Annotated in this window: 49 protein-coding genes, 1 tRNA gene and 3 pseudogenes (1 of these 53 running past the window's edge); 40 read left to right on the top strand and 13 right to left on the bottom strand. The window is 67.4% G+C overall.

Features of this window, described 5'->3' with window-relative positions; translation table 11 throughout:
* The 4 genes from AC1RRV_RS15615 to AC1RRV_RS15600 all read left to right on the top strand — a co-directional run.
* Window positions 1-157, top strand: the 3' portion of a protein-coding gene (locus tag AC1RRV_RS15615) for a response regulator (protein ID WP_492860577.1). It extends 200 nt beyond the left edge of the window; only the last 157 of its 357 coding nucleotides appear in the window; its start codon lies off the left edge, out of view; the stop codon is at window positions 155-157.
* An 85-nt stretch (window positions 158-242) separates the two neighbouring features.
* The gene (gene thiD, locus AC1RRV_RS15610; RefSeq protein WP_492860576.1) at window positions 243-1064 is read left to right on the top strand and encodes a bifunctional hydroxymethylpyrimidine kinase/phosphomethylpyrimidine kinase; all 822 of its coding nucleotides are present in this window, start codon (window positions 243-245) and stop codon (window positions 1062-1064) included.
* Complete coding sequence (locus AC1RRV_RS15605; protein WP_492860575.1) at window positions 1061-1645, top strand: nucleotidyltransferase family protein; 585 nt, start codon at window positions 1061-1063, stop codon at window positions 1643-1645. The genes thiD and AC1RRV_RS15605 overlap by 4 nt, the downstream gene beginning before the upstream one ends.
* Window positions 1646-1738: 93 nt before the next feature.
* The gene (locus AC1RRV_RS15600) at window positions 1739-2575 is read left to right on the top strand and encodes a PhzF family phenazine biosynthesis protein (protein ID WP_492860574.1); all 837 of its coding nucleotides are present in this window, start codon (window positions 1739-1741) and stop codon (window positions 2573-2575) included.
* An 8-nt stretch (window positions 2576-2583) separates the two neighbouring features.
* Here the strand turns inward: AC1RRV_RS15600 and AC1RRV_RS15595 are convergent, their stop codons facing one another.
* From AC1RRV_RS15595 to AC1RRV_RS15585, 3 genes and pseudogenes are all read right to left on the bottom strand, one after another.
* Window positions 2584-2955, bottom strand: coding sequence for a hypothetical protein (locus AC1RRV_RS15595; RefSeq protein WP_492860573.1), 372 nt, complete (start codon window positions 2953-2955; stop codon window positions 2584-2586).
* 293 nt (window positions 2956-3248) lie between these two features.
* Window positions 3249-3566 carry a hypothetical protein gene (locus tag AC1RRV_RS15590; protein ID WP_492860572.1) on the bottom strand — a complete coding sequence of 106 codons (318 nt, stop codon included), beginning with the start codon at window positions 3564-3566 and terminating at the stop codon, window positions 3249-3251.
* 72 nt (window positions 3567-3638) lie between these two features.
* Window positions 3639-5634 (bottom strand): annotated as a pseudogene (locus tag AC1RRV_RS15585) (ATP-binding protein).
* A 91-nt stretch (window positions 5635-5725) separates the two neighbouring features.
* Here AC1RRV_RS15585 and AC1RRV_RS15580 point away from each other — a divergent pair.
* The 5 genes from AC1RRV_RS15580 to AC1RRV_RS15560 all read left to right on the top strand — a co-directional run bounded on the left by AC1RRV_RS15580 (window position 5726) and on the right by AC1RRV_RS15560 (window position 10082).
* Window positions 5726-6058: a hypothetical protein gene (locus AC1RRV_RS15580; protein WP_492860571.1), complete on the top strand. Its 333-nt coding sequence runs from the start codon at window positions 5726-5728 to the stop codon at window positions 6056-6058.
* A gap of 70 nt (window positions 6059-6128) precedes the next feature.
* The gene (locus AC1RRV_RS15575; RefSeq protein WP_492860570.1) at window positions 6129-6560 is read left to right on the top strand and encodes a hypothetical protein; all 432 of its coding nucleotides are present in this window, start codon (window positions 6129-6131) and stop codon (window positions 6558-6560) included.
* Between the two features lie 135 nt (window positions 6561-6695).
* The gene (locus AC1RRV_RS15570) at window positions 6696-7868 is read left to right on the top strand and encodes a phosphoserine transaminase (protein ID WP_492860569.1); all 1173 of its coding nucleotides are present in this window, start codon (window positions 6696-6698) and stop codon (window positions 7866-7868) included.
* Window positions 7869-7986: 118 nt separating this feature from the next.
* Window positions 7987-9567 (top strand): phosphoglycerate dehydrogenase, encoded by a 1581-nt coding sequence (gene serA, locus AC1RRV_RS15565; protein WP_492860568.1) that lies wholly within the window; start codon window positions 7987-7989, stop codon window positions 9565-9567.
* Between the two features lie 143 nt (window positions 9568-9710).
* The gene (locus tag AC1RRV_RS15560) at window positions 9711-10082 is read left to right on the top strand and encodes a VanZ family protein (RefSeq protein ID WP_492860567.1); all 372 of its coding nucleotides are present in this window, start codon (window positions 9711-9713) and stop codon (window positions 10080-10082) included.
* 140 nt (window positions 10083-10222) lie between these two features.
* Here the strand turns inward: AC1RRV_RS15560 and AC1RRV_RS15555 are convergent, their stop codons facing one another.
* Both AC1RRV_RS15555 and AC1RRV_RS15550 read right to left on the bottom strand, forming a co-directional pair.
* The gene (locus AC1RRV_RS15555; RefSeq protein WP_492860565.1) at window positions 10223-10987 is read right to left on the bottom strand and encodes a crotonase/enoyl-CoA hydratase family protein; all 765 of its coding nucleotides are present in this window, start codon (window positions 10985-10987) and stop codon (window positions 10223-10225) included.
* A gap of 10 nt (window positions 10988-10997) precedes the next feature.
* Window positions 10998-14213 (bottom strand): acetyl-CoA carboxylase family protein, encoded by a 3216-nt coding sequence (locus tag AC1RRV_RS15550; protein ID WP_492860564.1) that lies wholly within the window; start codon window positions 14211-14213, stop codon window positions 10998-11000.
* A gap of 110 nt (window positions 14214-14323) precedes the next feature.
* Between AC1RRV_RS15550 and AC1RRV_RS15545 the strand changes: the two genes are divergently transcribed.
* The 8 genes from AC1RRV_RS15545 to AC1RRV_RS15510 all read left to right on the top strand — a co-directional run bounded on the left by AC1RRV_RS15545 (window position 14324) and on the right by AC1RRV_RS15510 (window position 24524).
* The gene (locus AC1RRV_RS15545; protein WP_492860563.1) at window positions 14324-15118 is read left to right on the top strand and encodes an ImuA family protein; all 795 of its coding nucleotides are present in this window, start codon (window positions 14324-14326) and stop codon (window positions 15116-15118) included.
* The gene (locus tag AC1RRV_RS15540; protein ID WP_492860562.1) at window positions 15033-16706 is read left to right on the top strand and encodes a Y-family DNA polymerase; all 1674 of its coding nucleotides are present in this window, start codon (window positions 15033-15035) and stop codon (window positions 16704-16706) included. Before AC1RRV_RS15545 ends, AC1RRV_RS15540 begins: the two co-directional genes overlap by 86 nt.
* A 129-nt stretch (window positions 16707-16835) precedes the next feature.
* Window positions 16836-20078 carry an error-prone DNA polymerase gene (locus AC1RRV_RS15535; RefSeq protein WP_492860561.1) on the top strand — a complete coding sequence of 1081 codons (3243 nt, stop codon included), beginning with the start codon at window positions 16836-16838 and terminating at the stop codon, window positions 20076-20078.
* 83 nt (window positions 20079-20161) lie between these two features.
* Window positions 20162-21568 (top strand): glycoside hydrolase family 28 protein, encoded by a 1407-nt coding sequence (locus AC1RRV_RS15530; RefSeq protein WP_492860560.1) that lies wholly within the window; start codon window positions 20162-20164, stop codon window positions 21566-21568.
* A 46-nt stretch (window positions 21569-21614) separates the two neighbouring features.
* Window positions 21615-22187 (top strand): hypothetical protein, encoded by a 573-nt coding sequence (locus AC1RRV_RS15525; protein ID WP_492860559.1) that lies wholly within the window; start codon window positions 21615-21617, stop codon window positions 22185-22187.
* Between the two features lie 198 nt (window positions 22188-22385).
* Window positions 22386-22700, top strand: a complete 315-nt coding sequence (locus AC1RRV_RS15520) for an EthD family reductase (protein WP_492860558.1) — start codon at window positions 22386-22388, stop codon at window positions 22698-22700.
* A gap of 64 nt (window positions 22701-22764) precedes the next feature.
* The gene (locus AC1RRV_RS15515) at window positions 22765-23664 is read left to right on the top strand and encodes an alpha/beta fold hydrolase (RefSeq protein WP_492860557.1); all 900 of its coding nucleotides are present in this window, start codon (window positions 22765-22767) and stop codon (window positions 23662-23664) included.
* A complete protein-coding gene (locus AC1RRV_RS15510) occupies window positions 23661-24524 on the top strand; it encodes a sigma-70 family RNA polymerase sigma factor (RefSeq protein WP_492860556.1) in 864 nt (287 codons plus the stop codon). The genes AC1RRV_RS15515 and AC1RRV_RS15510 overlap by 4 nt, the downstream gene beginning before the upstream one ends.
* Window positions 24525-24646: 122 nt before the next feature.
* Here AC1RRV_RS15510 and nusG read toward each other — a convergent pair whose 3' ends face one another.
* The 4 genes from nusG to AC1RRV_RS15490 all read right to left on the bottom strand — a co-directional run bounded on the left by nusG (window position 24647) and on the right by AC1RRV_RS15490 (window position 26573).
* The gene (nusG, locus tag AC1RRV_RS15505) at window positions 24647-25204 is read right to left on the bottom strand and encodes a transcription termination/antitermination protein NusG (protein WP_492860555.1); all 558 of its coding nucleotides are present in this window, start codon (window positions 25202-25204) and stop codon (window positions 24647-24649) included.
* Between the two features lie 10 nt (window positions 25205-25214).
* On the bottom strand, window positions 25215-25538 hold the full coding sequence (secE, locus tag AC1RRV_RS15500; RefSeq protein WP_492860554.1) for a preprotein translocase subunit SecE: 324 nt from the start codon (window positions 25536-25538) through the stop codon (window positions 25215-25217).
* 95 nt (window positions 25539-25633) lie between these two features.
* Window positions 25634-25709, bottom strand: a tRNA-Trp gene (locus AC1RRV_RS15495).
* 444 nt (window positions 25710-26153) lie between these two features.
* The gene (locus AC1RRV_RS15490) at window positions 26154-26573 is read right to left on the bottom strand and encodes a hypothetical protein (protein WP_492860845.1); all 420 of its coding nucleotides are present in this window, start codon (window positions 26571-26573) and stop codon (window positions 26154-26156) included.
* Window positions 26574-26958: 385 nt separating this feature from the next.
* Between AC1RRV_RS15490 and AC1RRV_RS15485 the strand changes: the two are divergent.
* From AC1RRV_RS15485 to AC1RRV_RS15445, 9 genes and pseudogenes are all read left to right on the top strand, one after another.
* Window positions 26959-27881, top strand: a pseudogene (locus AC1RRV_RS15485) (ferredoxin--NADP reductase).
* A 120-nt stretch (window positions 27882-28001) separates the two neighbouring features.
* Complete coding sequence (locus tag AC1RRV_RS15480; RefSeq protein ID WP_492860553.1) at window positions 28002-29228, top strand: molybdopterin molybdotransferase MoeA; 1227 nt, start codon at window positions 28002-28004, stop codon at window positions 29226-29228.
* Between the two features lie 87 nt (window positions 29229-29315).
* On the top strand, window positions 29316-31205 hold the full coding sequence (locus tag AC1RRV_RS15475) for a polysaccharide biosynthesis protein (RefSeq protein WP_492860552.1): 1890 nt from the start codon (window positions 29316-29318) through the stop codon (window positions 31203-31205).
* 171 nt (window positions 31206-31376) lie between these two features.
* A complete protein-coding gene (gene rplK / locus AC1RRV_RS15470; RefSeq protein ID WP_354071952.1) occupies window positions 31377-31808 on the top strand; it encodes a 50S ribosomal protein L11 in 432 nt (143 codons plus the stop codon).
* Window positions 31809-31812: 4 nt separating this feature from the next.
* Entirely contained in the window at window positions 31813-32499 is a 687-nt protein-coding gene (gene rplA, locus AC1RRV_RS15465; protein WP_492860551.1) for a 50S ribosomal protein L1, read from the top strand.
* Between the two features lie 119 nt (window positions 32500-32618).
* Window positions 32619-32858: a type II toxin-antitoxin system VapB family antitoxin gene (locus tag AC1RRV_RS15460; RefSeq protein ID WP_492860550.1), complete on the top strand. Its 240-nt coding sequence runs from the start codon at window positions 32619-32621 to the stop codon at window positions 32856-32858.
* The gene (locus tag AC1RRV_RS15455) at window positions 32858-33253 is read left to right on the top strand and encodes a type II toxin-antitoxin system VapC family toxin (protein ID WP_492860549.1); all 396 of its coding nucleotides are present in this window, start codon (window positions 32858-32860) and stop codon (window positions 33251-33253) included. Before AC1RRV_RS15460 ends, AC1RRV_RS15455 begins: the two co-directional genes overlap by 1 nt.
* Complete coding sequence (locus AC1RRV_RS15450) at window positions 33237-34454, top strand: BaiN/RdsA family NAD(P)/FAD-dependent oxidoreductase (protein ID WP_492860844.1); 1218 nt, start codon at window positions 33237-33239, stop codon at window positions 34452-34454. Before AC1RRV_RS15455 ends, AC1RRV_RS15450 begins: the two co-directional genes overlap by 17 nt.
* 85 nt (window positions 34455-34539) lie before the next feature.
* Window positions 34540-35361 (top strand): hypothetical protein, encoded by an 822-nt coding sequence (locus AC1RRV_RS15445; RefSeq protein ID WP_492860548.1) that lies wholly within the window; start codon window positions 34540-34542, stop codon window positions 35359-35361.
* A 9-nt stretch (window positions 35362-35370) separates the two neighbouring features.
* Here AC1RRV_RS15445 and AC1RRV_RS15440 read toward each other — a convergent pair whose 3' ends face one another.
* Window positions 35371-36741, bottom strand: coding sequence for an alpha/beta fold hydrolase (locus AC1RRV_RS15440; RefSeq protein ID WP_492860547.1), 1371 nt, complete (start codon window positions 36739-36741; stop codon window positions 35371-35373).
* A gap of 147 nt (window positions 36742-36888) precedes the next feature.
* On the opposite strand from AC1RRV_RS15440, the gene AC1RRV_RS15435 reads away from it, so the two are divergent.
* The 9 genes from AC1RRV_RS15435 to rpoC all read left to right on the top strand — a co-directional run bounded on the left by AC1RRV_RS15435 (window position 36889) and on the right by rpoC (window position 50268).
* On the top strand, window positions 36889-37293 hold the full coding sequence (locus AC1RRV_RS15435) for an SRPBCC family protein (RefSeq protein ID WP_492860545.1): 405 nt from the start codon (window positions 36889-36891) through the stop codon (window positions 37291-37293).
* A 333-nt stretch (window positions 37294-37626) separates the two neighbouring features.
* Complete coding sequence (gene rplJ / locus AC1RRV_RS15430; protein ID WP_047403719.1) at window positions 37627-38145, top strand: 50S ribosomal protein L10; 519 nt, start codon at window positions 37627-37629, stop codon at window positions 38143-38145.
* Between the two features lie 46 nt (window positions 38146-38191).
* Window positions 38192-38575, top strand: coding sequence for a 50S ribosomal protein L7/L12 (gene rplL / locus AC1RRV_RS15425; RefSeq protein ID WP_492860544.1), 384 nt, complete (start codon window positions 38192-38194; stop codon window positions 38573-38575).
* A 223-nt stretch (window positions 38576-38798) separates the two neighbouring features.
* Window positions 38799-39893 carry a sensor histidine kinase gene (locus AC1RRV_RS15420; protein ID WP_492860543.1) on the top strand — a complete coding sequence of 365 codons (1095 nt, stop codon included), beginning with the start codon at window positions 38799-38801 and terminating at the stop codon, window positions 39891-39893.
* Window positions 39890-40264 carry a response regulator gene (locus tag AC1RRV_RS15415; RefSeq protein ID WP_492860542.1) on the top strand — a complete coding sequence of 125 codons (375 nt, stop codon included), beginning with the start codon at window positions 39890-39892 and terminating at the stop codon, window positions 40262-40264. Before AC1RRV_RS15420 ends, AC1RRV_RS15415 begins: the two co-directional genes overlap by 4 nt.
* 10 nt (window positions 40265-40274) lie before the next feature.
* Window positions 40275-41297, top strand: coding sequence for a WD40/YVTN/BNR-like repeat-containing protein (locus AC1RRV_RS15410; RefSeq protein ID WP_492860541.1), 1023 nt, complete (start codon window positions 40275-40277; stop codon window positions 41295-41297).
* Window positions 41298-41442: 145 nt separating this feature from the next.
* Window positions 41443-41601, top strand: a complete 159-nt coding sequence (locus tag AC1RRV_RS15405; protein WP_492860540.1) for a hypothetical protein — start codon at window positions 41443-41445, stop codon at window positions 41599-41601.
* A 307-nt stretch (window positions 41602-41908) separates the two neighbouring features.
* Window positions 41909-45979, top strand: a complete 4071-nt coding sequence (gene rpoB, locus AC1RRV_RS15400; protein WP_492860538.1) for a DNA-directed RNA polymerase subunit beta — start codon at window positions 41909-41911, stop codon at window positions 45977-45979.
* A 98-nt stretch (window positions 45980-46077) separates the two neighbouring features.
* A complete protein-coding gene (gene rpoC, locus AC1RRV_RS15395; RefSeq protein WP_492860536.1) occupies window positions 46078-50268 on the top strand; it encodes a DNA-directed RNA polymerase subunit beta' in 4191 nt (1396 codons plus the stop codon).
* Window positions 50269-50364: 96 nt separating this feature from the next.
* Here rpoC and AC1RRV_RS15390 read toward each other — a convergent pair whose 3' ends face one another.
* Entirely contained in the window at window positions 50365-50718 is a 354-nt protein-coding gene (locus AC1RRV_RS15390) for an ElaB/YgaM/YqjD family protein (RefSeq protein ID WP_492860535.1), read from the bottom strand.
* 151 nt (window positions 50719-50869) lie between these two features.
* Here AC1RRV_RS15390 and AC1RRV_RS15385 point away from each other — a divergent pair, with 151 nt between their 5' ends.
* Complete coding sequence (locus tag AC1RRV_RS15385) at window positions 50870-52210, top strand: aminopeptidase P N-terminal domain-containing protein (RefSeq protein WP_492860534.1); 1341 nt, start codon at window positions 50870-50872, stop codon at window positions 52208-52210.
* Between the two features lie 193 nt (window positions 52211-52403).
* Here AC1RRV_RS15385 and AC1RRV_RS15380 read toward each other — a convergent pair whose 3' ends face one another.
* Window positions 52404-53198: a hypothetical protein gene (locus AC1RRV_RS15380; RefSeq protein ID WP_492860533.1), complete on the bottom strand. Its 795-nt coding sequence runs from the start codon at window positions 53196-53198 to the stop codon at window positions 52404-52406.
* Between the two features lie 134 nt (window positions 53199-53332).
* Window positions 53333-53580, bottom strand: a pseudogene (locus tag AC1RRV_RS15375) (hypothetical protein).
* Between the two features lie 23 nt (window positions 53581-53603).
* On the opposite strand from AC1RRV_RS15375, the gene rpsL reads away from it, so the two are divergent.
* From rpsL to AC1RRV_RS15355, 4 genes are all read left to right on the top strand, one after another.
* Window positions 53604-53975, top strand: a complete 372-nt coding sequence (gene rpsL / locus AC1RRV_RS15370) for a 30S ribosomal protein S12 (RefSeq protein ID WP_004624021.1) — start codon at window positions 53604-53606, stop codon at window positions 53973-53975.
* Window positions 53976-53986: 11 nt separating this feature from the next.
* Window positions 53987-54460 (top strand): 30S ribosomal protein S7, encoded by a 474-nt coding sequence (gene rpsG / locus AC1RRV_RS15365; protein WP_007661568.1) that lies wholly within the window; start codon window positions 53987-53989, stop codon window positions 54458-54460.
* A 116-nt stretch (window positions 54461-54576) separates the two neighbouring features.
* Window positions 54577-56655 carry an elongation factor G gene (gene fusA, locus AC1RRV_RS15360; protein WP_492860532.1) on the top strand — a complete coding sequence of 693 codons (2079 nt, stop codon included), beginning with the start codon at window positions 54577-54579 and terminating at the stop codon, window positions 56653-56655.
* Window positions 56656-56791: 136 nt separating this feature from the next.
* A partial coding sequence (locus tag AC1RRV_RS15355) for a hypothetical protein (RefSeq protein ID WP_418161963.1) occupies window positions 56792-56867 on the top strand: 76 nt, incomplete at its 3' end.

Here is a 56867-nt window from a genome sequence, read left to right as displayed (position 1 = left end):
GAAGCTGATCATGGCGCACCTGGGGCCCATCCCGGTGGTCTATGTCACCGGCAACGCCAAGGCTCTGTCCGATCAGAACAGCGACATGGTGGTCCAGAAGCCGATCCTGCCAGGCGTGCTGGCCGGCGCCTGGCAACACGCGATGCAGGCGGCCTAGGTCAATCCTCTCCCGAGGGTCGACACCTCTCCGCTAGGGGAGGATCTTTGTTTTCGGCGGTCTGATTCCCGCCTAAACACCTCGCATGCTCCATACCCCCCAAGGTCGCGTCCTCGTCATCGCCGGATCCGATTCCGGCGGCGGCGCGGGGATCCAGGCCGACATCAAGACCATCACCGCCCTGGGCGGCTACGCGGCCACCGCGATCACCGCCGTCACCGTGCAGAACACCCTGGGCGTCACCGGCGTCCATCCGATCCCGCTCGAGGTGATCGCCGCCCAGGCCCGAGCGGTTCTGGACGACATCGGCGCGGACGCCATCAAGACCGGCATGCTGGGCGACGCGTCCGTGGTCGAGGTCGTGGCCGCGGCGATCGACCATGCTCAAAAAGCGTCAAAGGGGAGCGTGGTCCCCGTCGTCGTCGACCCCGTCATGGTCGCCAAGGGCGGCGCGCCCCTGCTGGCCGAGGCGGCCATCGGCGCGGTGAAGCGCCTGATGATCCCGCGCGCGGCCCTGCTGACCCCCAATGCGCCCGAGGCGGCCGCCTTGACCGGCCTGACGGTCGAGACCACGGACGACCTGCGCCGCGCCGGCGAGGCCCTGCTGGCGATGGGCGCCCAGGCGGTGCTGATGAAGGGTGGTCATGTGCCCGGTGAGCGCGTCGTCGACGTGCTGATCACCGCCGAGGGCGAGACCACCTTCGAGGGCGAGCGGATCGACACGCGCCATACCCACGGCACTGGCTGCACCCTGGCCTCGGCCTGCGCCACCGGCTTGGCCCAGGACTTGCGGCTGGAAGAGGCCGTCGCCCGAGCCTGGAACTATGTCCACGAAGCCATGCTGCGCGCGCCCGGTTTTGGCGCGGGCCACGGCCCCCTCGACCACGGCTGGACCCTTCGCCCATGAGTGAGACTTTGGAAGCCCGCCTCGCCGAGATCATCCGGGGCGTTCCCACCACCTGGAAGGTGCTGGAGACGGTCCGCGACCTCGACCTGCCCGACTGGATGATCTTCTCGGGCGCCGTCTATCAGCCCGTCTGGAACCACCTGACCGGCCGCGACCCGGACTATGGGATCAAGGACTATGACGTCGCCTATCACGACGACAGCGACACCAGCTACGAGGCCGAGGACGTCGTCATCCAGCGCGTCGCCGCCGCCTTCGAGCCGCCGCTGCGCGAGCTGGTCGAGGTCCGCAACCAGGCCCGGGTGCATCTCTGGTTCGAGAAGAAGTTCGGCGCCGACGAGCCCTATCCGCCGCTGGAAGACAGCGCCTCGGCCCTGAAGCGCTTCGTGGCCACGGCGTTCTGCGTCGGGGTGCGGCTGGAGAAGGACGATAGTCTCAGCATCTGGGCGCCGTTCGGCCTGGAGGACCTGTTCGCCCTGCGGCTGCGACCCAACCCGTTGCGGGTCAAGGGCGCCGGCGGCTGGGAGCGCACCACGGGCTCGGCCAAGGCGCGGTGGCCTGAGATATCGATCGAGGGCTGACGGGATTTCATTGTCACCGGGACAATAAAGGCTTTGCCCCTCGTCCCGGCCGCGCATAACAGCGATGTCCATCCGGTTTCGGGAGATCGCCCCATGCGCCAGTGGACCATCGACGCTTTCGCCAGCGGCCCCTTCAAGGGCAATCCGGCCTGTGTGGTCGAGCCCTTCGGCAGCTGGCCGTCCGACGCCTGGATGCAGGCCCTGGCGGCGGAAAACAACCAGGCCGAGACTGCCTTTCTGCTGAAGACCGACGACCCCGCGCGGTTCGGCCTTCGCTGGTTCACGCCGGCCCTGGAGGCCCCGCTGTGCGGCCACGCCACCCTGGCGGCCGCGCACATGCTGTTCGAGGAGCTGGGGGTCGACGTCCCGTTGCTGACCTTCGACACCCTGTCAGGTCCGCTGACGGTGAAGCGCGCCGATCAGGCAGGCGAGGATGACGGGCTGGAGATGGACTTCCCGGCCGATCCGCCGCGCCGCACCGAGATCCCGGCGGGTCTCGCCGAGGCGTTGGGCGCGCAGCCGGCCGAGGTCTGGGCCGGGGCCTATCTGATCGCGGTGATGGAGGGTGAGGCCACGGTGCGCGGCTTGAAGCCGGACCTGGCGGCCCTGAACAAGATCGGCGGGGAAGCTGCCGGAGGGCCCGGCCAGACGGTCGTCGCGGCCCTGGCTGACGCGGGCAAGCCCTATTCGGTGGTCAGCCGCTTCTTCGCGCCGGGTTTCGGCATCCCCGAGGACCCGGCCACCGGCTCGGCCCACTGCATCCTGATGCCGCTGTATGGCGACAAGCTAGGGGCGCAGGCGCTGAAGTTCCACCAGGCCTATCCCGGCCGAGGCGGGGACCTGGAATGCGAAAGCCGCGGCCCGCGCGTTCTGTTGCGCGGCCGCGGCTTCACGGTGTTGGAGAGCCGGCTCCGGGTGGAGCCGGCTTAGATCAGTCGTTACCAGCGGCGGTCCGGGCCGCGGTGGTCGCGATAGTCGCGGTCGTTGCCATAGCCGTAGCCATAGTCACGGTCGCGGCGCTCGACGCGGATCTGGGCGCTGATGCGGTCGAAGCGACGATCCAGGTCGGCGCGTTCCCAGCCGCTCAGGCCACCGCGACGGTAGCTGGCTTCCAGGCGAGCCGTTTCACGCAGCTGGGCGCGCAGGCGGCTGGCTTCCGAGCGGGTCAGCGAGTGGTTGCGCACGCCCATGTCGATGCGGTGGTCCAGCTGCGCTTGGCGCTGGTTGATCGACTGCGCCGAGGCGACAGCGGGAACGGTGGCGGCCGCCAGGGCCGAGACCGCAACGATCGGGAGCAGGATCTTCTTCATCGGTTCGGTTCCTTTCGAATTCTCCGTCGCGGGTTGGGGAGGGGAAGCGACGTTGAGCCAAGAGAAACACGCGACGGCTGAAGCGGTTCTGAGCTGCGCGTTATGTTGTGTTCATGTGGGAGGCGTGGGGCGCCGGCTTTCGACCCTAGTCGGGCATTGGCTCACTGCGTCCTTCGAGGCGCGCTCAGGAGCGCGCACCTCAGGATGAGGTGGTCAGTGCAAGGAGATCCTCATCCTGAGGCGTGAGCCGCAGGCGAGCCTCGAAGGACGCACTGAACATCCGACTCCCACCCTTAGCGGACCTGCCGCGTAAGCCGTTTGGCTACCGATGCCGCTTCCATTGCGCACTGCTGGAGTTCGACTTCGTCCCGAGTGCATTTGGCCGCGTAGACGTCTTTACCCTCGCGACTGAAGGTCACCACTGTGAGCCATTTCCCGCCAGGAGCAGGCCTAATTTGGGCGACAGTCGCCGCGAGCGGCTTCCCGGTGATTTCCTGCGTCGCGGTGCGAAAGTTCTCGGCGAAGCGCTGAGTTAACCCGTCATCGCCAGCCGTCCAGACTTCGATGGCCGAAGTTGCAATGCTCGTTGCGGCGAGAAGCTTAAGGATCATTGCAAGACGTTAGCTGAGGCGGGTCAACTGTCCACCCAACCCTGACGCTTCCCGCGTCCGCCCGGACCGTCCCTAAGCCGCCTGCGCCAGTCGCGCCGCGGTCATGGCTGTCTCGATGGCGGCGTAGAGCTTGGTGACTTCGATCGGCTTGGCGACGTGGCCGTCCATGCCGGCGGCCAGGTAACCCTCGACTTGGTGGGCCAGGGCGTTGGCGGTGACAGCGACGATCGGGGTGCGGATCCGGCCTTCCTGGGCTTCCAGCGCGCGGATGGCGCCGGCGGCCTCGACGCCATCCATGACCGGCATGTGGATGTCCATCAGCACGATGTCGAAGTTTCCGGTCTTCCAGGCCTCGACGCAGGCCGCGCCATCGTCGACCAGCACCACCTCGGCGTTCAGCGGGGCCAGGACGGCCGCGACGACCTTCTGGTTGGTCGGATTGTCGTCGGCGGCCAGGACGCGCAGGCGACCCTGCTCGACCGGCGCCTGGGCGACGGCTTCGGCGGGCGCCTCGACGAAGAGATCGGAGTCGTCGTCGATATAGTGGACGTCCTTCAGGGTCTCCTCGCGGGGCAGGGCGACCAGGACGGTGAAGGTCGAGCCGCGGCCTTCGCGGCTCTGCACCTTGATCGAGCCGTCCATCAGGGCCGTCAGCTCGCGGCAGATGGCCAGGCCCAGGCCCGAGCCGCCGAAGCGGCGGGTGGTCGAGCTGTCGGCCTGGACGAACTTGTCGAACAGGCGCGGCAGGATCTCGGGCGAGATGCCGATGCCGGTGTCTGCCACGTCGATCCGCAGGCCCGAGCCGTCCTCGGCCGAGGCGAAGCGGACGGCGACCGCGCCGTCCAGCGTGAACTTCATGGCGTTGGAGATCAGGTTGCCCAGGATCTGGCGCAGGCGGTCGGCGTCGCCGCGCCACAGGCCCTGGGCTTCCGGCGCGACGGCGACCTCGAACGCCAGGCCCTTGTCGCGGGCCTGGGTGGCGAAGGTCTCGCGGATGGCCTGGGCCAGCTGGGCGATATCGAACGGACGGTCCTCGATCTCCAGGCGGCCGGCCTCGATCTTCGAGAGGTCCAGAACGTCGTTCAGCACGCCCAGCAGGACAGCGCCGGACTCGCGGATCACCGTCAGCCGCTCGCGTTGGGGGTCGCTGAGCCTGTCCATGGCCATGACCTCGGCCATGGCCAGCACGCCGTTCAGCGGGGTGCGGATCTCGTGGCTCATATTGGCCAGGAAATGCGACTTCAGCACGTTGGCGGCGTTCGCGTCGTCGCGCGCCTTGACCAACTCGGCCATCGCGCCGCGCAGGTCCTGGTCGTTGGTCTCCAGCCGGGCCACCAGGTGGTTGAAGCTGTCGGTCAGGCTGCGGAAGACGTCGTCGTCGGCGGTCTGCTCGACGGCCTTGAAGCGACCGCCCACGGCCGTCTCGTGCATGGCCTCGGACAGGCGCTCCATCGGGCGGGCCAGGCGCCGGGCCAGGCTGTTGGCCAGCAGGATGGCGAGGCCCGCGGCGCCGAAGAACAGGGCCCCGGTCAGGGCAAGGTCGCGGGCCAGGGTCTGGCCCAGGCCCGGATGCTCGGCGACCAGCACCAGGGTGCCGACGTTCTGCGACGACAGCTTGATCGGACGGGTCAGGGTGTCGGCGTTCTCGGGATTGGCCGTGCCCATCTGCGCGACGGTGCGGCCCCGGTTGTCGACGATGCGCACGGCGGCCACGCTGGGCGCCTTGGCCACGGCTTCGAGGGCGCGATAGACGCCGACCATGTTGTGATCGGCCAGGGGCGCGGCGGCGCCGGCGGCGGCCATCTGCGCGAGGATCTCGTGATTGGCCCGGGCTTCCTGCCGCGCGACGCTCCATTGCTGCAGCATGAAGCATAGGCAAGCAGCCACGAGCGCCAGGACAGTCGTGGCCAAGGCCACGCCAGCTATACGCGCCTGCAGAGGCGCGTGGGTCGACCCGTTATGGTTGTGATTGTCGCTCATCGCGCCTGGAGATTCAATCGATGCGGCAGTCTGCCGCAATCTTCCTAACGTTTCGCTTCCAGGACGGGAGAGTTGCGCGACAAAACAACGCTAACGGTCGTTTCCGCTCACTTTTGGATTGCAATCTCTTTAACAATCTATTTACCCTTTTCCTTAGTGTTTCGTTAACGGAGGCGGGCGTGGAAAAGGTTTTTGTAGCTAAGCGTGTGGCGAGCAAGCTGTTCGCGACGGAAGCGGCGGTGGACGCTGCGATGGTGGAAGTCGCGGAAATGATGGCCGAGCTGATGCAAGCTCGTAAGGACCTCAACCTGTCGGCCACGGTCGGCAACGGCGTCAGCGCCAAGTTCGTGGACGCCATGCAGGCGCTCTCGACCGCGCGCACGGCGATCGTCGAGGCGCACACCGAATTGGACGAAACGCGCCTGCGGATCGGCATCCGCACGCGCATGGCCGGCAGCATCAAGCCGGAGGAAGAAGCGCCGCGTCCGACTGGCCTGCGCGAGGCCGTCTGAAGTTTCGGCAAAAAGACATTGCAATAGTTTAATACCTTTGGGCCTCTAATTTAGGTTAGAGGCCCAAAGCATGTTTGCGTATCAGCAACTGATATTCTGGATCAATTGGCTGCTGCTTGTGGCGGCATGCCTCGGCGCGTGGCGATGGGGCGGACGGCCTGAGCGCAGTGGCGCGGCGCTGGTGCTGGCGATTTTCGTCGTTGTCGTCCTGGTGGGCCTCATTCGCGACAGGGAAGTGGTTCGCGGTGTCTACTTGGCGTTGGACGGTCTATTGGCCCTTGGTCTGCTGATGCTGGCGTTGCGCCACGCCACGCGCTGGCTAGGCGTCGCCGTGTTGCTGCAGGGCGTACAGTTCAGCCTTCACGCCTACTATCTCGTGGCGGCGAGGCGATATGACAACCTCTACATCCTGGTGAACAACCTGGTCACCTTGGGCGTGCTGATCTGCCTGCTGGCGGGCGTGACCCTGGCCTGGCGCGCGCGGCGGGCGGCCGCAAAATAATTGCCGTCACCGGACGATTCGTCGCCCCGGTCGCAAAATCTCTCCTTGCTTTTGCCGGCGGAACACGGTTTCTGCGCGGCGGGCCACGCCCCCCCAACGGGGCGCAGTCCATCTGTAAGGATGGGAGACATCGCAATGACTACCCTCGCCAAGCCGGCGATCCGCCCGGCTCGTCCCGAGTTCTCTTCCGGCCCCTGCGCCAAGCGCCCCGGCTGGACCCCCGAAAATCTCAGAAATGCTGTTTTGGGCCGTTCGCACCGCTCGAAGCTGGGCAAGGCGCGCCTGAAGGCCGCCATCGACCAGACGCGCGAAGTGCTGGAAGTCCCGGCCGACTACCTGATCGGCATCGTCGCCGGTTCGGACACCGGCGCCGTCGAAATGGCCATGTGGTCGATGCTCGGCGCTCGTCCCGTCCAACTGATGGCCTTCGAGTCCTTCGGCAAGGACTGGGTCACGGACGTCACCAAGCAATTGAAGCTGCCCGACGTCGAGGTGCTGAGCGCCCCGTACGGCCAGCTGCCCGACACCACCAAGGTCGATCCGGCCAAGGACCTAGTCTTCACCTGGAACGGCACGACCTCGGGCGTCCGCGTCCCGAACGCCGACTTCATCTCGGCCGACCGTGAAGGCATCACCATCTGCGACGCCACCAGCGCCGCCTTCGCCCAGGACCTGGACTGGGCGAAGCTGGATGTCGTGACCTTCTCCTGGCAGAAGGCCCTCGGGGGCGAAGGCGCGCACGGGATCCTGATCCTGTCGCCGCGCGCCGTGGCCCGCCTGGAAAGCTACACGCCGCCCTGGCCGATGCCGAAGCTGTTCCGCATGACCAAAGCGGGCAAGATCGCCGCCGACATCTTCGAGGGTGCGACGATCAACACGCCGTCGATGCTCTGCGTCGAGGATGCGCTGGACGCCCTGAAGTGGGCCGCGTCCATCGGCGGTCTGGAAGCCATGCAGGGCCGCGCCGACCAGAACCTGGCCGTGCTGGCCGACTGGGTCGCCAAGACCTCGTGGGTCGACTTCCTGGCCGCGACGCCGGACATCCGTTCCAATACTTCGGTGTGCCTGAAGGTCGTCGATCCCAAGATCGCCGCCCTGCCGGACGACGCTCAGGCCGACTTCGCCAAGAAGCTGGCCAGCCTGCTCGAGAAAGAGGGCGCGGCCCTCGATATCGGCGGCTATCGCGACGCCCCGGCCGGCCTGCGCATCTGGTGCGGCGCCACGGTGGAAGCCTCGGACCTCGAGGCCCTGACCCCGTGGCTCGACTGGGCCTACGCCACCGTCTCGGCCGAACTGGCCGCCGCTTAATCCAAGCGTCCTCCCTCCCCCGCGATGGGGGAGGGATCGGCGGCCTCGCCGCCTCAGCAAGCACCCCAATTCCGTCCTTCCCGGCAGAGCCGGAAGGGCCTGAAATCAGAGAGCTCCCATGACCGCTCCTCGCATTCTCATCGCCGACAAGCTCAGCCCCGCCGCCGTCGACATCTTCAAGAACCGCGGCGTCGCCTTCGACATCAAGGTCGGCCTGTCCAAGGACGAGCTGATCGCCGTGATCGGCGACTATGACGGCATCGCCATCCGCTCGGGCGCCAAGCTCGACAAGGACGTGATCGCCGCCGCCCACAAGCTGCAGGTCATCGCCCGCGCCGGCATCGGCGTCGACAATGTCGACATCCCGGCCGCCACCGCCAAGGGCGTGGTGGTCATGAACACCCCGTTCGGCAACTCGATCACCACGGCCGAGCACGCCATCGCCATGATGTTCGCCCTGGCTCGCCAGCTGCCCGCCGCCGACGCCTCGACCCAGGCCGGCAAGTGGGAGAAGAACCGCTTCATGGGCGTGGAGCTCTACGCCAAGACCCTGGGCCTGATCGGGGCCGGCAATATCGGCGGCATCGTCGCCGACCGCGCCCTGGGCCTGAAGATGAAGGTCGTGGCCTACGACCCGTTCCTGTCGCCCGAGCGCGCCGTGGAGATGGGCGTCGAGAAGGTCGAGCTGGAAGACCTGCTGGCCCGCGCCGACGTCATCACCCTGCACACTCCTCTGACCGACAAGACCCGCAACATCCTGTCGGCCGAGAACCTGGCCAAGACCAAGAAGGGCGTGCTGATCGTCAACTGCGCCCGCGGCGGCCTGGTCGACGAGGTGGCCCTGCGCAAGCTGCTGGACGACGGCCATGTCGGTGGCGCGGCCTTCGACGTGTTCGTCACCGAGCCGGCCAAGGAAAACCCGCTTTTCGGCTCGGACAAGGTCGTGGCCACCCCGCACCTGGGCGCCAGCACCAACGAAGCCCAGGAGAACGTGGCCCTGCAGGTCGCCGAGCAGATGAGCGACTATCTGCTGACCGGCGCCGTCACCAACGCCCTCAACAGCCCCTCGATCACGGCGGAAGAAGCGCCCAAGCTGAAGCCGTTCGTGGCCTTGGCCGAGAAGATCGGGGCCCTCGCCGGCCAGATGGTCGACTTCGGCATCTCCGCGATCGACATCGCCTTCGAGGGCGAAGTCTCCAAGCTGAACGTCAAGCCGATGACCTCGGCGGCCCTGGCCGGAATCCTCAAGCCGATGCTGGCCGAGATCAACATGGTCTCCGCCCCGGCCGTGGCCAAGGATCGCGGCATCACCGTCTCCGAGAGCCGCCAGGAAGTCAGCCCCACCTATGACAGCCTGATGCGCATCACCATCACCACCGAGAAGGGCAAGCGCGCCTTCGCCGGCACGGTGATCGCCGGCGCGCCGCGCATCGTCGAGGTCAAGGGCATGGAGCTGGACGCGGGCTTCTCGCCGGCCATGCTCTACATCAACAACCTCGACAAGCCGGGCTTTATCGGCGCCCTGGGCATGCTGCTGGGCGAGGCGGGCGTGAACATCGCCACCTTCAACCTCGGCCGCCTGTCGGCCGATGAGGACGCGATCGCCCTGGTCGGCGTCGACCAGGCCCCGACCGCCGAGCTGCTGGGCAAGATCCAGGCCCTGCCGCACGTGAAGGAAGCGCGCGCGCTGACGTTCTAGGAAGATGATGCTCCCCCGTGATGCGGGGGAGCTGTCACGGAGTGACTGAGGGGGCTAGTGCTGCTTCGGCCAAGCTGGCCCCCTCCGGCCCTCTGGGCCACCTCCCCCGCATCGCGGGGGAGGATCTGGATTTCACGGATCCCATGCCTCTTCTCCGTCCGCGCAAGATCAACCGGCTGGGCCTGACCGCCTTCGTCGCGGCGGTGCTGTTCACGCTCTACGCGGCCCTGGCGCCGGGTGACGATACCGCCGGCCTGATCCCGTGGGACAAGGCCAAGCACTTCATCGTCTTCTACGGCCTGACCTTCCTGGCGACCGTGGCCCTGCCCAAGAGCCGTTTCTGGCGGATCGGCGCGGTGCTGCTGGCCTTCGGCGTCGGCATCGAGATCCTGCAGGGGCTGCCGATCGTGGGGCGGGACGCGGATGCGTTCGACGTAGTCGCCGACGGGCTGGGGATCGGGTTCTTCTGCGGGCCTGTGCTGGTGAGCCGGTGGCTAGATAGACGAGGCGACTGAGCCGTCTAAAGCTCCCAAATGCTCGTCATCCCGGAAAGCGCGCAGCGCTTGTCCGGGACCCAGGGGCCAAGCGCAGTGCGGCGACCCCTGGGTCCCGGCTCTCCGCTTCGCTACGGCCGGGATGACACCGTGAGTGTGCTCTATGCGCCAGCTCCGCCCCGTCCCGCGCCATCCCGGAACCGCGCGGCCCCCGTCCGGGCCTCCTGGCGCAGCGGCTCCAGCCCGCCACGACCCTCGACCTTCAACGCTTCGGCCAGGTCCACATCCCATTGCGCGAACGCCGAGGCGCGGTCGGCGCGCAGGCAGACCTGCGGGAAGGCGGCGATCTGGCTGGCAAGCTCATAGGCCGCCGCCAGGGCCATGCCCTTCTGGACCACCCGGTCGGCCAGACCCCAGGCATGCGCCTCGGCCGCCGCGACCGCTCGGCCCGTCAGGATCATGTCCAGCGCCCGGCCCTGGCCGACGATGCGTGGCAGCCGCACCGTGCCGCCGTCGATCAGCGGCACGCCCCAACGCCGGCAGAACACCCCGAAGGTCGCGTCGTCGGCCGCCACGCGCAGGTCGCACCAGAGCGCCAGCTCCAGGCCGCCGGCCACGGCGTAGCCCTCGACGGCGGCGATCACCGGCTTGGACAGCAGCCGTCGCGTCGGCCCCATCGGTCCTTCGCCGACCGGATCGTAGCGTTCGCCCGCGCCGCTGGCGGCGACATTGAGGTCGAAGCCCGCGCAGAAGGTCCCGCCCAGGCCGGTCAGTATGGCCACGGCGGCGGTCTCGTCGGCCTCGAAGGCGTCGAACGCCTCGCGCAGGGCGATGGCCGTGGCCGGATCGACGGCGTTGCGGCGCTCAGGCCGGTTGATGGCCACGGTCCAGACCGGGCCGTCCTTGGTGAGTTCGACCGTGCTCATCGCTTCCTTCCTAGAAACTATCGACCCGGATTTCCCAAGGACGCGCCGTTCCCGCCGCCGCGTCCAGTCCTCCGACGATCCAGCGCCGGGTGTCGGCAGGGTCGATGACCGCGTCGATCTCCAGCGCCGCCGCCATGCTGGTGGCCTTGCCGGCCGCGTAGAGCCGCGCCACCAGCTGATCGTAGAGCGCCTTCTGTTTCACCGGATCGGTCTCGGCCTCCAGCTCCTTGCGATAGCCCAGCTGCACCGCGCCTTCGAGGCCCATGCCGCCGAACTCGCCGGTCGGCCAGGCGGCGATGAAGGCCGGGGCGTGGAAGCTGCCGCCCGCCATGGCCTGGGCGCCCAGGCCATAGCCCTTGCGGGTGACCACGGTGAACAGGGGCGAGCGCAGCTTGGCGCCGGCGATGAACTGGCGGCTGACCCGGCGCACGGCGGCGACGTCCTCGCTATCGGGTCCGACCATGAAGCCGGGCGTGTCACAGAGGCTCAGCACCGGCAGGGCGAAGGCGTCGCAAAGTTGCAGGAACCGCGCGGCCTTCTCGGCCCCCTCGCAGTCGATGGCGCCGCCCAGGTGTTTGGGATCGTTGGCGATCAGACCCATCGGCCGGCCCTCGATCCGGATCAGGCCCGTGACCATCCCCGCCGCGAAGCCGCCGCGCAGCTCCAGGAACGAACCCTCGTCGACCAGGCCGGCGATCAGGGCGCGGACGTCGTAGACCCGCAGGCGGTTCTCGGGGATCGCGCCCCGCAACCGCCGCTGGTCCGGCGCGGTCCAGGCGCTCAGCGCACCCTGGAAATAGGACAGCGCCTGCTTGGCCAGCCGGGTGGCGTGGGCCTCGTCCTCGGCCAGTATATCGATGACCCCGTTCTTCCACTGGTGGGCCGAGGGACCGATCTCCTCGGGCTTGAACACGCCGAGGCCGCCGCCGGCGATCATGGCCGGGCCGCCCATGCCGAGATTGCTGTCGCGGGTGGCGATGATGATCTCCGACAGACCCGCGATGGCCGCATTGCCTGCGAAGCAGCGGCCGGCGACGATGGCGATCTTGGGGACCAGTCCCGACAGCTGGGCGAAGCTCCGGAAGGTCGGCACGTCCAGCCCCGCCACCGCCGTGGTGTCGGTGTCGCCGGGCCGCCCGCCGCCGCCCTCGGCGAACCACACGACCGGCAGACGCTGGTCGGCGATCACGCTCATCAGCCGGTCGGACTTGCGGTGGTTCATGGCCCCCTGGGTACCCGCCAGGACGGTGAAGTCGTAGGCCAGGGCCGCCGTCCGCGCCCTGTCGGGCGGGAAGAGCGCGCCGTTGACGGCGCCGATGCCGGTGATCAGGCCGTCGGCGGGGGTGTTGGCGATCAGGTCGTCGGTCGAGCGCCGCCGCTTCTGGGCCGCGATGGCCAGGGCGCCGTATTCCAGGAAACTGCCGGGATCGACCAGATCGTCGATGTTCTCCCGCGCCGTGCGGTGGCCGGTCTTGCGGCGCTTGGCGACGGCGTCGGGCCGGGCCTCGTCCAGCGTGAGGCGGTGGCGAGCGACGACCTCGGCCAGGTCGGGGCGCATCGCGTCGAGATCCTCCTCGGCGGCCTGGGCGGTCTCGGCCGCGTCCATCTCGACCGGCTCCAGGAACACCAGCGGTTGGCCCTCGGCGACGGTGGCACCGGGCTCGGCGGCGACCTTCAGCACCCGCCCACCCGCCTGGGCGTGGACCAAGTGTTCCATCTTCATCGCCTCCAGCACCGCGAGAGCCTGGCCGGGGCGGACGAGGTCGCCCTCGGCCACGGCGATCGCGCCGACCGTAGCCGCTAGCGGCGCGGCGATGGCGACCGCGCCGTCGAGGGTCTCGAACAGGATCTTGAGGCCGGTCCCGACGGGCGACAGCAGCTCGGCCTGGGCGACTAGTTCGGCGGCGTTGTCCTCGATGAAGCGGGTGGTCGCCGATTGCAGGTCGGTGGCGTCCAGGATCGCCCGCACCAGCGGCGCGGTGGTCGAGACGCCGGTGATCGTGAACTCGGCCAGGGCTCGATCCAGGCGCGCGACCGCGTCGTCGGCGGTGCGACCCCGCGCGATCACCTTGACCAGCAGGCTGTCATAGGCGCCGCCCACGACCAGCCCGACCGCGCCCGCCGCGTCGACCCGTACGCCGGGACCGCCCGGCGGGCTCCAGGCGGTCAGCACGCCGGTGGACGGCTTGACCTGGCCGTCGGGGCTCAAGGTCTCGGCGTTGATCCGCGCCTGGACGGCGACACCGAAGGCCGGCGGGGCGGCGGTCAGGGAGAGGCTCTCGAGCGACGCCCCCGCCGCCAGCTCGAACTGCAGCCGCACCAGGTCCAGGCCCGTAACCTCCTCGGTTACCGTGTGCTCGACCTGCAGGCGCGGATTGACCTCCAGGAAGAAGGCCTGGCCTGTCTCCGCATCGATCAGGAACTCGACGGTGGCCAGGCCCCGATAGCCGGCGCAAAGCGTTTCGGCGTGGGTCCACAGCTGGGTTCGCAACGGATCGGGGAGGGCAGCCGGGGCCATCTCGACCAGCTTCTGGTTCCGCCGCTGCAGCGAGCAGTCGCGATCGCCGACGGCCAGGACGCGGGCCCCGTCGCCGACGATCTGCACCTCGACATGGCGCGCCAGCTCGATCCGCTTCTCGGCATAGAGCCCGTCGTCGCCGAACGCGGCCTGGGCCTCGCGCTGGCAGGCGGCGAAGGCGGCGTCCAGCTCGCCGGGGTCCAGCACCGCCCGCATGCCGCGCCCGCCGCCGCCGGCCCGGGCCTTCAGCATGATCGCGCCATGCTCGGCCTGGAAGGCGAGGGCTTCCGCCAGCGCGATCGCGCCGGTCCCGGGGATCAACGGCACGCCCCGCTCGGCCGCCAGGGCGCGGGCGGCGGCCTTGTCGCCGAAGGTCTCCAGATGCTCGGGCGAGGGGCCGATGAAGACGATGCCGGCCTCGGCGCAGGCGCGCGCCAGGGCGGGGTTCTCCGACAGGAAGCCGTAGCCGGGGTGCAGGGCCTGGCAGCCCTCGGCCGCGGCGGCGGCCACGACGGCCTCGATGTCGAGATAGGCGCGCGGCCCCGCGCCGGGCAGGGCGACCGCGCGGTCGGCGGCGGCGATGTGCGGCGCGCCCGCGTCGTCGGCGGCGTGGACGGCCACGCTCTCGATCCCGACCTCGGCCGCCGCGCGGGCGATGCGGACGGCGATTTCACCGCGATTGGCGATCAGGACACGAGGCAAGGACATGGCGCTTCCCGCGAAGGCTTCATACGGCCGTTTGAGGCACTTTGGCCGGTCCCGCCCAACTCTCCAAGCCTTGACTCCGGGGCTGGAGAAGATCAGAACAAAAGTGGAACATGGAGTGGAAGATGGCCGGATCGCGCGAAGCGCGTCTTGCGGCCCTGAGAGGCCGGATCGCCGCGATCGAAGCGGGGACTCGGACTCCGACTCCGGTCCTGCCGTTCGGCGATCCGGCCATCGACGCCTGCTTTCCGGGCGGCGGCCTGCCGTTGGGCGGTTGGCACGAGGTGACGGGCGCGGGGCTGGAGGACGAAACCGGCGCGGCCCCGGCGGCCTTTGTCGGGCTGCTGCTGCGACCGTTGGTCAGGACCGGTGTCGTGGTCTGGGTGGCGCGGCGCAGCGACCTGTTCGCGCCGGGTCTGGCGGGTCTCGGCTTCCCGGCCGGGCGGTTGATCCAGGTCCGGGCTCGCGACGAGGCCGAGGTGTTGTCGGTTCTGGAGGACGCCCTCTCGACCCAAGGCGTCGCCGCCGCCGTCGGCGAGGCCGAGGCCCCGGACCTGACCGCCGGCCGCCGCCTGCAGCTGGCCTGCGAGAAGCGCGGCGGTCTCGGGGTTCTGCTGCATCGACGGCCCTATGGAGGTCGGGCGGGGGAGGTGCGGACGGTGTCCGGCTCGGCCTCGTTTAGCCGCTGGCGGGTGGGGCCGGCCCCCAGCGCGCCGCCGCCGGACGACATCGGCCTGGGCCCGCCGCGCTGGCGGGTCGAACTCGAGCGCTGCCGGGGCGGACGTCCCGGCGGCTGGATCTTGGAACAATCGGAGGCCGGCCATGGCCCGCATCCTTTCCGTCTGGTGTCCCAACTGGCCGATCACGACGTGGCGGCGCCGGAACCCGACCTGCGCCTCGCCGGCTGAGGTCGGCGCGGACAAATCCTCCCCCCAGCGGGGGAGGTGGCCTGAAGGGCCGGAGGGGGAAGGGGCGAGGTCGACAGCACTTCCCCCTCCGTCGCCTTCGGCGACACCTCCCCCGCTAGGGGGAGGATTGAAGACGCCAGAACCTCCGTTCGCCCTTCTGATCTCCGAAGCCGGAACCCGCCGCCTCGCCGCCGTCGACGACCGGGCCCGCACGCTCGGCCTGTCCGCCGGCCAGAAGGCCGCGGACGCCCTGGCCCTGGTCCCGGATCTGGTCACCGCCGATCACGACCCCGCCGCCGACCGCGCCGCGCTGGAGGCGCTCTCCGACTGGTGCGTCCGCTTCTCGCCGGCCGTGGCCATCGACGGCGACGACGGCCTGCTGCTCGACATCACCGGGACCGACCACCTGTGGGGCGGGGAGGCGACCATGCTGGTCGACCTGGTGGCGCGGCTGGCCCGCTGGGGCGTGCCGGCGCGGGCGGCGATCGCCGACACGGCCGGGGCGGCCTGGGCCTTGGCCCGCTACGGGGACGATCTCGCCATCGCCCCACCGGGCGGCCAGCGCGAAGCGATCGAGCGCCTGCCGGTCGCGGCCCTGCGCCTGGAGGACGCCGCCGAGGCCCAGCTGCCGCGCCTGGGCCTGCACCGGGTCGGCCAGCTCTTCGCCCTGCCGCGCGCCCAGCTGGCCAAACGTTTCGGCCTGGCCCTGACCCTACGGCTCGACCAGGCCCTGGGCGCGGCGGCCGAGGCCCTGACCTTCCGTCGGCCGGCGTCGCCCTGGTTCGACCGCCTGGCCTTCTTCGAGCCGATCAGCGCGCCCGAGGACCTGGCCCGCGTGGCCGGCGACGCCCTGGACCTGATCTGCAGGCGGCTGGAGGCCGAGGGGCGCGGGGCCAAGCGGTTCGAGGTCGTGTTTCACCGCTTGGACGGCAAGGCCTATCCCGTGCGGGCGGGCCTGGCCCGGATCGGCCGCGACGCCCGGCGCCTGACCAGGCTGATCGTCCCCAAGCTGGACAAGGTCGACCCCGGTTTCGGCATCGAGGTGGTCACCGTCCACGCCGCCGCCGTCGAGGTTCTGGCCGCCGCCCAGGAGCGCCTCGACGCCGATACCGACGCCGGCCTCGACGAGACCCTGGCCCCGCTGATCGACCGCCTGGTCAACCGCCTGGGCGAGAACCGTGTCTGGCGGGCCGACCCGTACCAGAGCCATGTGCCCGAGCGCTCGGTGATCCGCGCCGCGCCGCTAGATCCGACGGCGGTGGCTCAGTGGGATCCCGATCGCCCGCGCCCGGTGCGCCTGTTCCGCAAGCCCGAAGCGATCACCGCCGTCGCCAAGCTGCCCGACGACCCGCCGATGCAGTTCCACTGGCGTGGCCGCGCCCACCGGGTCCGCCGCGCCGAGGGCCCCGAACGGATCGGCCAGGAATGGTGGCGCGCCGGGGTCGGCGAGACCGACACGGGGCCGGGCAAGGTCCGCGACTACTACCGCGTCGAGGACGAGGCGGGCGGCCGGTTCTGGATCTATCGGCAGGGACTGTTCGACGGCGAGGAAGCGCCGAAGTGGTGGATCCATGGCCTGTTTGGTTGAGGCCGGAAATCCTCCCCCCAGCGGGGGAGGTGGTCGCGAAGCGACCGGAGGGGGAAGTTATTCTGGCCCGGCCTCTCCCCCCTCCGTCGCCTGCGGCGACACCTCCCCCGCTAGGGGGAGGATCTAGTTATGCCCGCCTATGCCGAGCTCCAGGCCACCACCAACTTCTCGTTCCTGCGTGGGGCCTCGCACGCGGAGGAGCTGGCCATCGCCGCCGAGGCGCTGGGCCTGAAGGCCATCGGGATCACCGACCGCAACAGCCTGGCCGGGATCGTCCGGGGCTGGACGGCGGCGAAGACCCGCGACATCCGGGTGCTCAGCGGCTGTCGCCTGGACTTCATGGACGGGACGCCCAGCCTGCTCTGCTACCCGACCGACCGCGAAGCGTTCGGCCGACTGACCCGCCTGCTGACCGTCGGCCAGCGGCGGGCCGGGAAGGGCGAGTGCCACTTGAGCTGGCAGGATTTCCTCGACCATTCGGACGGCCAGCTGGGCCTGATCGCGCCACCCGCCAAGCTGGACGAGGCCTTCGAGCGCGATCTAGCCCAGATGGCGGGGGACCTGCGCGGCCGCGCGTGGCTGGCGGCCAGTCGCGCCTACGCCGCCCAGGACCTCAAGCGTCTGGCGCGCCTCGACCAGCTGGGCCGCGAGGCCGGGGCGCCGATGGTCGCCACCAACGACGTTCTCTATAACGGCCCCGAGCGGCGGCCGCTGCAGGACGTGATCACCTGCGTGCGCGAGCACTGCTCCATCCAGGAGGCGGGCTTTCGGCTGGAGGCCAATGCCGAGCGCCACATCAAGTCTCCGGCCGAGATGGCGCGCCTGTTCGAGCGCTGGCCGCGCGCGGTCGAGCGCACGGTCGAGATCGTCGAGCGGATCGGCTTCGACCTCGGTGATCTCAAGGAGGAATATCCCGACGAGCCGGTGCCGCCGGGCAAGACCTCGATGCAGCACCTGACCGACCTGACCTGGTCGGGCGCGGCCTGGCGCTATCCCAAGGGCGTGCCCGAGAAGGTGACCAAGCAGCTGAATGAAGAGCTGCGGCTGATCGCCAAGATGGACTACCCCAACTACTTCATCACCGTGCACGACATCGTCCGGAAGGCGCGGGAGATGGGCATACTGTGCCAGGGGCGCGGCTCGGCGGCCAATTCCTCGGTCTGCTTCTGCCTGGGGGTCACGGCGATCGACCCGACCGAGCACCGGCTGCTGTTCACCCGCTTCATCTCCGAGAACCGCGGCGAGCCGCCCGACATCGACGTCGACTTCGAGCACGAGCACCGCGAGAAGGTGATGCAGTACGTCTATGAGCGCTACGGCCGCGAATACGCCGCCATCTGCGGGACGGTGATCCACTACCGCCCGCGCAGCGCCATCCGCGACGTCGGCAAGGCCCTGGGCCTGACCGAGGACGTCACCTCGCTGCTGGCCGGCACGGTCTGGGGCAGCTGGGGCGACGGCCTGCCCGAGGAGCACCTGCGCAATGCGGGCCTCGACCCCCAGGCGCCGGAGATCGCCCGCGCCGTGGCCCTGGCCACCGAGCTGATGGGCTTCCCGCGCCACCTGTCGCAACACGTCGGCGGCTTCGTTCTGACCAAGCGGCGACTGGACGAGACCGTGCCGATCGGCAACGCGGCCATGCCCGACCGCACCTTCATCGAGTGGGACAAGGACGACATCGACAGCCTGAAGCTGATGAAGGTCGACATCCTGGCCCTGGGCATGCTGACCGCCATACAGCGGGCCTTCGGCATGCTGCGCGCCGACCACGGCGAGACGATCACCGATCTGGCCGACGTGCCCGTCGAGCTGCCCGGCGTCTATGACATGCTCTGCGTGGCCGACAGCGTCGGCGTGTTCCAGGTCGAGAGCCGGGCCCAGATGTCGATGCTGCCCAGGCTGAAACCGCGCCGGTTCTACGACCTGGTCATCGAGGTGGCGATCGTCCGCCCGGGCCCGATCCAAGGCGACATGGTGCACCCGTACCTGAAGCGGCGGAACGGGATCGAGCCGGTCGACTGGCCCAAACCCGACCCGGAACACGGGCCCGAGAACGAGCTGTTCGAGATCCTCGGCAACACGTACGGCGTGCCGCTGTTCCAGGAGCAGGCCATGAGCCTGGCCATCGAGGCGGCCAAGTTCACGCCCGACGAGGCCGACGGCCTGCGCAAGGCCATGGCCACCTTCCGCAACCTCGGCACGCCCGCCGAATATCGGGACAAGTTCGTCGAGGGCATGGTCCGGCGCGGCTACCAGCGCGACTTCGCCGAGCGCTGCTTCAAGCAGATCGAGGGCTTTGGCCACTACGGCTTTCCGGAGAGCCACGCGGCCAGTTTCGCCAAGCTGGTCTATGTCTCGGCCTGGATCAAATGGGCCTGGCCGGACGTGTTCTGCGCGGCCTTGATCAACTCCCAGCCGATGGGCTTCTACCAGCCGGCCCAGTTGGTCCGCGACGCGCGCGAGCACGGGGTCGAGGTGCTGGCCCCCGATGTGCTGGCCAGCGACTGGGACTGCACGCTGGAGGGCGCGTCGACGGGCTTCCGCTCGCCCCGGATTCGCGACGACAAGATCGCCTGCCAGGCCAACCGCCCGCACTGGAAGGCCGTCCGCCTGGGCTTTCGCCAGATCAAGGGGCTGAAGGAAAAGATCGACATCCCGCCGCTCTTGAAGGCCCGGGCCGAGGGCGCGCGCCTGCCCGCCGAGTTCGCCCAGGCCGGCGTGCCGCAGAAGGCGCTGGAACTGCTGGCCGAGGCCGACGCCTTCGCCTCGGTGGGTCTGTCGCGCCGCGAAGCCCTATGGGCGGTCAAGGGGTTGAAAGGCGAGCACAAGGCCCCCGTCCAGGCCCCGCTGCTGGCGGGCCTGCCGCTGTTCGAGGCCAAGGTCGCCCTGCCGGAGATGGCCGACACCCAGGAGGTGGCCGAGGACTACCGCACCACCAGCCTGTCGCTGAAGGCCCATCCGGTCGGCTTCTACCGGCCGATGCTGGCCCGGCGGGGGGTGATCACGGCCGAGCAGCTGCTGACCGTCAAGGATGGCCGCAAGGTCTCGGTGGCGGGCCTCGTGCTGATCCGCCAGCGGCCCGGCACGGCCAAGGGCGTGGTGTTCGTGACCTTGGAGGACGAGACGGGCGTGGCTAACGCCGTGGTCTGGAAGGACCGGTTCGAGGCCGACCGCAATGTGGTGATGACCGCCTCGTTCCTGGTCGTCCACGGCCGGGTGCAGCGCGCCGAGAACGTGATCCATGTCGTCGCCGAGACCTTCACCGACCTTTCGGCCCACCTGTCGACGCTTAGGGACGAACCGGACGCCCCGGCTCCGCGGGTGAGACAGAAGGTGTCCGGCCGGCTGCTGCGGAGCCGGGATTTCCACTAGGCGCGGGCGACGTTTGGCAGCGTGGACGTCTGGCGCGATATCCCGTATTTCAGTACGATAAATCACATATTGGGATGATGCGCATGGGTCCGGGTTCGATTTCACGGCGAGGCGCGCTGGGCGGCCTGGCCGTTGCGCCGCTCATCGGGTCGTGCGCCCTGGCCGCCGCGCGGCTGCCCCAGCGCACGGTCCGCGCCGCCGCGCCGTTCGACATGCCGAGCATCGCCGTCCCGGACTTTCGGGCCAGTCGCTTGTTCCCGATCACCGACTTCGGCGCGGACCAGGGCGATCAGGCCAGGACGAGCCAGGCCATCGCCCGGGCGATCGCGGCGGCGCATGAGGCCGGCTCGGGCGTGGTGGTCGTGCCCGCCGGCGTCTGGCCGACCGGCAAGATCCACCTCAAGAGCCATGTGAACCTGCACCTGGCCAGGGGCGCGACGCTGCTGTTCTCGTCCGACCCCAAGGACTATCTGCCGGCCGTCCCGACCAGCTGGGAAGGGCTGGAGTGCTACAACTATTCGCCGCTGATCTACGCCTACGCATGCGAGAACGTGGCGATCACCGGCCAGGGGACCCTGGAGGCCCGGCTCGACGTCTGGCGCGAGTGGTACAAGCGCCCCAAGCCGCACATGGACGCCCTGGTCGCCCTCTACGGCATGGCCGTTAAGGGCGTGCCGGTCGAGCAGCGCCAGATGGCGACGGGCGAGAACAACCTTCGCCCGCACTTCATCCAGTTCAATCGCTGCCGCAACGTGCTGATCGAGGATGTCCGCATCCGCCACAGCCCGTTCTGGACCATCCACCCCTATCTGTGCCGCGACGTGGTGATCCGCCGCGTCGATGTCATGGCCCACGGCCACAACAACGACGGCGTCGATCCGGAGATGAGCCAGAACGTGCTGATCGAGGACTGCGTCTTCGACCAGGGCGACGACGCGGTCTCGGTCAAGTCGGGGCGGGAGTTCGACGCCTGGAGGCTGGCCACGCCGACCCGCAACGTCGTGATGCGCGATTGCAAGGTGAAGAACGGCCACCAGCTGATGGCCATCGGCAGCGAGCTGTCGGGCGGGATCGAGAACGTCTTCGTCGACAACTGCCACTTCACAGGCGACGGCAAGGGCGCCGACGGCTGGGCCGTGCCGGTGGCCAACATCCTGTTCGTGAAGACCAACGAGCGACGCGGCGGTTTCGTGCGCAACATCCACCTGTCCAACGTCTCGGCCGCCAAGGTCGCCGGCGGGGTCCTGTCGGTCGATACCGACGTCCTCTACCAGTGGCGCACCCTGGTCCCGACCTACGAGCGGCGCTTGACGCCGATCCAGGGACTGCACGTGTCCGATGTCCGGGTCGGCGAGGCCAAGTTCGTCTGCCAGATCAAGGGCGCGGCCGAGCTGCCGGTGCGCGACGTATCGATCCGGCGCGTGAAGGTCGAGACGGTGACCGGCAAGGCGATCGACAATGCGTTTGTCGAAGGCTTCTCGCGGTCCTGAGGGGCGGCGGGCTATTGTGGAATGACCAACAAGGGATGTGAACTCAATGCTGAGCGCCTTGCTCGTCGTCGCCGTGCTGTCGGGACAGGCTCCATCACAACCCAATGCCGTAGGCTGTGCGATCACCGCCGAGCAGTTGGCGGCCAATGCCGGCCTGTCCTTCGACGAGTTCGACCAGAAGGGCAGTTCGCCGTGGACGGCGCGGCAGCTTGGCAATCGAAAATGCTACCGCGAGGCGGCGAAGGCTTCCGAGCACTATCTTCTGCACGGGCCGGCCCTCAACGCGCGGGAACATAACGTGGTGAGCTGGCACCTGGGCCAGTATCTCGCCAGCGCGGGTGACGAGGCCGCCGCGGCCCGCGTCGTGGCCACGACGATCCGCCCGCCATCCGAGGAGCCCGACGGCTTCGACTGGAACACCTATGTGCGGGGAACCTGGGCCTTTCTGATGCGCGATCGCGTGATGCTCGACGCGATGTCGACTGAACTCGCCGCCAAGAGCGGCCTTCGCAACAACATGAACAGCGCGGTGTTGCGTCGCTTCCAGAAGTGCTTCGACCAGCCCTATGTCGTGGCCTACGATTCCAGCGCCTGCAGGGTTGAGGTCGTCCGCAGGTAGGGGCGGAAGAGGACGACATTTCCGCAGCGGGAAGCGGACATTCCCCACTCTTAGGCGTCGGCTATAGTCCACTGACGGCCTTGGAATACCGCGGGAATGCGGTCCTTCGGATTCATTCCTGGAAACTTTTCCAAAGCCGCGATCCGTTTCCGGTCGCCGGTTCGTCCTTGGTGTGTCCCTAACCGAAGGAGAGCCGCAATGGCTGGGCTAATCGCCATCTACAAAAAGCCAGCTGACGTCGAAGCGTTCGAAAAGCACTATTTCGAGACGCACATACCGCTCGCCAAGAAGATGCCGGGATTCAAGAAGTACGAGGTCAGCCACGGACCTATTTCAGTCCTGGCCGGGCCGGCCGATGTGTATCTGATCGGGACGGTGTACTTCGATGATCTCGAGGCGATGAATAAGGCGTTCGCGAGCCCGGAGGGGCGGGCCTGCGCGGCGGATCGTCAGCTCTTCGCCCCCGATGATACGGGTGTGCGGATTTTCGTTCTCGACACCCGGGAAGTCTGACCCGATCCGCGGCGGCCGTCCGGCGGGCCGCAAATAGAGTAGGTCGAACGAAAAAGGATCGACGATGTCGACACCCAAAGCAGCTTATGTCCTCGTCCACGGCGGTTGGCACAACCAATCGACTTGGGACAAGGTCGCTCCGATACTCGAAGCCGAAGGCCATACGGTGCTGACGCTCGATCTTCCCGGCGCGGGGGCCAATACAGTCGCGCCGAAGTCGCTTGGCGCTCGCCCGTTCGACCTCGCCGCGTTCGCCGCCGAGCCGTCGCCTGTCGCCGGCGTCACGCAGGACGAGCGGACACAAGCGGTTGTCGCGTTGGTGAAGGCCGCTGCGTCGGTCGGTGACCGCAAGGTCATCCTGGTCGGGCACTCGGCCGGTGGAATGACGATCTCGGCGGTCGCCGAGCAAGTCCCCGAGCTGCTTGCGGCGGTCGTCTATATTGCCGGGTTCATGGTCCCGAACGGGTTGTCGCTGCTCGCGATGCTGCCGCATGAAGCCATGTCCTCGGCTCTGTCTCCTGGACTGTTCGTGGGGGACCCCGCCGCGATCGGGGCGACCAGGATCAACCCCGGACCCGCCGACGAGGCTTACAGGTCTTTGCTCAAAGCGTCGTTTTACGCCGACGTGTCCGATGTCGATTTCGCTCGGGCGGCCTCGCAGCTGCACTGCGACGAACCGAACGGCGGCGCCCTGGCCCCATCGCAAATCACGCCTGGCGGATTTGGCACGGTGCCCCGCCACTACATCCGCACCGCCCAGGATCGCGCGGTCCCGCTGGCCGGTCAGGACCACATGATCGCGGCGGTCGATGGCGCGATCGGCGGCGCGACGATCACGCACACGCTGGAAAGCAGCCACTCCCCCTTTCTCTCGCAGCCGGCCGCCTTGTCGAAAATTCTCCTCGACCTGGCCGCCCAATCCCTGACGGATCAGCGCGTGGGCACGGTAGGTCTCGTTCCATGAGCACGGAGGCATTCGAAGATCGCCTGACCGCGCTCAGGCCGCGCCTTCATCGCTATTGCGCGCGCATGACGGGATCGACGGTCGATGGCGAGGACGTCCTGCAGGACACCCTCGTCAAGGCGCTGAGCGCACGAGCCGAGGGCGCGCGCGTGGATAATCTTGAGGGCTGGCTGTTTCGGATCGCCCACAATACGAGCCTCGACCTCCTTCGCCGCAGGTCCCGGACCACCGTCGTTCCGCTCACCGAAGACGTCGAGGCCGAGCCGACGCCCGAAGCTGACCTCGTCGCGGTCAGCTTTCAGACGTTTCTACAGCTGCCGGAACTTCAGCGCTGCGCGGTGATCCTCAAGGATGTGCTCGGCCACTCGATCGACGAGGTCGCGAGCATCGCCGAGTGTACGCCGGCGGCCGCCAAATCGGCGCTTCAACGCGGCCGCGCGGAGCTGCGGCGCCTCGCGCAGATGCCCGCGGACACCCGGCTGCCGCTCATGCCCGATGCGGCCCGGCGAAAGATGGCCGCCTTCGTGGAGCTGTTCCGCAGGGGCGACTTCAATGCGATCCGCGCCATGCTCGCCGACGACGTGAAGCTTGAACTGGTGAACCGGCTCAGGTGGGAGGGGCGCGACAAAATCCTCCCCTACTTCACGCGCTATGCCGAAGAGATCAAATGGCGGTTCGAGTTCGGCGCGATCGAAGGCCGTCCCGCGATGCTGGTCTTCGAAAGCGGCGCGATGGCGAAGCCGGCTTATTTCGTGCTGGTCGATTGGCGCGACGAGGAGATCTCGGCCATCCGCGATTTCCTTTTCGCTCCCTATGCCGTCGAGTCGGCGGACTGGGTGAGGTTGGGTCCGCCGGACTAGCTGATCACGCCGTGAGATGTAGGGATGGCGCCTTCCCGGGCGGGAAGGGCCAGGCGCCGCCCCAAAGCAAAAAGCCCCGCGTCTTGCGACGCGGGGCTTTGCCATTCACGGATGAATGTAAATCAGGAGATCTTTTCGACCTGGCTGTATTCCAGCTCGACCGGGGTCGCGCGGCCGAAGATCGAGACGGTGACGCGCAGGCGGGACTTTTCCTCGTCGACCTGCTCGACCGCGCCGTTGAAGCTGGCGAACGGGCCGTCGATGACGCGGACGTTCTCGCCGACTTCGTACAGCACCACGGACTTCGGAGCGGCGACGCCCTCTTCGATGGCGCCGACGATGCGTTGGACTTCCTTTTCGGAGACCGGCATCGGCTTGGAGCCGCTGCCGAGGAAGCCCGTCACCTTCGGGGTGTTCTTGATCAGGTGGTAGGCCTCGTCCGAGAGGTTCATCTTCACCAGGACGTAGCCCGGGAAGAACTTACGCTCGGCGTTGACCTTCCGGCCGCGGCGGATCTCGACGACCTCTTCGGTCGGGACGAGGATCTCGGAGAAGTTCTCCTCCAGGCCCTGGTTCTTGGCCTGCTCGCGGATGCTCTCGGCCACCTTCTTCTCGAAATTCGAGTAGGCGTGGACGATGTACCACTTGTGGTTCGGGTTCGAGGCGGTTTCGGTGCTCATCGCTTCTGTCTTATCCCGAGGTGGCGAGCTTCAGGAGCTGATTGATGGCGAAGCCCACGCCGCCATCGACGGCCATGAAGAACAACGACGCCAGAACCACCATAATGAAGACCATCACCGAAGTGATCCAGGTCTCTTTGCGGGTGGTCCAGGTGATCTTGCGGGCTTCGGCGCGAACTTCGCGGAAGAACTGCACCGGGCTCGTGCGCTTCTTGGGGGCGGCGGGAGCCGCGCCGGCCGTCGCTGCGCCGCCACCGGCGGGCGCCATCGCCGCGGCCGTCTTGGCGGCGCGGTTCTTGATCGCGGACGGGCTGGATCCCGGTTTCCTGGCCATGCTCTAGAGGCTCACGACTTCCTAAAATGACCCGGACCGAAACGGCCCGGCGGCCAGAACGACGGATCGAAACACGACCCGTCGGAAACATATAGTGGCAGGAGTGGGGGGACTCGAACCCACGACTTTCGGTTTTGGAGACCGACGCTCTACCAGCTGAGCTACACTCCTGCGGACCGACTGGCCTTTTTGGGGCCGACGGACATCCGGAGACAGACAGCGCGCCGGGAGGCTTCGAAGCCTCGGCGCGCCACGTCTTGTCGCCAGAGCCGCGCCATTTAGCAGGGTCGCACCCGCCGGGCAAGCGGTGCGCGGAGGATTGCCGGGTTTGGCGTGTCACACGCCGATGAACCGGGGCTCGGGCGAGGATCGAAGCGGCCCGCACGACGTTATCAGGCCATGCCGAGAATATCCGCAAAGCCCCGATCGCCCTCAGCGCCCGAACGTCCCTCGAATCGGGAGGTCGAGTACGAGAACCAGCGTCCCGCCAAGCAGGATGGTCAGCCGCCGAGGCCGGCCACCGAGCCTAGCGGCGCGGCCGATAGCACCCGTTCGCCGAAGACCCGGACGGATCCGGGCTCCGGCGAGAGTTGAGATCCTAGACGGTCGACTGGATCAGCCGGCCTTCTCGGTCTTGGCCTTGGCGGCCTTTTCCGTCTCCGTGGCCGTGCTGGCCGGCAGAGTCGCGCCGCACTGAATGCCCAGGTAGCTGAACTTGATGTTCGTCAGCTCACGTCCACACTGGGTGTTCTTGCCGCTGTCCGTGCCGCGTAGCGACACCGCCACGCCCTTGGACAGGTCCGGCGCCGGACTGGCCGAACTGATGTCGTAATATCCGCCGCCGCGACCCTTCACGACCAGGCAGTCGGTCTTTTCGACGGGCCGCACGCAGCCCGACGCCGTGACAGGTGTTCCTTCGACGACAACTTGATTGGCTTGCGCGACTTTCGTCTTCGCGCCGCCATCGCTGCAACCAGCCAAACCAAACGCTAACAGACCGGCCGCCGCGGCGGCCCCTACGAACCAAACCCGCATACGTTCCTCCGTATCGTTGGCTCCGCGAACGAAGCAAAAGGAAGTCTGCGCCTCGTTTGGAAGAGCGGCAATCACATTTTTGACGTTTTCGAAAAACCGGTTCGCCTGTTTTGGCGGATTGGGAAAAAGATTGTCCTTAATTGAGGAGCTTGCGCACGTAGCGGGAGAATTGTCGGCGATGCGACGCAATCTCATACCGTTCAAGATAAGCGGTTTCATCGACTGAACGATTGTTCACGGACCACAGTGAGTCTCCTGAGGGGCGACTCAATATTGCGGCTTATCTTCAGAGGATCGTTCGCCGGCTCGATGCGGTGTCGAAGGCTCAGTTTTTCCAAACTCCGCTTTAGACAACCCGCGTTGACATGGAGACGGCCATGCACAAATGAGACAGGCGTCGCCCTTAGGGCCATGGCGGCGCCCGCCTCTCCCGCGCCGAGCGCGTATAGGATTCAAAGAGTTCAGATGACGGCCACCGCGACCGTTTCCGCGCCCACTGGCGCCGCCCCCGTGAAGGACGCTCCGTTCCACGTCGAGAAGGTGCTGTGGGTCAAACACTGGACGGACCGTCTGTTCAGCTTCGCCATCACCCGCCCGGCCTCGATGCGCTTCCGCTCGGGCGAGTTCGTGATGATCGGCCTGCCGCCGCGTGAAGAGCTGGGCGAGAAGAAGCCGATCCTGCGCGCCTATTCAGTGGCCTCGCCGCACTTCGCCGAGGAGCTGGAGTTCTTCTCGATCAAGGTGCCCGACGGTCCGCTGACCTCGCGCCTGCAGCAGATCAAGGAAGGCGACGAGATCCTGCTGGGCAAGAAGCCGACCGGCACCCTGGTGCTGGACGCGGTCCGCCCGGGCAAGCGCCTCTTCCTGTTCGGCACCGGTACGGGCCTGGCGCCCTGGTTGTCGGTGGCCCGCGACCCCGACGCCTATAGCCGCTTCGAGCGCGTGATCGTCGCCCACGGGGTGCGCGAAGTGCAGGAACTGGCCTATCGCGACCTGTTCACCAGCGAGATCCAGGAGGATCCGCTGGTCGGCGACGAGGCCAAGGCTCAGCTGACCTATTATCCGACCGTGACCCGCGAGCCGTTCGAGCGCCAGGGCCGCTTCACCGACCTGATCAACTCCGGCCAGATCTTCCGCGACCTGGGCCTGGAGCAGACGAAGTTCGACCCCGAGCACGACCGCGCCATGCTGTGCGGCTCGATGGCCATGATCAAGGACACCGCGGCGCTGCTCGAGGCCCACGGCTTGAAGGAAGGCTCCAACGCCGATCCGGGCGACTTCGTGATCGAGCGCGCGTTCGTGGGATAATCCTCCTACCCGCCAATATTGTCGTCATCCCGGATAGCCTCTGCGAGGCTTCCGGGATGACGATGTGTTTGATGCGCTGATGCTCTGACGGCGAGCGCTGGATCGAGTACGCTTCGCCCCATGACCGCCTCCGCGCCGCGCCCGCTCAAGAACCTCACCGTCGAGGAGGCCCGCGCTCGGATCCTGGACGGCGCGACCCGCCTGGGCGTCGAGCAGGTCCCGCTCGCCGACAGCCTGGGTCGCGTGCTCGCCGAGCCGGTCATCGCCTCGCGTCATCAGCCGCCGTTCGACGCCTCGGCCATGGATGGCTGGGCGATCCGCCGGGCCGACTACGCGCCCGGCAAGGCCTTCGCCGTCGCCGGTGAGAGTGCCGCGGGCAAGGCGTACGCCTCGGACGTGAAGGCCGGGCAGGCTGTCCGCATCTTCACCGGGGCCCCGATCCCCGCCGGGGCCGACCTCGTCGTCATCCAGGAAGACGCCGTCCGCGACGGCGACACCGTCCGCTTCGAGGCCGGCGACAATCCCAAGTCCAACATCCGCGCCGCCGGCGGCGACTTCCGGTCCGGCGACGTCCTGCTGAGCCCCGGCGTCGTCATCGATCCCTGGCGGCTGTCGCTGGTCGCCTCGGCGGGCCTGGCGCAAGTCCCGGTCGCGCGCCGGCCCCGGGTGGCGATCCTGGCCACCGGCGACGAACTGGTCCCGCCGGGCGCCCGCCCGCGCCCGGACCAGATCTTCGAGAGCGGCTCGTTCAGCCTGGTCGCCCTGATCGACAGTTGGGGCGGCGAGGCCTTCCGCCTGACCGCCCAGGCCGATGACGCGGCCGCCATCGCGGCCGCTGTGGCCCCTGTCGAAGCCGACCTGGTCGTCACCATCGGCGGCGCCTCGGTCGGCGACCACGACCTGGTCAAGCCGGCCCTCAAGGCCCTGGGCCTCACGCTTTCCGTCGAGACCGTGGCCGTGCGCCCCGGCAAGCCGACCTGGTCCGGGCGCCTATCGGATGGGCGCCGCGTGCTCGGCCTGCCTGGCAACCCTGCTTCGGCTCTGGTCTGCGCCGAGCTGTTCCTGCGGCCCCTGTTGGCGGCCTTGACCGGGGCCGACGCCGAGCTCCGCCTGGTCGCCGCGCGCCTCGCCCAGCCCTTGCCCGCCACCGGGCCGCGCGAGCACTGGATGCGCGCGGCTCTGGACGTTGACGGCGAGGGGCGGATGGTCGCCACGGCCTTTCCGGACCAGGACTCGTCGCTGGTCGGGGTCTTCTCGCGCGCCGACGCCTTGCTGCGTCGGTTGTCCGACGCACCGGCCGCCTCGGCGAACGACGTCGTCGAAGTTCTGCCACTTCGACGCGGTTGAAACCGCGACGGCGACGAATTCACGTGCTAAGCCCGATCGACTCCGCCCGGGGTTCGCCCCGGACTTAAGGCTCAAGAGGTCCGTTTCATGGGGCATGCAGGCAAGATCGCGACGCACGTCCTCTTGGCTTTCCTGGCCCTGCTCGTAGGCCGCTACCTCGTCATCGACATGCCGTTCACGCCCGATACCCTGCTGCAGGCGGGCTATTACGCGCTGGGCGCCTTGATCGTCGAACTGCTGTTCCGGGTCGAGCGCGCGCCGTGGCGGTTCGTTTCGGCCAGCGACCATCTGCGCCTGTTCCGCTCGGCGGTGCTGACGGCGGCGACCTTCATGATCATCACCCGGTTCGTGCATCCGGGCATCGACGGCGGCCTGCGCACCGTCGCCGGCGCCGCCCTGATCCAGGGCACCTTCCTGTCGGCCCTGCGCGTCGTCCGCCGCAGCCTGCATGAGCGCCAGCTGCTCGACTCGGTCCTGCGCCTGGGCCCCGCCTCGATGCACCCGGCCCTGCCGCGCCTGCTGATCATCGGTTCGGCCAACGAGGCCGAGGCCTTCCTGCGCGCCCCGGCCGGCCTGGGCGAGCGCTACGCCCCGATCGGCGTCGTCTCGCCGCTGGACCGCGAGACCGGCGACGAGCTGCGCGGCGTCTGCGTGCTGGGCGCCATCGCCGACTTCGACCGCGTGCTGGCCCGCCTGCGCGACAGCGGCCTGCCGCCGTCGGCCATCCTGTTCCTGACCGACAGCGCCATGAGCACCTTCGGCGCCGAGCGCCTGGGCCGGCTGAAGACCGAGGGCGTTCGCCTGCTGCGCCGCCACGGCGTGGTCGAGATGGGCGCCTCGGCGGCCGATTCGGCCCCGGTGCTGCGTGAAATCAGCCTGGAAGAGCTGCTGAGCCGTCCGCCCGTGCGCCTGGACCCGGAGCCCGTCCGCGCCCTGGTGTCGGGCCGTCGCGTGCTGGTCACCGGCGCCGGCGGCAGCATCGGCTCGGAGCTGTGCCGCCAGATCGCCGCCAGCGGCTGCGCCCACCTGACCATGGTCGACACCTCGGAATACAACCTGTTCCACATCGACCGCGAGGTCGCCCAGACCTGGCCTGGCCTTCTGCGCCAGGAGGTGCTGTGCGACGTGCGCGACACCGCCCGGGTCATGCGGGTGTTCGCCGAGCAGCAGCCGGACATCGTCTTCCACGCCGCCGCGCTGAAGCACGTGACCCTGGTCGAGAACCATCCGTGCGAGGGCGTGCGGACCAATGTGCTGGGCACCCGCAACGTCGCCCTGGCCGCCAAGGCCTGCGGCGCGGCGCACCTGGCCCTGATCTCCACCGACAAGGCCGTGGCCCCGACCAGCGTGATGGGCGCGGCCAAGCGCGTGGCCGAGGCCGTGGCTCGCCAGTACGGCGGCGGCGGCGACATGCAGGTCAGCATCGTGCGCTTCGGCAATGTTCTGGGCTCGGCCGGCTCGGTCGTGCCGATCTTCCAGAGCCAGATCGCCCGCGGCGGTCCGCTCACCCTGACCCACGCCGACGTCGAACGCTATTTCATGACCATCCCCGAGGCCGTGCAGCTGGTTCTGCGCGCGGTGGCCCTGTCGCGGATCGCCTCGGAGCCCGAGGCCGGCGTGCTGACGCTGGAGATGGGCGAGCCGGTCAAGATCATCGATCTGGCCACGCGGATGATCGAGCTGCAGGGCCTGGCGCCCGGCCGCGATATCGAGATCCAGATCACCGGCCTGCGTCCCGGCGAGAAGCTGACCGAGACCCTGGTCGACGCCAACGAGGTCGCCCGGCCCAAGGCTCCCGGCATCATGGAAGCCGTCCGCCTGGCCCCCGCGCCGAAGATCCCTGACGCGCGGCTGGACGCCCTCAACGCCCTGGCCGAGGCCGGCGACGAAGCCGAGGTTCGCGCCCAGCTGTTCGAACTGGTCGAGGACCTCCGCCAGGTCGGCCCGTCGAAGGTCGTGAAGATCCGGGCGTCGTAGGGGCTCCCCGCCCTTTGACTCCCTAGTCCCCAACTGCTACACGCCGCGCCTCGCTCCCGGACCTCGTCCTGGGGCGTGCTCGCCGTTATGGCGGGTTCAAATCCGTGGAAGGGCCGCCAAGCCCGCACCACGGCTCACCAGCGGGGGCTCCGGCCCCCACGAGAGGATACTATGGCTAAGAAGATCCTGGGCTACATCAAGCTCCAGGTGAAGGCTGGCTCGGCCACGCCTTCGCCCCCCATCGGCCCGGCTCTGGGTCAACGCGGCGTCAACATCATGGGCTTCTGTAAGGAGTTCAACGCGCGCACCGAGAACGTCGAAAAGGGCACGCCCCTGCCGACCGTGATCACTGTCTACCAAGACAAGTCGTTCACCTTCATCACCAAGACGCCTCCGGCGACGCACTACCTGAAGCTGGCCACCGGCCTGAAGTCGGGTGCGAAGCTGACCGGTCGCGAGACCGTCGGTGAAGTCACGCGCACGCAACTGCGCGAGATCGCCGAAAAGAAGATGAAGGACCTGAACGCCAACGACATCGAGGCCGCGGCCAAGATCATCGAAGGCTCCGCCAAGGCCATGGGCCTGAAGATCGTGGAGGCCTAATCACATGGCTAAGCAACCCAAGCGCATTCAGGCCTGGACCGGCGACCGTGACGCCACCCACGCCCTCGCCGACGCCATCGCTCTGGTCAAGGCCAACGCCAAGGCCAAGTTCGACGAGTCGATCGAAATCTCGGTCAACCTGGGCGTCGACCCGCGTCACGCCGACCAACAGGTCCGTGGCGTCGTGAACCTGCCCTCGGGCACCGGCCGTGACGTCCGCGTCGCCGTCTTCGCCAAGGACGCCAAGGCGGCCGAAGCGACCGCGGCGGGCGCCGAGCACGTCGGCGCCGAAGACCTGTACGAAAAGATCGCCGGTGGCTTCATGGACTTCGATCGCGTCATCGCGTCGCCGGACATGATGGCTCTGGTCGGTCGCCTCGGTAAGGTGCTGGGCCCGCGCGGCCTGATGCCGAACCCGAAGGTCGGCACCGTGACGCCGAACGTCGGTCAAGCCGTCAAGGACGCCAAGGGCGGCGCCGTCGAGTTCCGCGTCGAGAAGGCTGGTATCGTCCACGCCGGCATCGGCAAGGCCTCGTTCACCGACGAAGCTCTGCTGATCAACGTCAAGGCGCTGGTCGAAGCTCTGAACCGCTCGAAGCCGTCGGGCGCCAAGGGCATCTACATCAAGCGTATCGGCCTGTCCTCGACCATGGGTCCGGGCTTCAAGGTCGACACCGCCTCGGTCGGCTAATCGCCTTTCGAGACTGAAGTTGCGGACGGGCGCTGGAGCGATCCAGCGCCCGTTTTGCATTTGGGCGGCGGTTTGCGGCGCGGCTAGACGATGCTATCTTTTGTCTAGACGGAGGTTCCATGCCCTTCCATGTTCGTGATCCCGAAACCGACGCGATGGTGCGCTCCTATGCCGAGGAGAAGCGTGTCGGCATCACCGACGCCATCAAGTTGGCTGTGACCAAGGCGCGGGCGGCCGACGAGGCGGCCCTGGCCGAGAGGCGCGCCGCGCTCAAGGCGATCCGTGACGAGCTGAACAGCTATCCCAGGACCGGCGAGGTCGCGGACAAGGCGTTCTTCGACGAAATCAACGGCGACTGATGTTTGTCGATGCTTCGGCGTGGGTCGCCATTCTGGCCAATGAACCTGAGGCCCTGATCCTTGAGGAGCGGGTGCTTGAGGCTGGTGTCGTGCTGGTCTCGCCGATCGCTGTCTGGGAAACCGTTCGAGCTGTCGCCAAGACTATTCATATCGAGCCGGGCAGGGCGGCGGAGCTGACGCGAGCCTATATGACCAAGGTTCGCGCTCGCACGGTCTCGATCGGTCTGTCGGAAGAGACGCTTGCCCTCGAAGCCCACGCCCGCTTCGGCAAGGGCGCCCATCCGGCCAAGCTCAACATGGGCGATTGCTTCGCCTATGCGTGCGCCAAGGTTCACGGCGTGCCGTTGCTCTACAAGGGCGAGGACTTCGCCATGACCGATATCGAGGCGGCCTGACGTGACCGAAGAGATCTTCGACGTCGCCGTGATCGGTGGCGGGCCGGCCGGGTTGATGGCGGCTGAGACGGTGGCGAAAGCCGGCAAGTCGGTCGCCGTGTTCGAGAAGATGCCGACCTTCGGGCGCAAGTTCCTGATGGCCGGGCGCGGCGGGCTCAATCTCACTCACTCCGAGGACTTCGAGCGGTTCGGGGGTCGCTATGGCGCGCGGTCGGACACCCTGCGGCCGATGCTGGAGGCTTTCGCGCCGAAGGACCTGGTGGCCTGGGCCGAGGAACTGGGTCAGCCGACCTTCATCGGCGCCAGCGGCCGGGTGTTCCCCAAGGCGATGAAGGCCTCGCCGCTGCTGCGGGCCTGGCTGGCGCGGCTGGAGGAGCTGGGCGTTCAGCTGCGCACTCGCGCCGAGTGGACGGGCTGGACCCCTGACGGCGGCCTGCTGATCAATGGCGAGGTCGTGCGGGCCCGGGCGGTGATCCTGGCCCTGGGCGGGGCCAGCTGGGCCAAGCTGGGCTCGGACGCGGCCTGGGTTCCGGCGCTGGAAGGGGCGGGGGCGAGCGTCGCGCCCTTCCGCGCGGCCAACTGCGGCTTCGACGTCGCCTGGAGCCCGGTGTTCCGCGAGCGCTTCGCCGGCGAGCCCTTGAAGAACATCGCCCTGCGCCATGGCGGCAAGACCGCGCGCGGCGACGCCGTGGTCGCGGGCTACGGCCTGGAAGGTGGGGTGGTCTACGCCCTGTCGGCCGCCCTGCGCGACGCGGTCGAGGCCGAGGGCAAGGCGGCGCCGACGATCGACCTGCGCCCCGACATCCCGGCCGAAACCTTGGAGCGGCGCCTGCGCGCCCCGCGCGGCGGCCAGAGCCTGGCCAACTTCCTGCGCAAGGCGGTCAAGCTGTCGCCGGTCGAGGTCAACCTGCTGCGCGAGGCCCATGGCCTGGAGCTGCCAGCCGAACCGGCGGCCCTGGCGGCGGCGATCAAGGCCGCGCCGATTGTCCTGACGGGCGTCCAGCCGCTGGAGCGGGCGATCTCGGCGGCCGGCGGGGTGCGGTTCGAGAGCCTGGACGGCCTGGCGCTGCGCGGCCGGCCTGACGTGATCCTGGCCGGCGAGATGCTGGATTGGGAAGCCCCGACCGGCGGCTACCTGCTGCAGGCCTGTTTCGCGACCGGCGTGGCGGCGGGTAGGGCGGCGTTGGCGCGCCTGGGCTAGGTCGGGCCGAGCAGGCCTTGCTGGCTGAACTTGACCGAACATCGTTCCGCGAGCACTCTCCCGCTCCACTCCGGGGGGAGCTCTCATGACGACAATTGATCAGACGCCCGCCATCGACGGCGCGCGGCTCGATGTGCTGACCGGCGAGCGCAAGGTTTTCATCGACCGCTGGATCTACGTGTTCATGGCCGCCAGTTTCGTGGTCATCGTGCTGCTAGGGTTCATCCCGGACTCGCTGGTCAAGGTCGCCGCGGTCGAGGCCGGGCAGCGCCCGCCGTTCCCGCTGGTGCTGCACCTGCACGCCCTGCTGATGGGGGCCTACCTGTTGTTGCTGCTCACCCAGACCTCGCTGGTGGCGACCGGCCGGGTCGCGGGGCATCGCTTGCTCGGCTTGGCGGGCGCCGTGCTCGCGGTGGCGCTGGTGGTCGTCGGGTTCGTCCTTATTCCCACCATCTATCATCAGGTGTTCGCCGGCTTGCAGGTCGTGCCGCCGCAGGCCAGGCCCCAGGTGCTTGAGCTGTTGAGGTTCCTCGAGAACATCATGCTGGTTCAGGGACGCATTGGGATCGTCTTCGCGATCCTGGTGTTCCTGGGCGTCAGGGCGCGCGCGACGGATCCCGGCTTCCATAAGCGGATGATGATCCTGTCGATCGTGGGCGCTCTTCCCGCCGCTTTCGACCGGATGACCTGGCTGCCGACCACGATGCCGGCCAGCCCGGTCTCGCCGGACCTCTACGTCCTGCTGGCGATCGCCCCCATGTTCCTGTGGGACGTGGTCCGCAACCGTCGCGTCCATCGCGCCTACTGGGTCTGGCTGGCGGTCGTGACCCCGTTCACCATCGCCGTGCATATGCTCTGGGACACGCCGTACTGGCACGCCACCGCCAAGCACCTGATGGGTGTCTGACGGACGGGTCTACTTGATCGCCGCCCGGATCTTCGCGGCTATCGCCTCCAGGTCCTTCGGATCCGCCACCGCGTTCTCGGCCAGATAGACCGGCTTGCCGGCGATGCGCGGGATCACGTGGACGTGCAGGTGCGGCACGCTCTGGCCGACGCCGTTGTTCTGCAGGATCAGGAAGCCTTCCAGCCCGAGGGCCTCGACCTGCGCCTGGCCGACCTTCTGGGCGACGGCCATCACCCTGGCGATGTCCTTGGGGTCCATCTCCAGGAGGTTGCGGGCCTGGGAGGTCTTGGAGATCACCAGCACGTGGCCCGGCTCCAGCGGTGCGCGGTCCATGAAGGCCAGGACCTGGGCGTCCTCATAGACCTTGTAGCTGGGCAGCTCGCCTCGGATGATCCGGGCGAAGACGTTGCCCGGGTCATAGGCGCCCTTCAGCGGCGGGAAGGGGGCGGTCGCCGCGCTAAGGGGCTCGAAGCGGGCCAGCCAGCGGATCACCTCGCTCTCCAGCGCGATGCGCGCGTCCGAGAAGCTGTGGTCGGTGGCCATATAGGTCTCGGTCAGGGCCTGGGCCCCGGCGGCGCGCGCGGCGGCGGCCAGCTTGCGTGTGCCCGGCGCACCGGCGAACTCGGCGCCGATCATCAGCAGCGGCCGGTTCGAGATCCGGGCGGAGAGCTTCTCGAGATCCAGCTTGTCGGCGTCGCGTTCGATCTCGGCGACCAGGGCCTCGGGCGTCGTGGCCAGGGGCGCGGTGTCGGGGCGCATGCCCTCGATCGCGGCCTTGCGGACCGCATCGCTGGTGATCCCGGCCTTCTCCTTGCCGATGTCCCAGGAGTCGATCAGCACGGCCCCGGCCACGTGCGGCTCGGCGGCGACGGCGTCCGCGGCCATGAAGCCGCCCATGCTATGGCCGGCCACGACGATGCGGCTGGTGTCGACGTGGTATTTGGCGGCGTTGGCCGGATCCATCAGGAAGGCCACGGCCGCCTCGCCGTCGGCGCGGGCGTTCGCGAAGCTGAACTGGCCCTGGCTGCCCCACGAACCGCGATAGTTGATGCGCATGGCGTTCCAGCCGGCCCGGCGCACGGCCTGCAGCAGGTCGATATTGGTCTCGTTGCCGGGGAAGCCGTGCAGGAACAGCAGGGTCGGATGCGGCCCGGCGCCCGAGGCCAGGTACATCAGGGCGTTGACGTTGGCGCCGGCGATCTCGACCTGGAAGGCGGCCATGTCGGCGGGGCGGTCCTTGTTGCGGGACGGGTCGGCGACCACGGCCCGGGGCGTCGGCGGGGCCTTCAGCTCGGCCAGGGCGGGGGCGCCGGCCAGGGCGCCCAAAAGCAGGGCGGCCAAAAACAGGGGGCGAGCCCCGGCGACAAGCTTGCGAGTCATGGACGCCCCTCGTTCCGATCGCCGCCGATAGTCCAGAAAGCGGCGGCCAGGGAAAGGGGGAAGGCGAGGGTTCCGACGCTTGATTGCTGCCAATCGGCGGACCGGACGTTGCTAGCCCTGTCCGATCAAACACAAAGGGACGCCGCCATGGCTTCGATCCACAAGGACATCCTGATCGACGCCGCGCCCGACGCGGTCTGGGACGCGGTGCGCGACATCGGCAAGATCCACGAGCGCCTGTGCCCGGGCTTCGTGGTGGACACGAAGTTGGTTGAGGGTGACGAACCGCTGGCTCGCATCGTCACCTTCGGCAACGGCATGGTGGTCAAGGAAGTGATCATCGACAGCGACGATGCGCGCCGCCGCCTGGTCTGGACGGTCCAGAGCGAGCGGCTGGCGCACCACAATGGGGTGATGCAGATCGAGGACGCGGGCGAGGGCCGCTCTCGCGCCGTCTGGATCGCCGATGTCCTGCCTCATGCCGCCGCCGAGACGATGGGGGCGATGATGGGGATGGGTCTGGCGGCGATGAAGAAGAAGTTGGAGGCGTAGGGACGGATGTTGGTTGGGGTGGTTGATATCCTAGCTCAAACCGTCTATACGCCGCGCCTTCTCCGATGGACTCCGGTCCGACGGGGATCCTGTTTGAGAACTACGGGGCGTGGGGTCACCAACGCCGTAAGCGAGGAAGAGCCCTTCCTCACCGTCGGGAGACAGGGATAGAGACGCCGACGCTCTCCTGCCCAAGGACTTCTGTCCGGGACAGATACGCGGCCGACTTTCCTTGAAACAGGCAAATGCGACTCGCACGCGGGAGCAATTCCGCATGGGACCGCATCTGGCTGCCGGAATGGTCCGGCCGCTGTAATTGAGTAGGAGACCGCAATGGACCGCGCTCAAAAGCAGGAGTCGATTGAATCGCTGAAAAGCGTGTTCACCGACGCCGGCGCTGTCGTCGTGACCCACTATATGGGTCTGACCGTTGCGGAAATGACCGACCTTCGTCTTCGCCTCCGCAAGGAAGGCGCCGCGATCAAGGTTGTGAAGAACACCCTGGCCCTCAAGGCTCTGGACGGCAAACTTGGTGATACGGGCTCCGCCCTGTTCACCGGTCCTGTCGCCATCGCCTACGGCCCGGACGCCGTCTCGGCCGCGAAGATCGCGGTGCAGTACGCCAAAGAAAACGACAAGCTCAAGATTGTCGGTGGCGTTCTGGACCAGACCAACGTGCTCGACGAAGCCGGCGTGCGTGCTCTGGCGACCCTTCCGTCGCTGGACGAACTGCGTGGCAAGCTTATCGGCCTCATCCAGGCTCCGGCGACCAAGATCGCTGGCGTCCTGCAGGCCCCGGCTGCCCAGCTGGCTCGCGTTTTCAACGCCTACGCGACCAAAGACGCCGCGTAACGGTCATCCCCGCATATCTATCCCAATCTCTCTAAGGAACTGACACATGTCGAAGCTCGAAAAGCTGGTCGAAGAACTGTCCACCCTGTCGGTGCTGGAAGCCGCTGAACTCTCGAAGCTGCTGGAAGAAAAGTGGGGCGTCTCGGCCGCCGCTCCGGTCGCCGTCGCCGCCGCTGGTGGCGCCGCCGCTGCTCCGGCCGAAGCTGCCGAAGAGCAAACCGAATTCACCGTCGTCCTGACGGACGGTGGCGACAAGAAGATCAACGTGATCAAGGAAGTCCGCGGCGTCCGTCCGGACCTCGGTCTGAAGGAAGCCAAGGACCTGGTCGAAGGCGCTCCGCAGAACGTCGTCGAGAACGTCTCGAAGCAACAAGCCGAAGAAGTCGCTAAGAAGCTGACCGAAGCCGGCGCCAAGGTCCAAGTTAAGTAATCTGCTCCCAGCGTTCGCTGGGACAGGTTCCTTTGGAACTGGTGAGCGGGCCCGGAGGGAAACCTCCGGGCCCGTTTTGTTTTGCGCCACTCGCGCCCACCGGGCGAAGCGCGGCTAAATGCCGGTCAAGATTGTAACTGGCGCGGCTCTGTAGCAGTTTCGTCCTGGGCGATGGCCAAGGTCCGATCCCGAACCGGGAGCGGCGGGTCCAGGGGATGCGACGATGGGGGCGATCTGGGACTGGCTGATCAACCCGTCCGGGTTGACGCCGCACGGCTTTTGCCTGAGCTGGGCGCCCGGGCTGGTGGCCACGCACGTGATCGCCGACGCGCTGATCGGCCTGTCCTATTTCTCGATCCCCCTGGCCATCGCCGCCTTCGTGCGCCAGCGGCCCGACATCCGCTACGGCTGGGTGGCCTATCTGTTCGTGGCCTTCATCCTGGCCTGCGGCACCACCCACCTGTGGGCCATCCTGACCCTGTGGTTCCCCGCCTATGGCGTCGAGGGCGTCATCAAGGCGATCACGGCGGCGCTGTCGATCGCCACGGCCGCGCTGTTGTGGCCCCTGATCCCGAAGATCGTCGCCCTGCCGTCGGCGGCCCAGTTGGAGCAGGTCAACGCCACCCTGGCCCAGCGGGTCGCCGAGCGGACCGCCGAGCTGGAGGCCGTCAACGGCCAGCTGACCGAGGCCCTGGCTGATCGGACCCGGGCGCTGACCCAGCGCGACCTTCTCCTGCGCGAGGTCTATCACCGGGTGAAGAACAACCTGCAGATCATCGACGGCATGTTGGCCATGCAGAGCCGTCGGCTGGACGATGAGAGCGCCCGCTCGGCCTTGGCGACCATGCGGGGGCGGGTCTACGCCCTGGGCCTGGTCCATCATCAACTGATGGAGTCGACCGACCTCGAGACTTTCGACATCGCGCCGTTCCTGCGGGAACTGGCGGACAATATCGTCCAAGGCGGTTCGGCCGAGCATGTGGAGCTGTCGGTCGAGGCCGCCCCGCTGACGGTGGGACTGGACTTCGCCATTCCCCTGGGCCTGATCGTCACCGAGCTGGTGACCAACTCGCTCAAGCACGCCTTTCCCGAGGGCAAGGGGCGCATCGAGGTCTCGCTGGCGCGGCTGGACGACGGCCGGATCGAGCTGGCGGTGTCCGATAACGGCAAGGGCTATGCGCCGGGCGAGACCAAGACAAACTCCCTCGGCGGCACGATCATTGACGGCTTGGTGAAGCAATTGGACGGTACAATGGAGGTGCGACACGACAAGGGCGTGCGCACCGAAGTCACGATCCCGGGGATCCCGCCCGCATGAACCACCTTTCCAACAGCGTGCTGGTCGTGGACGACGAGTTCCTGATTGCTCAGGGACTTTGCATGCAGGTTGAGGAAATGGGCCTTCCCGTCTGCGGCTCGGCGGCGACGGCGGACGAGGCCGTGGTCCTGACCCAGCGGCACCGCCCGGCCGTGGTGCTGATGGACATGCGGCTACGCGGTGAGGGCGACGGGGTCGACGCGGCCCTGGCGATCCACGCGACCGTGGGGTCGAAGGTGATCTTCCTGACCGGCTCGCGCGAGCAGGAGACCATCGACCGCATGCACCTGAGCCATCCGGCGGCGATCCTGTTCAAGCCGGTCTCCGAGCGCGCCCTGCGTTCGGCCATCCACGCCGCCATGGCGTCCTGAAGAGTTCAACATGATCCACCGTCGTCACCTGATCGCGGGCGGCCTGACCCTGGCCGCCGGACCCGCCTTCGCCGCCAAAGGAGCGGGCGGGATCGCCATCCCGCCCTCGGTCGCGGACAGCGAACTGCGCGGCCTGTCACCGACCGGGAGCAAGACCTATTGGGCCTCGGGCTCCAAGGGCTGGCTGATCCGGGGCAAGGGCGAGCGACAGGAAGCGATTCGGATCGTCGGCGGCGAGACGCTAGACTTCCGGGGGCTGCACGCCTTCGACGATGACCACGTACTGGCCATGAGCGCCGGGCCGGGGCCGGCCTCGCAGCTGTGGCGCACGCGTGACGGCGGCAAGCGCTGGACACGGGTCACGACCAATACCGATCCGGACGGCTTCTGGGACTCGATCGCCTTCGTCGACAAGAAGCGCGGCTTCATCCTGGGCGATCCGACCCAGGGGCGGTTCACGGTGCTCTATACCGCCGACGGCGGCGAGACCTGGGCGCGGTTGCCGGCCGAGGGCGTGCCGCCGGCCGCGGCCAACGAGGGCGCCTTCGCCGCCAGCAACGGCTGTGTCGCCCTGGGCCCGCGCGGCCAGGTCGCCTTCTGCACAGGCGGGGCAGGCAAGGCGCGGGTCTATCTGTCACGCGGCGGGGGCGGGGTGTTCGTCGCGATGGATACGCCGATCCCGGCCGACGCCCCCTCCAAGGGCGCCTTCGCCGTGACCTTCGCCAAGGACGGGACGCTGTGGGTCTGCGGCGGCGACTACAAGACCCCCAAGGCCGAGGGCGTGAACCTGGCGCGGCTGGATCCCGGCCGGGTGACCTTCGAGGCGGTCGCCGCGCCGCCGGGCTATCTGTCGGGGGTCTCGGCGAAAGGCCGGACCGTGATGGCCACCGGCCTGGCCGGCACGATCGTCAGCCGCGACGGCGGTGCGTTCGAACGGGTGTCGGTCGCGCCGTTCAACAGCGCGCGCCTGACCTCGGAGGCCACGGCCGTGCTGTGCGGACCGAAGGGGACGATCGGGCTCTGGCGAGGGTAGAGCGTGGCAGCCGAAAGTGTGAGCGGTTTCGGCGCCCGCCACGCTCTAAATGTTTGAGATAGAGCCTGTTTATCCGTTTCTGATGTTCCATCAGAAACGGACAGGCTCCGCGGAACCCATCGCGGCGAACTCACGTTTGCCGGACATGCTCAAGATCGCCGGCGTCCTGCTTGTTCTCATGATCCTGTTCGGGATCCTCGGCTTCGTCGTCGACGTGGCCGGGGCGATCACCAAGGTCGCGTTCTTCGTCTGCCTGATCGCCTTTGGCGTCTCCCTGGCCATGAAGGCGATCCGCAAGACCTGATGGGAGCTTGAGCGGCCGATTTACGGCTCTTTACGAATCCCCCTTTTCTTCCTCGCCCTGTTCCCCTATATCCGCCCGTTCACGAAGATATTCGCGGAGCGCGTAGACGCGCGTCCGCACTTACGCCCCGAGGCGCGATCAGTCGCCCTCCGATCCGCGCGAAGGGGCGCCCGTCAGGCTTCCGGTCCCGGTCGCCCGTCAGGGGAATTCCAGCGTCCGACGTTCTCCGACGAGGAGAGCGGCGAGGGTGGACGCTACGGACATTCGAATTCACGCGCGGATTCCGTCCGCGCCGCAGGGAAACAACATGGCGCAATCCTTCACCGGCAAGAAGCGGATCCGGAAGTCGTTCGGCCGCATTCCCGAGGCTGTGCAGATGCCGAACCTCATCGAGGTTCAGCGCTCCTCCTACGAACAGTTCCTGCAGCGCGAGGTCCGTCCGGGCCAGCGCCGCGACGAGGGCGTGGAAGCGGTCTTCAAGTCGGTGTTCCCGATCAAGGACTTCAATGAACGCGCGGTGCTCGAATACGTCTCGTACGAATTCGAAGAGCCCAAGTACGACGTTGAAGAGTGCATCCAGCGCGACATGACCTTCGCGGCGCCGCTGAAGGTCAAGCTGCGCCTGATCGTGTTCGAAACGGAAGAAGAAACCGGCGCCCGCTCGGTCAAGGACATCAAGGAGCAGGACGTCTACATGGGCGATATCCCGCTCATGACGGACAAGGGCACCTTCATCGTCAACGGCACCGAGCGCGTCATCGTCTCGCAGATGCACCGTTCGCCGGGCGTGTTCTTCGATCACGACAAGGGCAAGACGCACGCCTCGGGCAAGCTGCTGTTCGCCGCCCGCGTGATCCCGTACCGCGGCTCGTGGCTGGACTTCGAATTCGACGCCAAGGACATCGTCTACGTCCGCATCGACCGTCGCCGTAAGCTGCCGGCCACGACCTTCCTCTATGCCCTGGGCATGGACGGCGAAGAGATCCTGACCACGTTCTACGACGTCGTCCCGTTCGAGAAGCGCGAAGGCGGCTGGGCCACCCCGTACAAGCCCGAGCGCTGGCGCGGCGTGAAGCCGGAGTTCCCGCTGGTCGACGCCGACACCGGCGAAGAGATCGCTCCGGCCGGCACCAAGATCACCGCGCGCCAGGCCAAGAAGTTCGCCGACGCGGGTCTGAAGACCCTGCTGCTGGCGCCGGAAGCCCTGACCGGCCGCTACCTGGCCCGTGACGCCGTCAACTTCCAGACCGGCGAGATCTATTCGGAAGCCGGCGACGAGCTGGACGTTCCGGCGATCCAGGCCCTGGCCGACCAAGGCTTCAGCACCATCGACGTGCTGGACATCGACCACGTCACGGTCGGCGCCTACATGCGCAACACCCTGCGCGTGGACAAGAACGCCGTCCGCGAGGACGCGCTGTTCGACATCTATCGCGTCATGCGTCCGGGCGAGCCGCCGACTGTCGAAGCCGCCGAAGCGATGTTCAAGTCGCTGTTCTTCGACGCCGAGCGCTACGACCTGTCGTCGGTGGGCCGCGTGAAGATGAACATGCGTCTGGAGCAGGACGTGTCGGACGAAGTCCGCATCCTGCGCAAGGACGACGTCCTGGCCGTGCTGAAGGTCCTGGTGGGCCTGCGCGACGGTCGCGGCGAAATCGACGACATCGACAACCTGGGCAACCGTCGCGTCCGCTCGGTGGGCGAGCTGCTGGAAAACCAGTACCGCGTCGGCCTGCTGCGCATGGAACGCGCGATCAAGGAACGCATGAGCTCGGTCGATATCGACACGGTCATGCCGCACGACCTGATCAACGCCAAGCCGGCCGCCGCCGCCGTCCGTGAATTCTTCGGCTCCTCGCAGCTGTCGCAGTTCATGGACCAGACGAACCCGCTGTCGGAAATCACCCACAAGCGTCGTCTCTCGGCCCTCGGTCCGGGCGGTCTGACCCGCGAGCGCGCCGGCTTCGAAGTCCGCGACGTTCACCCGACCCACTACGGCCGCATCTGCCCGATTGAAACGCCGGAAGGCCCGAACATCGGTCTGATCAACTCGCTGGCGACCCACGCCCGCGTGAACAAGTACGGCTTCATCGAGAGCCCCTACCGTCGCGTGAAGGACGGTAAGCCGATGGACGAGGTCGTCTACATGTCGGCCATGGAGGAATCCAAGCACGTCATCGCCCAGTCGAACATCAAGGTGGTCGACGGCGAGATCCTGGAAGACCTGGTCCCGGGCCGCATCAACGGCGAACCGACCCTCCTGCAAAAGGAGATGGTGGACCTGATGGACGTGTCGCCGCGCCAAGTCGTGTCGGTCGCCGCCGCCCTGATCCCGTTCCTCGAAAACGATGACGCCAACCGCGCCCTCATGGGCTCGAACATGCAACGTCAGGCCGTGCCGCTGGTGCAGTCGGACGCCCCGCTGGTCGGCACCGGCATGGAAGCCGTCGTCGCCCGTGACTCGGGCGCCGTCGTCATCGCCAAGCGCACCGGCGTGGTCGAGCAGATCGACGGTACGCGTATCGTCATCCGCGCCACCGAAGAAACCGACGCGGCCCGCTCGGGCGTCGACATCTACCGGATGTCGAAGTTCCAGCGCTCGAACCAGTCGACCTGCATCAATCAGCGCCCGCTGGTGAAGGTGGGCGACCGGATCGTCGCCGGCGACATCATCGCCGACGGTCCGTCGACCGAGCTGGGCGAACTGGCCCTGGGCCGCAACGCGCTCGTCGCGTTCATGCCCTGGAATGGCTACAACTTCGAAGACTCGATCCTGATCTCCGAACGCATCGTCCGCGACGACGTCTTCACCTCGATCCACATCGAGGAATTCGAAGTCATGGCCCGCGACACGAAGCTCGGCCCGGAAGAAATCACCCGCGACATCCCGAACGTCGGCGAGGAAGCCCTGCGCAACCTCGACGAAGCCGGCATCGTGGCGATCGGCGCCGAAGTCCAGCCGGGCGACATCCTGGTCGGCAAGGTCACGCCGAAGGGCGAAAGCCCGATGACGCCGGAAGAAAAGCTCCTGCGCGCCATCTTCGGTGAAAAGGCCTCGGACGTCCGCGACACCAGCCTGCGCCTGCCCCCGGGCGTCGCCGGCACGATCGTCGACGTGCGCGTGTTCAACCGTCACGGCGTCGACAAGGACGAGCGCGCGCTCGCCATCGAACGCGCCGAAATCGACCGCCTGGGCAAGGACCGCGACGATGAGTTCGCGATCCTGAACCGCAACATCTCGGGCCGTCTGAAGGAACTGCTGATCGGCAAGGTCGCTCTGTCGGGTCCCAAGGGCCTGTCGCGCGGCGAGATCACAGTCGAGGGCCTGTCGCAGGTCGCCTCGGGCCTGTGGTGGCAGATCGCCCTGGAAGACGAAAAGGCGATGGGCGAACTCGAGTCGCTGCGCCGCCTGTTCGACGAGAACCGCAAGCGCCTCGACCGTCGTTTCGAAGACAAGGTCGACAAGCTGCAGCGCGGCGACGAACTGCCCCCGGGCGTCATGAAGATGGTCAAGGTGTTCGTGGCCGTGAAGCGCAAGCTTCAGCCGGGCGACAAGATGGCCGGCCGTCACGGCAACAAGGGCGTCATCTCGCGCATCCTGCCGATCGAGGACATGCCGTTCCTCGCCGACGGTACGCACGTCGACGTCGTTCTGAACCCGCTGGGCGTGCCCTCGCGCATGAACGTCGGTCAGATCTTCGAGACCCACCTCGGCTGGGCCTGCGCCAACCTCGGCAAGCAGATCACCAACCTGCTGGAAGACTGGCAGCACGGCGGTCAGAAGCAGGCCCTGGTCGATCGTCTGCGCGACATCTACGGCCCGGACGAAGAACTGCCGGAAACCGAAGAAGAGCTGGTCGAGCTGGCCAAGAACCTGGGCAAGGGCGTTCCGATCGCCACCCCGGTGTTCGACGGCGCGCGCATGAGCGATATCGAGGACCACCTCGAAATGGCCGGCGTCAACAAGTCGGGCCAGTCGATCCTGTACGACGGTCTGACCGGCGAGCAGTTCAAGCGTCCGGTCACGGTCGGCTACATCTACATGCTGAAGCTGCACCACCTGGTCGACGACAAGATCCACGCCCGTTCGATCGGCCCGTACTCGCTCGTCACGCAACAGCCGCTGGGTGGTAAGGCCCAGTTCGGCGGTCAGCGCTTCGGGGAAATGGAAGTGTGGGCTCTGGAAGCCTACGGCGCGGCCTACACCCTACAGGAAATGCTGACGGTGAAGTCCGACGACGTGGCCGGCCGGACCAAGGTCTACGAGTCGATCGTCCGCGGCGACGACACGTTCGAAGCCGGTATCCCGGAAAGCTTCAACGTGCTGGTCAAGGAAATGCGCTCGCTCGGCCTGAACGTCGAGCTGGAGAACAGCTGATCCGGATCTCCCTCCTCCGTCCGATGACGGGGGAGGGGCCTCCTTTCAGCCCTCTCCAACTTTGAATTTTCGCGGGTGATCCCGCAGAAGGAATCAAGATGAACCAGGAAGTCCTGAACATCTTCAATCCGGTCCAGGCCGCTCCGACCTTCGACCAGATCCGTATCTCGCTGGCCTCGCCGGAAAAGATCCGTTCGTGGTCGTTCGGCGAGATCAAGAAGCCCGAGACCATCAACTACCGCACGTTCAAGCCCGAGCGTGACGGCCTGTTCTGCGCCCGTATCTTTGGCCCGACCAAGGACTACGAATGCCTGTGCGGCAAGTACAAGCGCATGAAGTACAAGGGCATCATCTGCGAAAAGTGCGGTGTTGAAGTCACCCTGGCCCGCGTCCGTCGCGAGCGCATGGGTCACATCGAACTGGCCTCGCCGGTCGCCCACATCTGGTTCCTGAAGTCGCTGCCGTCGCGTATCGCCATGATGCTCGACATGCCGCTGAAGGACATCGAGCGCGTCCTGTACTTCGAATACTACATCGTCACCGAGCCGGGCCTGACCCCGCTGAAGCAGCACCAGCTGCTGTCGGAAGACGACTACATGCGCGCCCAGGAAGAGTACGGCGACGACAGCTTCACCGCCGAGATCGGCGCCGAGGCCGTCCAGAACCTGCTCAAGGCCATCGACCTCGAAAAAGAGGCCGAGCGTCTGCGCGAGGAACTGGCCGGCACCGTGTCGGACATGAAGCAGAAGAAGTATTCGAAGCGCCTGAAGATCCTGGAAGCCTTCCAGGAGTCGGGCAACCGTCCCGAGTGGATGGTGCTGACGGTCGTTCCGGTCATCCCGCCGGAACTGCGTCCGCTGGTGCCGCTGGACGGCGGCCGCTTCGCGACCTCGGACCTGAACGACCTGTATCGCCGGGTCATCAACCGTAACAACCGCCTGAAGCGCCTGATCGAGCTGCGCGCGCCCGACATCATCATCCGCAACGAAAAGCGGATGCTGCAGGAGTCGGTCGACGCCCTGTTCGACAACGGCCGTCGCGGTCGCGTCATCACGGGCGCCAACAAGCGTCCGCTGAAGTCGCTGGCCGACATGCTGAAGGGCAAGCAAGGCCGCTTCCGCCAGAACCTGCTGGGCAAGCGCGTCGACTATTCGGGCCGTTCGGTCATCGTGGTCGGTCCCGAGCTGAAGCTGCACGAGTGCGGCCTGCCCAAGAAGATGGCGCTCGAGCTGTTCAAGCCGTTCATCTACGCGCGCCTAGACGCCAAGGGCCTGTCGGGCACCGTCAAGCAGTCCAAGCGCATGGTCGAGCGCGAGCAGCCGCAGGTGTGGGACATCCTCGAAGAGGTGATCCGCGAGCACCCGGTGCTGCTGAACCGCGCGCCGACGCTTCACCGTCTGGGCATCCAGGCGTTCGAACCGAAGCTGATCGAGGGCAAGGCCATCCAGCTGCACCCGCTGGTCTGCGCCGCGTTCAACGCCGACTTCGACGGCGACCAGATGGCCGTGCACGTCCCCCTGAGCCTGGAAGCTCAGCTGGAAGCGCGCGTCCTGATGATGTCGACCAACAACATCCTGTCGCCCGCCAACGGTCGCCCGATCATCGTGCCGTCGCAGGACATCGTCCTGGGCCTGTACTACCTGTCGGTCGCCCGCGAGGGTGAGCCGGGCGAAGGCAAGATCTTCGCCGACCTGGGTGAAATCGAAGCCGCTATGGACGCTGGCGTCGTCTCGCTGCACGCCAAGATCAAGGCGCGCCACACCGAGATGACTCCGGAAGGCGTTCTGCTGCGCAAGGTGATCGACACCACGCCGGGCCGGATGAAGATCGCCGCCCTGCTGCCGCACCACCCGCAGATTGGCCACCGCCTGATCGAAAAGGCGCTGACCAAGAAGGAAATCGGCAATCTGATCGACATCGTCTACCGCCACTGCGGTCAGAAGGCGACGGTCATCTTCGCCGACAAGGTCATGGGCCTGGGCTTCAAGGAAGCCGCCAAGGCGGGCATCTCGTTCGGCAAGGACGACATCATCATCCCGAAGCGGAAGGAGGCGATCGTCGCCGAAACCCGCTCGCTGGCCGAAGAGTACGAGCAACAGTACGCCGACGGCCTGATCACCAAGGGTGAGAAGTACAACAAGGTCGTTGACGCCTGGGCCAAGGCTACCGACCGGGTCGCCGACGAGATGATGGCCGAGCTTCAGATGAAGCATAAGGACGAGAACGGCCGCGAGAAGGAAATCAACGCCATCTACATGATGGCCCACTCCGGCGCCCGTGGTTCGCAAGCCCAGATGAAGCAGCTGGGCGGCATGCGCGGCCTGATGGCCAAGCCCTCCGGCGAGATCATCGAGACCCCGATCGTCTCGAACTTCAAGGAAGGCCTGACCGTTCAGGAGTACTTCAACTCCACCCACGGCGCCCGTAAGGGTCTGGCCGACACCGCGCTGAAGACGGCCAACTCGGGTTACCTGACCCGTCGTCTGGTCGACGTCGCGCAGGACTGCATCATCGTCGAGGAAGACTGCGGCACCACGCGGGGCATCACCCTGCGCGCCGTCGTCGAAGGCGGCGACGTGCTGGTCTCGCTGGGCCTGCGCGTCCTGGGCCGCTTCACGGCCGAGGACGTCAAGGATCCGGGCACCGGCGAGCTGGTGGTTCCGGCCGACACCTATATCGACGAGAACATCGCCGACGCCATCGAGGCCGCGGTCGTTCAGTCGGTGAAGGTCCGCTCGGTCCTGACCTGCGAAGCCAAGGTCGGCGTCTGCGGCGCCTGCTATGGCCGCGACCTAGCCCGCGGTACGCCGGTGAACATCGGCGAAGCGGTCGGCGTCATCGCCGCCCAATCGATCGGTGAGCCCGGCACGCAGCTGACCATGCGTACGTTCCACATCGGCGGTACGGCCCAGGTGGCCGAGCAGTCGTTCTTCGAAGCCTCCAATGAGGGTACGGTCCGCGTGATCGGCCCGACCGTTATCGGCTCCGACGGCGCCCTGGTCATCATGAGCCGCAACACCTCGGTCAGCGTGCTGGTCGACGGCAAGGAGCGCGAAACCTACAAGCCGCCGTACGGCGCCCGCCTGCGGGTCAAGGACGGCGACCTGGTCAAGCGCGGCCAACGCCTCGGCGATTGGGACCCCTACACCACCCCGATCATCACCGAAGTGGCCGGCAAGATCCGCGCCGAGGACCTGGTGGATGGCCTGTCCATCCGCGAGGAAGTCGACGAAGCGACCGGTATCGCCCAGCGCGTCATCGCCGACTGGCGTACGTCGGCCCGCGGTTCGGACCTGCGTCCGGCCATGGGCGTGCTGTCGGAAGACGGCTCGTACAAGCGCCTGTCGAACGGCGGCGAGGCTCGTTACCTCCTGTCGGCCGGCGCCATTCTCTCCGTCGCCGACGGCGAGGAAGTGAAGCCGGGTGAAGTGATCGCGCGTATCCCGACCGAAGGCGCCAAGACCCGGGACATCACCGGTGGTCTGCCGCGCGTCGCCGAACTCTTCGAAGCCCGCCGTCCGAAGGACTGCGCAGTCATCGCGGAAATGGACGGTCGTGTCGAATTCGGCAAGGATTACAAGAACAAGCGCCGGATCAAGATTACGCCGGACGTCGACGCCGATGGCAACCAGGCCGAGGCGGTCGAGTTCCTGATCCCGAAGGGCAAGCACATCGCCGTTCACGACGGGGACTACATCTCCAAGGGCGAGTACATCATCGACGGCAACCCGGATCCGCACGACATCCTGCGCATCCTGGGCGTCGAGGCCCTGGCGAACTTCCTCGTCGACGAGATCCAGGAGGTCTATCGACTGCAGGGCGTGCCGATCAACGACAAGCACATCGAGACGATCGTTCGTCAGATGCTGCAGAAGGTCGAGATCCTCGAGCCCGGCGACACCGGCCTGATCAAGGGTGACCACCTCGACAAGCCGGAGTTCGAAAAGGAACAGGACAAGGCGGTCGCTCGCGGCGGTCGTCCGGCTGTGACCCAGCCGGTGCTGCTCGGCATCACCAAGGCCTCGCTGCAGACCAAGAGCTTCATCTCGGCCGCGTCGTTCCAGGAAACGACCCGCGTCCTGACCGAAGCCTCGGTGCACGGCAAGACCGACACCCTGGAAGGCCTGAAGGAAAACGTCATCGTGGGTCGTCTGATCCCCGCCGGTACGGGTTCCTACCTGCGCAGCCTGCAGCGCGTCGCCGCCAAGCGCGACGAGCAGCTGGCCCAGCAGCGCGAAGAAGCGATGGAGCCGCTGCCGGCCGAGATCGCGCTTTCGGACGCCGAATAGGGCTTATCGCCTGAGTGACTAACGGAAAGGCCCGGGAGCGATCCCGGGCCTTTTTGCTTTCCCAGGCCTTTTTGCTTTCAGTGTCGGACGAGCGGTTCAGCGCGGGTCGCGCAAATAGACCGTCTTGGTCGAGCGGCCTCGCATCAGCAGGCCCAGCACGATACCGAGTCCGGCCGCCACGCCCAGGGCTTGGGCGGGCTTCAGCTGCACCCAGGCCTCCAGGTCGCCATAGCGGTGCTGCAGACGCTCCGCGGTCTGGGCGGCGAGGTCCTTCACGCGCGCGCGTGTCTCGCCCACCGCTTCGGCCGCCACGTCCCGAAGACTGTCATAGGCTTCGTGGGCGGCGCCGCCGACCGCCTTGAGCGACGGCTCGATCTTCGCGCGGGCGCGCGAGGCTGTGCGAGGGAGGTCGTTGGTCGCGGCGGTCAGGCTGTCGGCGTAGTCGGTCATGGTCGAACCTCGTGGCGGGAAGGAAGCCGGCGCGGCGCGTCGACGTCTTTCAGAACCCGCCCCGTCCCGGACCGTTCCGGGGTCGCTTCGCCGTCGCTTGCCGACGCCGTTCGGGCCATGCCAACCTCACGGCGAAGTAAGGGGCCTCACCATGCAATTCGATCGTCGCAGCCTGCTCACCGGCGCGAGCGCCACCGTGGCCATCGGCCTGGCGGCCACAGCCGGCGCTCAGGTCCTGCCGCCCGCCGGCTACGCCACCCCCGCCGGAACCAGCCCGTTCGCCCCCGAGGTCTACCGCGCCCGCCGCGCCAGGCTGATGGAACAGCTGAAGACCGGTGTGGCGGTGATCTACGGCGCCAACGCCACGCCCAGCGAGGCGCCGGTGTCGCCGCCCTTTTATCAGAACGGCGACTTCGCCTGGCTGACCGGCATCGTCGACGAGCCCGGCGCCATCCTGGTCCTGGCCCCGACCGAGAGGACCGTGAAGGAGTGGCTGCTGCTGCCCTCGCGCGACACCGAGAGCGAGCGCTGGAACCAGGAGCGCGTGCCGCTGGGGGCGCTGATCGAGCAGCGCACCGGCGTGCAGCGTGTCCAACGCACCTCAGCCCTGGGCGGCCTGGTGACGGCCCTGGCCTCGCGCTCCAAGGAGCTGCGCTACCTCGGTCCGATCGCCTCGGCCAATGCGCCCGTGCCGGCCGCCCTGGAGCTCTACGGCAAGGTCGCCCAGCGCGTGCCGGGTTGCGCCATCCGCGACGACAGCGGCGTGATGCCCCGCCTGCGCTGCGTGAAGGAGCCGCGCGAGCTGGAGATCATGCGCAAGGCCATGGACGCCACGCGCGCCGGCCACCTGGAGGCCATGAAGCAAGCGCGCCCCGGCATGCCGGAGAACGAGCTGCGCTTCATCGTCGAGAGCGCCTTCCGCCGCGCCGGCGGCACGGGCCTGGCCTATGACAGCATCGTCGGCTCGGGCCGCAACGCCGCCTCGCTGCACTACGCCACGGCCACCGGCATGGTCCACGGCGGGGAGCTGATCCTGATCGACGCCGGCGCTTCGGTGGGCGGTTATGCCTGCGACGTCACCCGCACCTTCCCGGCCTCCGGCAAGTTCACGCCCGAGCAGAAGGCTCTCTACGACCTGGTGCTGGAGGCCCAGACGGCGGCGGTCGCCAAGCTGAAGGCCGGCGCCTATCTGGAGGACCTCAGTGAGGCGGCCAAGGCGGTGTTCCGCAAGGCCGGGCGCATCGACGAGTTCACCCACGGCCTGGGCCACTATGTCGGCCTCGACGTCCATGATCCGGGCGACACCACCCAGCCGATCCCGGCCGGCTCGGTGATCACCATGGAGCCGGGCCTCTATCTGCAGTCGGCCAATTACGGGATCCGCATCGAGGACCTTTATCTGGTCACCGAGACGGGGGCGGAGCGGATGTCGACCGGCATCCCGCGCACCACCCAGGAGATCGAGGCCTTCATGGCGCGGAAGAGCGCCTAGGACCTATCAACATTCATAGCGGGCTGAGATTTCCCCGCCTTCCTGGGCCTTGTGCCCAGGACCCAGGGTTCAGGTGCAGCTGAGCGGGGGCCGAGTTCACGGACGTTCCGTCGCGCGGGCCGGGAAGATCTCCGCCTGCCTCTGGCATGGATCCTGGGCACAAGGCCCAGGAAGGCGGTGGATTGATAGCGGGCTAAGGCTCCTGGCCGGCCTTCTTCCGCAGTTCCAGGAACTTCCGGGCCCGGTCGGCGGAGTCCTTCTCGCGGCGGATCTGGTCGACAACCGATTTGCGGGGGCGGCCCAGGCCGTCCTGCTCGGCGCCCAGCACGAACGGGATCTCCTTCATCGTGCCGGGATGTTCGCGGCTGTGATGGTCGACGCCGGGCCCCATGGGCGCTTCCTGGTAGCGACGATAGGCCTCCTGGGCGGCGGCCTGGGCGTCGAAGGCGCGGCGCTTGTTGGCGTCCATGGCCTGCAGCGGTTCGCCCTTGGGCTTGGCCGCGCCGAAGCGTTCGTCGCACTTCTCCCGTTCGCGGCGGTTGAGGCCGACGGCGTCGGCGCTGACGCAGCCGGTGGCGCTGCCCCGAAGCGCCGTGCGCAGGTCGCCGGCGCCCTCGCCGGGCAGGGGCGCGGGGCGGATGGCGGTTCCCGGACGCACGGGACTGGCGGCCGGCGGCGCGGAGGGAACGGCCAGCGTCGGCACGCCGGGCGGAACCGGGCGGACCGGCTGGCGGACCTCGAACGGCAAGACGGGGGAGGGCGCGCTGGACGCCGAGGCCGGCGCGGCGCGGGGCCGGGGCTGTTCCTCGCGGTCGGGCCGCAGCAGGTCGACCGTCACGATCGGCAGCTCGTCGGCGGTCAGCACCTCCAGCAGGGGCGGCGCGGGCAGGGCCAGCCAGGCCAGCACCACCACGTGCAGCAGCAGCGATCCGGCCAGAATCGTCGCCCGCTTGCGGTTGTCCCTGCTGACCCGGACGCTGACCTTCACCCACCCTCCGACGCGCGCTTGCGTTCGATCTCCAGGCCTCCCACATGGCGAGGCGCGCGGCGCAGACAAGCCGCTCCATCCAGGCGCGAAGCTGCACAGCTTTGAGTGGCGGAATCTTGTCCGGTTCGGGGTCCTTAAGGCCGCATTAACCGGCGCAGGAACAGGCGATTGACGCCGGCCGACTTCGCGAGTACATACCGCGCTCTTTTTCGAGGCGGTCGTTCGCGGCCGTCCTGATGAGCTTCTGTTCCTAGCGGACGGAAAACCCGCCGGTGTGCATCCGCGCTCCGGCGAGTTTCGCGTTTATCGGGTCTCTTAGCTGAGCCTTGAAGAACCGAAAAACAAAGACAAGGACCTGAAGCGCCCCGGCCGAAAGGCACACGCTTCCATCAGAGCAGAGACTTAATGCCTACCATTAACCAGCTCATCCGTAAGCCGCGCTCTCCGAAGCCGGTGCGGAACAAGGTGCCCGCCCTGAAGGGCTGCCCCCAACGTCGCGGCGTTTGCACCCGCGTCTACACCACGACCCCGAAGAAGCCGAACTCGGCTCTCCGTAAGGTCGCCAAGGTCCGTCTGACCACCGGCATCGAAGCCGTGTGCTACATTCCGGGCGAAGGCCACAACCTGCAGGAGCACTCGGTGGTGCTCATCCGCGGCGGCCGCGTCAAGGATTTGCCCGGCGTCCGTTATCACATCCTGCGCGGCGTCCTCGACACCCAAGGTGTCAAGGATCGTAAGCAGCGTCGTTCGCTCTACGGCGCCAAGCGTCCGAAGTAAGGAAAAGAAGAATGTCCCGCCGCCGTCGCGCCGAGAAACGCCAAGTCCTGCCGGACCCCAAGTTTGGGGATCTGATCGTCACGAAGTTCATGAACTACGTGATGTACGAGGGCAAAAAAGCCGTCGCCGAAAACATCATCTATGGTGCTTTCGACATCCTGGAAAACAAGCGCAAGGACCAAGGTCCGCTTGAGACCTTCCACTCCGCCCTGGACAACGTCGCCCCGGCGATCGAAGTCCGGTCGCGCCGCGTCGGCGGCGCCACCTATCAGGTGCCGGTCGAAGTCCGTCCGGACCGTCGTCGCGCCCTGGCCATCCGTTGGCTGGTGACCGCCGCGCGCAAGCGCGGTGAGAACACCATGACGGAAAAGCTGGCTGGTGAGCTGCTCGACGCTTCGAACAACCGCGGCACCGCGGTGAAGAAGCGCGAAGACACCCACAAGATGGCTGAAGCCAACCGGGCGTTCTCGCACTACCGCTGGTAACCTTTCTTACCAGCACTCTTTCAGGCGCGGGCGGTTTGCGATAAACCGCCCGCGCCGCACGTTTAATGACCCTGCCGCTCGTCTCCGGGCTCAGGGCAGCCACGCAGAGCTTGATCATGGCCCGCCAGCATAAAATCGAAGACTACCGTAACTTCGGCATCATGGCGCACATCGACGCCGGCAAGACGACGACGACCGAGCGGATCCTGTATTACACGGGTAAGTCGCACAAGATCGGCGAAGTCCACGACGGCGCCGCCACGATGGACTGGATGGAACAGGAGCAGGAGCGCGGCATCACGATCACGTCGGCCGCGACGACCGCTTTCTGGAATGGCAAGCGTCTGAACATCATCGACACCCCCGGGCACGTCGACTTCACCATCGAAGTCGAACGCTCGCTGCGCGTCCTCGACGGCGCCGTGACGGTGCTGGACGGTAACGCCGGCGTCGAGCCGCAGACCGAGACCGTCTGGCGTCAGGCCGACAAGTACAAGGTTCCGCGGATCGTGTTCGTCAACAAGATGGACAAGATCGGCGCCGACTTCGACAAGTCGGTCGAGTCGATCCGCGACCGTCTGGGCGCGAAGGCCGTGCCGATCCAATTCCCGATCGGCGCTGAAACCTCGCTGAGCGGCCTGGTGGACCTGGTCCGCATGAAGGCCGTCGTCTGGGACAACGACGCCCTGGGCGCCAACTTCCGCGACGAAGAAATCCCGGCCGACCTGATGGCCAAGGCCGTCGAGGCTCGCGCCTACCTGGTCGAGAACGCCGTCGAAATGGACGACGACGCGATGGAAGCCTATCTGGGCGGCGAAGAGCCCTCGGAAGAGGTCATCAAGAAGTGCCTGCGTAAGGCCGTTCTGACCGGCGCCTTCTATCCGATCCTCTGCGGCTCGGCCTTCAAGAACAAGGGCGTGCAAACGCTCCTGGACGCCGTCGTCGACTACCTGCCGTCGCCGCTGGACATCCCGCCGACCAAGGGCATCGACTTCAAGACCGAAGAAGAAGTCGTGCGTCGCGCCTCGGACGAAGAGCCGCTGTCGGTTCTGGCGTTCAAGATCATGGACGACCCCTTCGTCGGTTCGCTGACCTTCTGCCGCATCTATTCGGGCAAGCTCGAAACCGGCATGGGCCTGCTGAACGCCACGCGCGACAAGAAAGAGCGCGTCGGCCGCATGCTGCTCATGCACTCGAACAACCGCGAAGACATCAAGGAAGCCTATGCCGGCGACATCGTCGCCCTGGCTGGCCTCAAGGAAACCCGCACGGGTGACACCCTGTGCGATCCGCTGAAGTCGCCGGTCATCCTCGAGCGCATGGAATTCCCGGCGCCCGTCATCGAGATCGCCGTCGAGCCCAAGTCGAAGGCCGACCAGGAAAAGCTGGGCGTCGCCCTGCAGAAGCTGGCCGCCGAAGATCCGTCCTTCACCGTCTCGACCGACTTCGAGTCGGGCCAGACGATCCTGAAGGGCATGGGCGAGCTGCACCTGGACATCAAGATCGACATCCTGAAGCGGACCTACAAGGTCGAAGCCAACATCGGCGCGCCGCAGGTTGCCTATCGTGAATCGCTGGGCCGCAAGGTCGACATCGACTACACGCACAAGAAGCAAACCGGTGGTACGGGCCAGTTCGCCCGCGTCATGATCACTTTCGAACCGGGCGAGCCGGGTTCGGGCTTCGTGTTCGAAAACTCGATCGTCGGCGGCGCCGTGCCGAAGGAATACATCCCGGGCGTCCAAAAGGGCCTGGAATCGGTCAAGGACAACGGCCTGCTGGCCGGCTTCCCGCTGATCGACTTCAAGGCGACCCTGACGGACGGCAAGTACCACGACGTCGACTCGTCGGTCCTGGCCTTCGAAATCGCCTCGCGCGCCGCCTTCAAGGAGCTGCGCGAAAAGGGCGCTCCGAAGCTGCTCGAGCCGATCATGAAGGTCGAGGTCGTGACGCCGGAAGAATACCTCGGTTCGGTCATCGGCGATCTGAACAGCCGTCGTGGCATGATCCAGGGTCAAGACATGCGCGGCAACGCCACGGTGGTGAACGCCTTCGTGCCGCTGGCCAACATGTTCGGCTATGTGAACACGCTGCGGGGCATGTCCCAGGGCCGCGCCCAGTTCAGCATGGTCTATGATCACTACGAGCCGGTGCCGCAACACGTCGCCGACGAAGTGATCAAGAAGTACGCGTAAGCTTTTTCCTCGGGAAAAGCGTACACGAGAAGAATAGGAGGGAGCTCTCACGAGCCCCCTCCGCACCACCCCAGAAGTTCAACCAATAAAGGCCCCCCCGTTTTTCGTAGGGTTCTGGGGTCCTGGAGCTAAGAAGATGGCCAAGGAAAAGTTCGAACGCACTAAGCCGCACTGCAACATCGGCACGATTGGTCACGTTGACCATGGCAAGA

Source organism: Caulobacter sp. GW821-FHT11E10, from assembly GCF_058808375.1.
The sequence above is the reverse complement of the archived record's forward strand: the minus strand, read 5'-3'. Positions and strand labels throughout refer to the sequence as shown.

Coding starts and splice junctions, on each gene's coding strand:
- thiD (WP_492860576.1), top strand. CDS start 243: ATGCTCCATACCCCCCAAGGTCGCGTCCTCGTCATCGCCGGATCCGAT.
- AC1RRV_RS15605 (WP_492860575.1), top strand. CDS start 1,061: ATGAGTGAGACTTTGGAAGCCCGCCTCGCCGAGATCATCCGGGGCGTT.
- AC1RRV_RS15600 (WP_492860574.1), top strand. CDS start 1,739: ATGCGCCAGTGGACCATCGACGCTTTCGCCAGCGGCCCCTTCAAGGGC.
- AC1RRV_RS15595 (WP_492860573.1), bottom strand. CDS start 2,955: ATGAAGAAGATCCTGCTCCCGATCGTTGCGGTCTCGGCCCTGGCGGCC.
- AC1RRV_RS15590 (WP_492860572.1), bottom strand. CDS start 3,566: ATGATCCTTAAGCTTCTCGCCGCAACGAGCATTGCAACTTCGGCCATC.
- AC1RRV_RS15575 (WP_492860570.1), top strand. CDS start 6,129: ATGTTTGCGTATCAGCAACTGATATTCTGGATCAATTGGCTGCTGCTT.
- AC1RRV_RS15570 (WP_492860569.1), top strand. CDS start 6,696: ATGACTACCCTCGCCAAGCCGGCGATCCGCCCGGCTCGTCCCGAGTTC.
- serA (WP_492860568.1), top strand. CDS start 7,987: ATGACCGCTCCTCGCATTCTCATCGCCGACAAGCTCAGCCCCGCCGCC.
- AC1RRV_RS15560 (WP_492860567.1), top strand. CDS start 9,711: ATGCCTCTTCTCCGTCCGCGCAAGATCAACCGGCTGGGCCTGACCGCC.
- AC1RRV_RS15555 (WP_492860565.1), bottom strand. CDS start 10,987: ATGAGCACGGTCGAACTCACCAAGGACGGCCCGGTCTGGACCGTGGCC.
- AC1RRV_RS15550 (WP_492860564.1), bottom strand. CDS start 14,213: ATGTCCTTGCCTCGTGTCCTGATCGCCAATCGCGGTGAAATCGCCGTC.
- AC1RRV_RS15545 (WP_492860563.1), top strand. CDS start 14,324: ATGGAGTGGAAGATGGCCGGATCGCGCGAAGCGCGTCTTGCGGCCCTG.
- AC1RRV_RS15540 (WP_492860562.1), top strand. CDS start 15,033: ATGGCCCGCATCCTTTCCGTCTGGTGTCCCAACTGGCCGATCACGACG.
- AC1RRV_RS15535 (WP_492860561.1), top strand. CDS start 16,836: ATGCCCGCCTATGCCGAGCTCCAGGCCACCACCAACTTCTCGTTCCTG.
- AC1RRV_RS15530 (WP_492860560.1), top strand. CDS start 20,162: ATGGGTCCGGGTTCGATTTCACGGCGAGGCGCGCTGGGCGGCCTGGCC.
- AC1RRV_RS15525 (WP_492860559.1), top strand. CDS start 21,615: ATGCTGAGCGCCTTGCTCGTCGTCGCCGTGCTGTCGGGACAGGCTCCA.
- AC1RRV_RS15520 (WP_492860558.1), top strand. CDS start 22,386: ATGGCTGGGCTAATCGCCATCTACAAAAAGCCAGCTGACGTCGAAGCG.
- AC1RRV_RS15515 (WP_492860557.1), top strand. CDS start 22,765: ATGTCGACACCCAAAGCAGCTTATGTCCTCGTCCACGGCGGTTGGCAC.
- AC1RRV_RS15510 (WP_492860556.1), top strand. CDS start 23,661: ATGAGCACGGAGGCATTCGAAGATCGCCTGACCGCGCTCAGGCCGCGC.
- nusG (WP_492860555.1), bottom strand. CDS start 25,204: ATGAGCACCGAAACCGCCTCGAACCCGAACCACAAGTGGTACATCGTC.
- secE (WP_492860554.1), bottom strand. CDS start 25,538: ATGGCCAGGAAACCGGGATCCAGCCCGTCCGCGATCAAGAACCGCGCC.
- AC1RRV_RS15490 (WP_492860845.1), bottom strand. CDS start 26,573: ATGCGGGTTTGGTTCGTAGGGGCCGCCGCGGCGGCCGGTCTGTTAGCG.
- AC1RRV_RS15480 (WP_492860553.1), top strand. CDS start 28,002: ATGACCGCCTCCGCGCCGCGCCCGCTCAAGAACCTCACCGTCGAGGAG.
- AC1RRV_RS15475 (WP_492860552.1), top strand. CDS start 29,316: ATGGGGCATGCAGGCAAGATCGCGACGCACGTCCTCTTGGCTTTCCTG.
- rplK (WP_354071952.1), top strand. CDS start 31,377: ATGGCTAAGAAGATCCTGGGCTACATCAAGCTCCAGGTGAAGGCTGGC.
- rplA (WP_492860551.1), top strand. CDS start 31,813: ATGGCTAAGCAACCCAAGCGCATTCAGGCCTGGACCGGCGACCGTGAC.
- AC1RRV_RS15460 (WP_492860550.1), top strand. CDS start 32,619: ATGCCCTTCCATGTTCGTGATCCCGAAACCGACGCGATGGTGCGCTCC.
- AC1RRV_RS15455 (WP_492860549.1), top strand. CDS start 32,858: ATGTTTGTCGATGCTTCGGCGTGGGTCGCCATTCTGGCCAATGAACCT.
- AC1RRV_RS15445 (WP_492860548.1), top strand. CDS start 34,540: ATGACGACAATTGATCAGACGCCCGCCATCGACGGCGCGCGGCTCGAT.
- AC1RRV_RS15440 (WP_492860547.1), bottom strand. CDS start 36,741: ATGACTCGCAAGCTTGTCGCCGGGGCTCGCCCCCTGTTTTTGGCCGCC.
- AC1RRV_RS15435 (WP_492860545.1), top strand. CDS start 36,889: ATGGCTTCGATCCACAAGGACATCCTGATCGACGCCGCGCCCGACGCG.
- rplJ (WP_047403719.1), top strand. CDS start 37,627: ATGGACCGCGCTCAAAAGCAGGAGTCGATTGAATCGCTGAAAAGCGTG.
- rplL (WP_492860544.1), top strand. CDS start 38,192: ATGTCGAAGCTCGAAAAGCTGGTCGAAGAACTGTCCACCCTGTCGGTG.
- AC1RRV_RS15420 (WP_492860543.1), top strand. CDS start 38,799: ATGGGGGCGATCTGGGACTGGCTGATCAACCCGTCCGGGTTGACGCCG.
- AC1RRV_RS15415 (WP_492860542.1), top strand. CDS start 39,890: ATGAACCACCTTTCCAACAGCGTGCTGGTCGTGGACGACGAGTTCCTG.
- AC1RRV_RS15410 (WP_492860541.1), top strand. CDS start 40,275: ATGATCCACCGTCGTCACCTGATCGCGGGCGGCCTGACCCTGGCCGCC.
- AC1RRV_RS15405 (WP_492860540.1), top strand. CDS start 41,443: ATGCTCAAGATCGCCGGCGTCCTGCTTGTTCTCATGATCCTGTTCGGG.
- rpoB (WP_492860538.1), top strand. CDS start 41,909: ATGGCGCAATCCTTCACCGGCAAGAAGCGGATCCGGAAGTCGTTCGGC.
- rpoC (WP_492860536.1), top strand. CDS start 46,078: ATGAACCAGGAAGTCCTGAACATCTTCAATCCGGTCCAGGCCGCTCCG.
- AC1RRV_RS15390 (WP_492860535.1), bottom strand. CDS start 50,718: ATGACCGACTACGCCGACAGCCTGACCGCCGCGACCAACGACCTCCCT.
- AC1RRV_RS15385 (WP_492860534.1), top strand. CDS start 50,870: ATGCAATTCGATCGTCGCAGCCTGCTCACCGGCGCGAGCGCCACCGTG.
- rpsL (WP_004624021.1), top strand. CDS start 53,604: ATGCCTACCATTAACCAGCTCATCCGTAAGCCGCGCTCTCCGAAGCCG.
- rpsG (WP_007661568.1), top strand. CDS start 53,987: ATGTCCCGCCGCCGTCGCGCCGAGAAACGCCAAGTCCTGCCGGACCCC.
- fusA (WP_492860532.1), top strand. CDS start 54,577: ATGGCCCGCCAGCATAAAATCGAAGACTACCGTAACTTCGGCATCATG.